This is a genomic window from Pseudomonas sp. Irchel s3h9, from assembly GCF_900187475.1.
Taxonomy (GTDB): Bacteria; Pseudomonadota; Gammaproteobacteria; order Pseudomonadales; family Pseudomonadaceae; genus Aquipseudomonas; species Aquipseudomonas neuropathica.
Genome location: NZ_FYDH01000001.1, coordinates 618211 through 669896, shown reverse-complemented (window position 1 = coordinate 669896; position 51686 = coordinate 618211). Strand labels below are relative to the sequence as shown.

At 60.5% G+C, this 51686-nt stretch carries 47 protein-coding genes and 1 pseudogene; 33 read left to right on the top strand and 15 right to left on the bottom strand.

Going from position 1 to position 51686, the window contains the following annotated elements:
* Positions 1 to 359 precede the first annotated feature (359 nt).
* Together CKW26_RS02840 and CKW26_RS02835 are read right to left on the bottom strand one after the other, a co-directional pair.
* Complete coding sequence (locus CKW26_RS02840; RefSeq protein WP_095047405.1) at positions 360 to 1853, bottom strand: CoA-acylating methylmalonate-semialdehyde dehydrogenase; 1494 nt, start codon at positions 1851 to 1853, stop codon at positions 360 to 362.
* A gap of 76 nt (positions 1854 to 1929) precedes the next feature.
* Positions 1930 to 3279 (bottom strand): aspartate aminotransferase family protein, encoded by a 1350-nt coding sequence (locus CKW26_RS02835; RefSeq protein ID WP_095047404.1) that lies wholly within the window; start codon positions 3277 to 3279, stop codon positions 1930 to 1932.
* 138 nt (positions 3280 to 3417) lie between these two features.
* On the opposite strand from CKW26_RS02835, the gene CKW26_RS02830 reads away from it, so the two are divergent.
* The 7 genes from CKW26_RS02830 (at position 3418) to CKW26_RS02800 (ending at position 11410) form a co-directional block, all read left to right on the top strand.
* Positions 3418 to 4338: a LysR family transcriptional regulator gene (locus tag CKW26_RS02830; protein ID WP_053116962.1), complete on the top strand. Its 921-nt coding sequence runs from the start codon at positions 3418 to 3420 to the stop codon at positions 4336 to 4338.
* A gap of 143 nt (positions 4339 to 4481) precedes the next feature.
* The gene (locus tag CKW26_RS02825; protein WP_095047403.1) at positions 4482 to 5870 is read left to right on the top strand and encodes a uracil-xanthine permease family protein; all 1389 of its coding nucleotides are present in this window, start codon (positions 4482 to 4484) and stop codon (positions 5868 to 5870) included.
* Between the two features lie 88 nt (positions 5871 to 5958).
* Positions 5959 to 6609 (top strand): TetR/AcrR family transcriptional regulator, encoded by a 651-nt coding sequence (locus tag CKW26_RS02820; RefSeq protein WP_038360732.1) that lies wholly within the window; start codon positions 5959 to 5961, stop codon positions 6607 to 6609.
* Positions 6610 to 6616: 7 nt separating this feature from the next.
* A complete protein-coding gene (locus tag CKW26_RS02815) occupies positions 6617 to 7198 on the top strand; it encodes a YigZ family protein (protein WP_095047402.1) in 582 nt (193 codons plus the stop codon).
* A 618-nt stretch (positions 7199 to 7816) separates the two neighbouring features.
* On the top strand, positions 7817 to 9364 hold the full coding sequence (locus tag CKW26_RS02810) for an ABC transporter ATP-binding protein (RefSeq protein ID WP_095047401.1): 1548 nt from the start codon (positions 7817 to 7819) through the stop codon (positions 9362 to 9364).
* Positions 9365 to 9377: 13 nt separating this feature from the next.
* Positions 9378 to 10484, top strand: a complete 1107-nt coding sequence (locus tag CKW26_RS02805; protein ID WP_095047400.1) for an ABC transporter permease — start codon at positions 9378 to 9380, stop codon at positions 10482 to 10484.
* Entirely contained in the window at positions 10484 to 11410 is a 927-nt protein-coding gene (locus tag CKW26_RS02800; protein ID WP_064118442.1) for an ABC transporter permease, read from the top strand. Before CKW26_RS02805 ends, CKW26_RS02800 begins: the two co-directional genes overlap by 1 nt.
* A 58-nt stretch (positions 11411 to 11468) precedes the next feature.
* On the opposite strand, the gene CKW26_RS02795 is transcribed toward CKW26_RS02800, so the two are convergent.
* Complete coding sequence (locus CKW26_RS02795) at positions 11469 to 11903, bottom strand: hypothetical protein (RefSeq protein WP_095047417.1); 435 nt, start codon at positions 11901 to 11903, stop codon at positions 11469 to 11471.
* Positions 11904 to 11987: 84 nt separating this feature from the next.
* Here CKW26_RS02795 and CKW26_RS02790 point away from each other — a divergent pair, with 84 nt between their 5' ends.
* From CKW26_RS02790 to CKW26_RS02780, 3 genes are all read left to right on the top strand, one after another.
* Entirely contained in the window at positions 11988 to 12338 is a 351-nt protein-coding gene (locus tag CKW26_RS02790) for a MerR family transcriptional regulator (RefSeq protein WP_093430322.1), read from the top strand.
* Positions 12339 to 12360: 22 nt separating this feature from the next.
* Positions 12361 to 13047: an SDR family oxidoreductase gene (locus tag CKW26_RS02785; RefSeq protein WP_086935984.1), complete on the top strand. Its 687-nt coding sequence runs from the start codon at positions 12361 to 12363 to the stop codon at positions 13045 to 13047.
* A gap of 250 nt (positions 13048 to 13297) precedes the next feature.
* Positions 13298 to 14656, top strand: coding sequence for an 8-oxoguanine deaminase (locus CKW26_RS02780; RefSeq protein ID WP_095047399.1), 1359 nt, complete (start codon positions 13298 to 13300; stop codon positions 14654 to 14656).
* 130 nt (positions 14657 to 14786) lie between these two features.
* Here the strand turns inward: CKW26_RS02780 and CKW26_RS02775 are convergent, their stop codons facing one another.
* The gene (locus tag CKW26_RS02775) at positions 14787 to 15878 is read right to left on the bottom strand and encodes a calcium:proton antiporter (protein WP_095047398.1); all 1092 of its coding nucleotides are present in this window, start codon (positions 15876 to 15878) and stop codon (positions 14787 to 14789) included.
* A 286-nt stretch (positions 15879 to 16164) separates the two neighbouring features.
* Here CKW26_RS02775 and CKW26_RS02770 point away from each other — a divergent pair, with 286 nt between their 5' ends.
* The 3 genes from CKW26_RS02770 (at position 16165) to CKW26_RS02760 (ending at position 19379) form a co-directional block, all read left to right on the top strand.
* Positions 16165 to 17238, top strand: coding sequence for a BMP family ABC transporter substrate-binding protein (locus CKW26_RS02770; RefSeq protein ID WP_095047416.1), 1074 nt, complete (start codon positions 16165 to 16167; stop codon positions 17236 to 17238).
* 141 nt (positions 17239 to 17379) lie between these two features.
* On the top strand, positions 17380 to 18345 hold the full coding sequence (locus tag CKW26_RS02765; RefSeq protein WP_095047397.1) for a 2-oxoglutarate and iron-dependent oxygenase domain-containing protein: 966 nt from the start codon (positions 17380 to 17382) through the stop codon (positions 18343 to 18345).
* Between the two features lie 80 nt (positions 18346 to 18425).
* A complete protein-coding gene (locus CKW26_RS02760) occupies positions 18426 to 19379 on the top strand; it encodes an adenosine deaminase (protein ID WP_095047396.1) in 954 nt (317 codons plus the stop codon).
* A gap of 121 nt (positions 19380 to 19500) precedes the next feature.
* Here the strand turns inward: CKW26_RS02760 and CKW26_RS02755 are convergent, their stop codons facing one another.
* The 3 genes from CKW26_RS02755 to CKW26_RS02745 form a co-directional block, all read right to left on the bottom strand.
* Positions 19501 to 20883, bottom strand: coding sequence for an MFS transporter (locus CKW26_RS02755; protein WP_095047395.1), 1383 nt, complete (start codon positions 20881 to 20883; stop codon positions 19501 to 19503).
* A gap of 140 nt (positions 20884 to 21023) precedes the next feature.
* Positions 21024 to 21758, bottom strand: coding sequence for a helix-turn-helix transcriptional regulator (locus tag CKW26_RS02750; protein ID WP_093430305.1), 735 nt, complete (start codon positions 21756 to 21758; stop codon positions 21024 to 21026).
* 317 nt (positions 21759 to 22075) lie between these two features.
* Positions 22076 to 23005 (bottom strand): LysR family transcriptional regulator, encoded by a 930-nt coding sequence (locus CKW26_RS02745; RefSeq protein WP_095047394.1) that lies wholly within the window; start codon positions 23003 to 23005, stop codon positions 22076 to 22078.
* Positions 23006 to 23124: 119 nt separating this feature from the next.
* On the opposite strand from CKW26_RS02745, the gene CKW26_RS02740 reads away from it, so the two are divergent.
* From CKW26_RS02740 to CKW26_RS30015, 3 genes are all read left to right on the top strand, one after another.
* On the top strand, positions 23125 to 23418 hold the full coding sequence (locus CKW26_RS02740) for a putative quinol monooxygenase (RefSeq protein WP_095047393.1): 294 nt from the start codon (positions 23125 to 23127) through the stop codon (positions 23416 to 23418).
* A gap of 32 nt (positions 23419 to 23450) precedes the next feature.
* A complete protein-coding gene (locus tag CKW26_RS02735) occupies positions 23451 to 24464 on the top strand; it encodes a zinc-binding alcohol dehydrogenase family protein (RefSeq protein ID WP_095047392.1) in 1014 nt (337 codons plus the stop codon).
* Between the two features lie 160 nt (positions 24465 to 24624).
* Positions 24625 to 24798 carry a hypothetical protein gene (locus tag CKW26_RS30015; RefSeq protein ID WP_007914687.1) on the top strand — a complete coding sequence of 58 codons (174 nt, stop codon included), beginning with the start codon at positions 24625 to 24627 and terminating at the stop codon, positions 24796 to 24798.
* A 6-nt stretch (positions 24799 to 24804) separates the two neighbouring features.
* On the opposite strand, the gene CKW26_RS02730 is transcribed toward CKW26_RS30015, so the two are convergent.
* Positions 24805 to 26007 carry a multidrug effflux MFS transporter gene (locus tag CKW26_RS02730; protein WP_007914685.1) on the bottom strand — a complete coding sequence of 401 codons (1203 nt, stop codon included), beginning with the start codon at positions 26005 to 26007 and terminating at the stop codon, positions 24805 to 24807.
* A gap of 88 nt (positions 26008 to 26095) precedes the next feature.
* Positions 26096 to 26293 (bottom strand): cation transporter, encoded by a 198-nt coding sequence (locus CKW26_RS02725; RefSeq protein ID WP_007914683.1) that lies wholly within the window; start codon positions 26291 to 26293, stop codon positions 26096 to 26098.
* Positions 26294 to 26441: 148 nt separating this feature from the next.
* Between CKW26_RS02725 and CKW26_RS02720 the strand changes: the two genes are divergently transcribed.
* The 3 genes from CKW26_RS02720 (at position 26442) to cueR (ending at position 29824) form a co-directional block, all read left to right on the top strand.
* A complete protein-coding gene (locus CKW26_RS02720) occupies positions 26442 to 26825 on the top strand; it encodes a hypothetical protein (protein WP_077570848.1) in 384 nt (127 codons plus the stop codon).
* 195 nt (positions 26826 to 27020) lie between these two features.
* Complete coding sequence (locus tag CKW26_RS02710; RefSeq protein WP_095047391.1) at positions 27021 to 29414, top strand: heavy metal translocating P-type ATPase; 2394 nt, start codon at positions 27021 to 27023, stop codon at positions 29412 to 29414.
* Positions 29411 to 29824: a Cu(I)-responsive transcriptional regulator gene (gene cueR / locus CKW26_RS02705; RefSeq protein ID WP_095047390.1), complete on the top strand. Its 414-nt coding sequence runs from the start codon at positions 29411 to 29413 to the stop codon at positions 29822 to 29824. The genes CKW26_RS02710 and cueR overlap by 4 nt, the downstream gene beginning before the upstream one ends.
* Here the strand turns inward: cueR and CKW26_RS02700 are convergent.
* Together CKW26_RS02700 and CKW26_RS02695 are read right to left on the bottom strand one after the other, a co-directional pair.
* Entirely contained in the window at positions 29778 to 30986 is a 1209-nt protein-coding gene (locus tag CKW26_RS02700) for an MFS transporter (RefSeq protein WP_095047389.1), read from the bottom strand. The two genes, cueR and CKW26_RS02700, sit on opposite strands and share 47 nt — an antisense overlap.
* 312 nt (positions 30987 to 31298) lie before the next feature.
* On the bottom strand, positions 31299 to 32195 hold the full coding sequence (locus tag CKW26_RS02695) for a PA4780 family RIO1-like protein kinase (protein WP_095047388.1): 897 nt from the start codon (positions 32193 to 32195) through the stop codon (positions 31299 to 31301).
* 447 nt (positions 32196 to 32642) lie between these two features.
* On the opposite strand from CKW26_RS02695, the pseudogene CKW26_RS30440 reads away from it, so the two are divergent.
* A pseudogene (locus CKW26_RS30440) lies at positions 32643 to 33731 on the top strand (cache domain-containing protein); the annotation flags it as partial.
* A gap of 90 nt (positions 33732 to 33821) precedes the next feature.
* Complete coding sequence (locus tag CKW26_RS30435) at positions 33822 to 34589, top strand: methyl-accepting chemotaxis protein (RefSeq protein ID WP_371917956.1); 768 nt, start codon at positions 33822 to 33824, stop codon at positions 34587 to 34589.
* Positions 34590 to 34853: 264 nt separating this feature from the next.
* On the opposite strand, the gene CKW26_RS02685 is transcribed toward CKW26_RS30435, so the two are convergent.
* The gene (locus CKW26_RS02685) at positions 34854 to 36131 is read right to left on the bottom strand and encodes an acetyl-CoA C-acetyltransferase (RefSeq protein ID WP_095047386.1); all 1278 of its coding nucleotides are present in this window, start codon (positions 36129 to 36131) and stop codon (positions 34854 to 34856) included.
* Positions 36132 to 36414: 283 nt separating this feature from the next.
* On the opposite strand from CKW26_RS02685, the gene CKW26_RS02680 reads away from it, so the two are divergent.
* From CKW26_RS02680 to CKW26_RS02665, 4 genes are all read left to right on the top strand, one after another.
* On the top strand, positions 36415 to 37767 hold the full coding sequence (locus tag CKW26_RS02680; RefSeq protein WP_095047385.1) for a 3-oxoacyl-ACP reductase: 1353 nt from the start codon (positions 36415 to 36417) through the stop codon (positions 37765 to 37767).
* A 2-nt stretch (positions 37768 to 37769) separates the two neighbouring features.
* Entirely contained in the window at positions 37770 to 38624 is an 855-nt protein-coding gene (locus CKW26_RS02675; protein ID WP_095047384.1) for a MaoC family dehydratase, read from the top strand.
* A 299-nt stretch (positions 38625 to 38923) separates the two neighbouring features.
* Positions 38924 to 40462 carry a collagen-like triple helix repeat-containing protein gene (locus tag CKW26_RS02670; RefSeq protein WP_095047383.1) on the top strand — a complete coding sequence of 513 codons (1539 nt, stop codon included), beginning with the start codon at positions 38924 to 38926 and terminating at the stop codon, positions 40460 to 40462.
* A gap of 134 nt (positions 40463 to 40596) precedes the next feature.
* A complete protein-coding gene (locus CKW26_RS02665; protein ID WP_095047382.1) occupies positions 40597 to 42267 on the top strand; it encodes a ShlB/FhaC/HecB family hemolysin secretion/activation protein in 1671 nt (556 codons plus the stop codon).
* A gap of 700 nt (positions 42268 to 42967) precedes the next feature.
* On the opposite strand, the gene CKW26_RS02660 is transcribed toward CKW26_RS02665, so the two are convergent.
* Together CKW26_RS02660 and CKW26_RS02655 are read right to left on the bottom strand one after the other, a co-directional pair.
* Positions 42968 to 43375, bottom strand: coding sequence for a response regulator (locus CKW26_RS02660; RefSeq protein ID WP_095047381.1), 408 nt, complete (start codon positions 43373 to 43375; stop codon positions 42968 to 42970).
* Positions 43376 to 43446: 71 nt separating this feature from the next.
* A complete protein-coding gene (locus CKW26_RS02655; protein ID WP_095047415.1) occupies positions 43447 to 43653 on the bottom strand; it encodes a Flp family type IVb pilin in 207 nt (68 codons plus the stop codon).
* A gap of 338 nt (positions 43654 to 43991) precedes the next feature.
* Between CKW26_RS02655 and cpaB the strand changes: the two genes are divergently transcribed.
* The 8 genes from cpaB to CKW26_RS02615 are packed head-to-tail and all read left to right on the top strand — an operon-like array spanning position 43992 to position 51440.
* Positions 43992 to 44933 carry a Flp pilus assembly protein CpaB gene (gene cpaB, locus CKW26_RS02650; RefSeq protein ID WP_095047380.1) on the top strand — a complete coding sequence of 314 codons (942 nt, stop codon included), beginning with the start codon at positions 43992 to 43994 and terminating at the stop codon, positions 44931 to 44933.
* A 20-nt stretch (positions 44934 to 44953) separates the two neighbouring features.
* Positions 44954 to 46171: a type II and III secretion system protein family protein gene (locus tag CKW26_RS02645; protein ID WP_095047379.1), complete on the top strand. Its 1218-nt coding sequence runs from the start codon at positions 44954 to 44956 to the stop codon at positions 46169 to 46171.
* Complete coding sequence (locus CKW26_RS02640; RefSeq protein ID WP_095047378.1) at positions 46168 to 47358, top strand: pilus assembly protein; 1191 nt, start codon at positions 46168 to 46170, stop codon at positions 47356 to 47358. The genes CKW26_RS02645 and CKW26_RS02640 overlap by 4 nt, the downstream gene beginning before the upstream one ends.
* On the top strand, positions 47355 to 48623 hold the full coding sequence (locus CKW26_RS02635) for a CpaF family protein (protein WP_093430272.1): 1269 nt from the start codon (positions 47355 to 47357) through the stop codon (positions 48621 to 48623). The genes CKW26_RS02640 and CKW26_RS02635 overlap by 4 nt, the downstream gene beginning before the upstream one ends.
* An 18-nt stretch (positions 48624 to 48641) precedes the next feature.
* Complete coding sequence (locus CKW26_RS02630) at positions 48642 to 49526, top strand: type II secretion system F family protein (RefSeq protein WP_095047377.1); 885 nt, start codon at positions 48642 to 48644, stop codon at positions 49524 to 49526.
* 1 nt (position 49527) lies between these two features.
* Complete coding sequence (locus CKW26_RS02625) at positions 49528 to 50412, top strand: type II secretion system F family protein (protein ID WP_095047376.1); 885 nt, start codon at positions 49528 to 49530, stop codon at positions 50410 to 50412.
* A gap of 22 nt (positions 50413 to 50434) precedes the next feature.
* Complete coding sequence (locus tag CKW26_RS02620; RefSeq protein ID WP_095047375.1) at positions 50435 to 51157, top strand: tetratricopeptide repeat protein; 723 nt, start codon at positions 50435 to 50437, stop codon at positions 51155 to 51157.
* Positions 51158 to 51167: 10 nt separating this feature from the next.
* Positions 51168 to 51440: a DUF3613 domain-containing protein gene (locus CKW26_RS02615; protein ID WP_095047374.1), complete on the top strand. Its 273-nt coding sequence runs from the start codon at positions 51168 to 51170 to the stop codon at positions 51438 to 51440.
* Between the two features lie 118 nt (positions 51441 to 51558).
* On the opposite strand, the gene CKW26_RS30430 is transcribed toward CKW26_RS02615, so the two are convergent.
* Positions 51559 to 51686: DUF6124 family protein (locus tag CKW26_RS30430; protein WP_371917955.1), on the bottom strand; the 128-nt coding region annotated here is incomplete at its 5' end.

Genomic DNA, 51686 nt, shown 5'->3' with positions numbered 1-51686 from the left:
TGTCAAGTGATTATTTTCAGAAGTTTTCGAAGAATTCTTCAACAACTTCAACCACTTGCGCTTCCGATCTCTCGTCAGCGGGAGGCGAATTCTACAGCGTTACACGCTGCTGTCAACACCTCTTTTTTCAACTTCCTTCTGGCTTCGATGAACTGAAGCAACCTGCCGCCGAAACCTACATAACCCATTGAATCTCAAGGAGTTTTCCGTTTCGACTGCGCCGGAAGTGGGGCGAATTATAGACATCCTGAATCTGCCGTCAACACTTATTTTCATAATTCTGTCACATCGGTCAAAAACCCCCGAAAACACGAAGGCCGCCCCCCAAGGGGTCGGCCTTCGTTGCATCGCCCCTCTACTTACAAGCTAGGGAACGCGAACTGCGAAGCCTCATGGCTGGCACGCTGCGGCCAGCGCTGGGTGATCGCCTTGCGACGGGTATAGAAGCGCACACCATCCGGACCATAAGCGTGCAGGTCACCGAACAGCGAACGCTTCCAGCCGCCGAAGCTGTGGTAAGCCACCGGCACCGGCAGCGGCACGTTGACGCCAACCATGCCGACTTCGATCTCGTCGCAGAACAGACGCGCCGCCTCACCGTCACGGGTGAAGATGCAGGTGCCATTGCCGTATTCGTGATCGTTGATCAGTTGCATGGCCTCTTCCAGGCTGTTCACGCGAACGATGCACAGCACCGGGCCGAAGATCTCTTCTTTATAGATGCGCATTTGCGGGGTGACGTTGTCGAACAGACAGCCACCGAGGAAGAAGCCTTCTTCATGACCGGCCACGCTGAAACCACGACCGTCGACCACCAGGGTCGCGCCCGCCGCCACGCCGTCGTCGACGTAACCGCTGACTTTGTCGCGCGCTTGCCCGGTCACCAGTGGGCCCATGTCCAGACCGCACGAAGTACCGGCACCGATTTTCAGTGCCTTGATCTGTGGAACCAGTTTGGCCACCAGTGCATCCGCTACCTGGTCACCCACACACACGGCCACCGAAATCGCCATGCAGCGCTCACCGCACGAACCATAAGCCGCGCCCATCAGTGCGCTGACCGCGTTGTCCAGATCGGCATCCGGCATCAGCACGGCATGGTTCTTCGCGCCGCCCAGTGCCTGGACGCGCTTGCCGCGCTTGGTACCTTCGGCATAGATGTACTCGGCAATCGGCGTCGAACCAACGAAGCTCAGCGCTTTGACTTCCGGCGCTTCGATCAACGCGTCCACCGCCGTCTTGTCACCGTGCACCACGCTCATCACGCCTTTCGGCAGACCGGCTTCCAGCAACAACTGAGCGATCAGCAGTGTCGAGCTTGGATCACGCTCGGACGGTTTGAGGATGAAGCAGTTGCCGCAGACGATCGCCAGTGGATACATCCACAGCGGCACCATGGCCGGGAAGTTAAACGGGGTGATACCGGCAACAATGCCCAGCGGCTGGAAGTCCGACCATGCGTCGATGTTCGGGCCGACGTTGCGGCTGTACTCGCCCTTGAGGATTTCCGGGGCAGCGCAAGCGAACTCGACGTTCTCGATACCACGCTTCAGTTCACCGGCGGCGTCTTCCAGGGTCTTGCCGTGTTCTTCGCTGATCAATTGCGAGATGCGTGCTTCGTTCTGCTCCAGCAGTTGCTTGAAGCGGAACATCACTTGGGCGCGTTTGGCCGGTGGCGTGTTGCGCCAGGCCGGGAACGCTGCCTTGGCGGCATCGATGGCTTTCTGGATGGTGGCCTGGCTGGCCAGTGGCAGCTTATGGATAGCCTGACCAGTGGACGGATTGAACACATCAACCGCGCGACCGTTCTCGGTCACCAGTTCGCCATTGATCAAATGCGGGATAACGCTCATCGAAAACTCCTGAATTCTTGTCCACGGGCACACGTTAAGGAGTGCCCGTTTTTGTAGGTATATATAGAAGGAAAAATCAGTCGAGCTTGTTCAGCACTTCGCCGACCGCGTCGAACAGACGATCGAGGTCTTGTGGCTTGCTGTTGAAAGTCGGGCCGAACTGCAAGGTGTCGCCGCCGAAGCGTACGTAGAACCCGGCTTTCCACAGGGCCATGCCGGCTTCGAACGGACGCACGATGGCGTCACCGTCACGCGGGGCAATCTGGATCGCACCGGCCAGACCGAAGTTACGGATGTCGATAACGTTCTTCGAACCTTTCAGCCCGTGCAGCGCGTTTTCAAAATGCGGTGCGACTTCTGCAACGCTCTGTACCAGGTTTTCCTTTTGCAGCAGGTCGAGAGCCGCCAGGCCAGCGGCACAAGCCACCGGGTGTGCCGAGTAGGTGTAGCCGTGTGGAAATTCCACGGCGTATTCCGGGGTCGGCTGGTTCATGAAGGTCTGGTAGATCTCGGAGCTGGCAATCACCGCGCCCATCGGGATCGCGCCGTTGGTGACTTGCTTGGCGATGCACATCAGATCCGGGGTCACGCCAAAGGTGTCGGCGCCGAACATATTGCCGGTGCGGCCGAAACCGGTGATCACTTCGTCGAACACCAACAGGATGCTGTGCTGATCGCAGATTTCGCGCAGACGTTTCAGGTAACCCTGTGGCGGAACCAGTACACCAGCGGAACCGGCCATAGGCTCTACGAATACCGCGGCGATATTCGAAGCATCGTGCAGCTCAATCAGTTTCAGCAGTTCATCGGCCAAGGCGATACCGCCCTGCTCCGGCATGCCACGGGAGAAGGCATTGCTCGCCAGCAGCGTGTGCGGCAGGTGATCGACATCCATCATCGCCTGACCGAACAGCTTACGGTTGCCGTTGACGCCGCCAAGGCTGGTGCCGGCGATGTTCACACCGTGGTAGCCGCGGGCACGGCCGATCATTTTGGTTTTTGTGGCCTGACCTTTCAGGCGCCAGTAGGCACGGACCATTTTCACCGCAGTGTCAGCGCACTCGGAACCGGAGTCGGTGAAGAACACGTGGTTGAGGTTGCCCGGGGTCAGCTCGGTGATCTTCTCGGCCAATTGGAACGACAGCGGGTGGCCGTACTGGAAGCCCGGCGAGTAATCGAGGGTGCCCAACTGTTTGGAAACCGCTTCCTGAATTTCCTTGCGGGTGTGGCCGGCGCCGCAAGTCCACAGCCCGGACAAAGAGTCGTATACCCGGCGGCCTTTGTCGTCGATCAGCCAACTGCCTTCAGCACCAACGATCAGTCGCGGGTCGCGCTGGAAGTTGCGGTTGGCGGTGTACGGCATCCAGTGCGCGTCCAGCTTCAGTTGGCTGGCCAGTGGCGACGGCGCGTTTTCAGGCATGTTCATCGGGCAAAACCTCGCAGGGCATAAGCGTCAGGGAGATAAAAAGCGTTGTTGCAGCTAAATTGCCACGGGGATAAAGTCGGTGAAATTCAACTCTTCTAACCTTCAGTTAGAACTTTGCTAAACAATGAGAACAATAAGATGAGCAGCCGTCGCCCCGATCCGCTGGCCCAGGTGAGTGACTTTGATATCCGCTTGCTGCGGATTTTTCGCAGTGTGGTGGAGTGCGGCGGCTTCTCGGCAGCGGAAACCGTGCTCGGCATCGGTCGCTCGGCGATCAGCCAACAGATGAGCGATCTGGAGCAGCGCCTCGGTTTGCGTCTGTGCCAGCGTGGTCGAGCCGGGTTTTCGCTGACCGAGGAAGGTCGCGAGGTGTATCAGTCGGCACTGCAACTGTTAAGTGCGCTGGAAAGCTTTCGCACCGAAGTCAACGGCCTGCACCAGCATCTGCGGGGTGAGTTGATCATTGGCCTGACCGACAACCTCGTCACCCTGCCCCACATGCGCATCACCCACGCCCTCGCTCAGTTAAAGGAACGCGGGCCGGATGTGCAGATCCAGATCCGCATGATTGCGCCCAATGAAGTCGAGCAAGGCGTGCTCGATGGGCGTCTGCATGTCGGCGTGGTACCGCAGGCCAGTGCGTTGTCGGGTCTGGAATATCAGCCGTTGTACAGCGAGCGTTCGCTGCTTTATTGCGCTGTTGGTCACCCGCTGTTTTATGTCGATGACAAGCAACTCGATGACGAGCGCCTGAATAGTCAGGACGCGATTGCGCCGACTTTTCGTTTGCCGGCGGATATTCAGGCGCATTACCAGGCGCTCAATTGCACGGCCAGTGCTTCTGACCGGGAAGGCATGGCGTTTTTGATTTTGACCGGGCGTTACATTGGGTATCTGCCGGATCATTACGCCAGTCTTTGGGTGCAGCAGGGGCGTTTGCGTGCTTTGAAAGCAGGAACGCGGTTTTACGATTTGAGTCTGGCATCGGTCACGCGCAAGGGGCGGCGCCCTCATTTGGTGCTGGAGAGCTTTTTGGAGAGTTTGGCGGCGACGCGTTGATCGGGATTGCGATGTTGGTGAAGTACAGCAAGATCAAGGGATCGCAGCCTTCGGCAGCTCCTACAGAGAGAATAAGCTGAGCAAGTGGACAGGTTTTTGCAGGGAGGGAATTACTTCGTTCCTCTGATAAGAAGCCTTAAGCCATGCAGCCAGATTCCGCACCGTCCAGCGACCTGATCTACGGCCTCAACGACCGCCCCAAACCCGCTGCTGCAATTCTTGCCGCGCTGCAGCACGTGCTCGCCAGTTTCGTTGGCATCATCACCCCACCATTAGTGATCGGCTCGGCCCTCGGGCTGACTGCGCATTTGCCTTATCTGATCAGCATGGCCTTGATGGTCTCGGGCGTCGGCACGTTTATTCAGGCGCGGCGACCATTCGGGATCGGCGCGGGAATGATCTGTCTGCAAGGCACCAGTTTCGCCTTTCTCGGTGCGGTGCTCTCCGCTGGTTTTCTGGTCAAGCAGCGCGGCGGCAGCCCGGAAGACATTCTGGCGATGATTTTCGGTGTGTGCTTTTTCGGCGCAATCGTGCAGATCGTTCTCAGCCGTTTCATCGGTCAACTGCGTCGCGTGGTTACGCCGCTGGTGACCGGGATCGTCATCACCCTCATTGGCATCAGCCTGATCAAGGTCGGCATCACCGATCTGGGCGGTGGCTTCAACGCGCCGGACTTCGGTGCGCCGGGCAATCTGGCGCTGGGCGTGTTTGTGTTGCTGACGATCATTCTGCTTAACCGCTCGAATACGCCATGGGTGCGGCTGTCGGCGATCATCATCGGACTGTTGCTCGGTAGCCTGGCCGCTTGGTTCAGTGGAAAACTGCTGCCGCAACCGTTGCCTGATTTGCCGCTGGTGAGTTTTCCTACGCCGTTCAGGTTTGGATTCAGCTTTGACTGGACAGCGTTCCTGCCGGTCGCGCTGATTTATCTGATCAGCACCATCGAAACCGTCGGCGACCTCACTGCCAACTGCATGCTCGCCCGTCAGCCGATCAGCGGCCCTTCTTATATAAGCCGCCTGCGCGGTGGCGTACTCGGCGATGGCGTCAGCTGCATGATCGCCGCGACCTTCAGCGCTTTTCCCAATACTACGTTCGCGCAGAACAACGGCGTGATTCAGTTGACCGGCGTCGCCAGCCGCTACGTCGGGCTGTACATCGGCGCGATTCTGTTTTGCCTCGGCTTGTTCCCGATGATCGGCGCGGTGCTGCAACAGATTCCGAAACCGGTGCTCGGCGGCGCGACCCTGGTGATGTTCGGCGCGGTGGCGGCTGCCGGTGTGCGCATCCTCGCGCAGTCGCCGCTGGATCGACGCAGCATGTTGATCATCGCCACATCGTTCGGCGTCGGCCTGGGCATCGCCGCACAACCGACCCTGCTACACCTGCTGCCGAAACTGGTGCAGAACCTGTTTGATTCGGCGATCACCAGCGGCGGCCTGACCGCAATCATCCTGTGCCTGCTGCTGCCGGAGTCGAAAACCGAGGCCGCTGAAGCGCACGCGCCGCTGAACAAGATCGAACAGGCGTAACGGTTTTATCGCGCAAAGACTTGTCGGATGCCTGTGGGTGCGCTATCAACGCAACTGGTTGCACCCACAGACAAACCCGGAAGTGCCTATGACCTTTGAAGTCCCAGCCCATGGCGGCAAACCCGCCAGCCGCATTCGTCAGAAAAACGAAGAGACCATTCTCAAAGCCGCCGAAGACGAGTTCGCCCGTCACGGGTACAAAGGCACCAGCATGAACACCATCGCGCAGAATGCCGGGTTGCCCAAGGCGAACCTGCATTACTACTTCACCAACAAGCTTGGCTTGTACGTGGCGGTGCTGAGCAACATCATCGAGTTGTGGGACAGCACCTTCAACACCCTCACCGCCGAAGACGATCCGGCCGAAGCGCTGACTCGCTACATCCGCGCCAAGATGGAATTCTCCCGCCGCCAGCCACAGGCCTCGCGGATCTTTGCGATGGAAGTGATCAGCGGCGGCGAATGCCTCAGCGAATATTTCAATCAGGATTATCGCGCCTGGTTCACTGGCCGCGCGGCGGTATTTCAAGCGTGGATTGATGCGGGCAAAATGGACCCGGTCGATCCGGTGCATTTGATCTTCCTGTTGTGGGGTAGCACCCAGCATTACGCTGACTTCGCCACGCAAATCTGCCGCGTCAGCGGTCGCAGCAAGCTGACCAAGCAGGACATGGAAGACGCCGGCAACAACCTGATCCGCATTATTCTCAAAGGCTGCGGCCTCACTCCTCCTCTATAAGACGTTTATGCCTTTCACCCTCAGCGGTTTTTGCGAGTACCGCGAAGAGATTCGCAAAAGCCGCTTTATCACCTTCGCCACGCCGATCGGCAGCCCTGCCGAGGCGCAGGCGTTCTTCGAGCAACACAGCGACTTGAATGCCTCGCACAATTGCTGGGCGTGGAAGCTCGGCGATCAATATCGCAGCAATGACGACGGCGAGCCTGGCGGCACGGCGGGTCGGCCGATTCTGGCGGCAATTGAGGCGCAGGATTGCGATCAGGTCGCGGTGCTGGTGATTCGTTGGTACGGCGGTATTCAATTGGGCACCGGCGGTTTGGCCCGGGCCTATGGCGGGGGCGCGAACAAGTGTTTGCAGACGGCGGCCAAGGTTGAATTGATCAGCCGGGTGCCGTTGAGTTGCGCTTGCGGGTTTGCCGAGTTGGCGTTGGTGAAGTTGCGGGTGGCCGATCTGGGTGGATTGGTTATGGAGGAAAACTTCACCGCTAACGGCGTCGAATTGCAGCTGGCGGTGGGCGAAGCGCAAATCGATATCTTGCAAACTCAACTAGCCGATTTGAGTCGTGGGCGGATTTTGCTTCAACGATAAAAGATCAAAAGATCGTCCGATCGCGGCCCGAGCGTTCCGCAGCTCCTACAGGGGAACGCATTTCAAATGTAGGAGCTGCCGAAAGCTGCGATCTTTTGGGGCGATCCCGAATTTCCTTATTCCACAGAGTTGCCCACATCGGCTGTGCACCCGACTGTGGATAACCTGAGTACATTCCGCTGTAACCCTTCTGTCACGTGGCTTTGCGCGGTTTGTTCACTTTTCGTTCAATTCTCCCAACGAAACGAAATTTTCAAACAGAAACAGTCAGTTAGCGCGGTTTATCACCATTAGAAGAAAGCACCGCAGTGCTTATGCCCGGGTTTGCAGCTTGCGCACAATAACTGTGGAACAAGCTGTGGATAACCCGTTCATGGCTGGCGCAGTCGCTGGATCCATCTAGCCCCCAAGGGATTGCTCGTTTTTTGATCATATCGCGACGGGCAAAACTGGCGCCCGAACAACGGCTTTGCTCTGAATTGGTGCCATCGTCGTACGTGATTCGGCCTTCAATGCTCTATACCAAGTGCTGCCACACGCGGCCCGCTCGCGTTCCTGACTCAATGGCCAGGAAATTGCTTTATCCACAGGCACAACTCCAAGCAAGTCGAGCCTGTCATGCCAATTGCTTCCAACACCCCGCGCCTGCAACTGCGCCACATCAGCAAACGCTACCCCGGTTGTCTGGCCAACGATGCCATCGACCTGAGCATCACGCCCGGTGAAATTCACGCCCTGCTCGGTGAAAACGGTGCGGGCAAAAGTACGTTGATGAAGATTATCTACGGCGTCACCCAAGCCGATGCCGGCGAGATGCTTTGGCAAGGTCAGCCGGTGAATATCCGCAACCCGGCCCAGGCGCGGCAGTTGGGTATCGGCATGGTGTTCCAGCATTTCTCACTATTCGAAACCCTCAGCGTGGCGCAAAACATTGCTTTGGCGATGGGCGCAGCAGCCAGCACGCCGAAACAACTGGAACCGAAGATTCGTGAAGTGTCGCGCCGTTATGGCATGGCGCTGGAGCCGGAGCGACTTGTCCACAGCCTGTCAATCGGCGAGCGGCAACGGGTGGAGATCATTCGTTGCCTGATGCAGGACATTCGCCTGCTGATTCTCGATGAGCCAACCTCAGTGCTGACGCCGCAAGAGGCCGGCGAATTGTTCATCACCCTGCGCCGCCTCGCCGCCGAAGGCTGTAGCATTCTGTTTATCAGCCACAAACTCGCTGAAGTGCGCGCGTTGTGCCACAGCGCGACTGTTCTGCGCGGTGGGCGCGTGGCCGGGCATTGTCTGCCAGCGGAGTGCTCGGATCAGCAATTGGCGCAGATGATGGTCGGCGAAGCGGCGGCGTTGATTGGCGACTATCCGAAGGTCAGCGGCGGCGCGACGTTTTTGCAGGTGAAGGGCTTGAGTTGGCACAACCCGGATCCGTTCGGCTGCTCGCTGACTGACATTGATGTGCAAGTGCGCAGCGGTGAAATCGTCGGCATCGCCGGGGTCGCGGGCAACGGTCAGGATGAATTGCTCGCCCTGCTCAGTGGCGAACACACCTTGCCTCGGGTAGAAGCGGCAACCATTCGATTCGCTGAGCAGAACGTCGCCGATTTGCGCCCGGATGCCCGTCGCAAACTAGGTCTGGCTTTCGTCCCCGCCGAACGCCTCGGGCACGGCGCGGTGCCGGAATTGAGTCTGGCGGACAACGCCCTGCTGACGGCTTTCCAGCAAGGCTTGGTCAGCAACGGGCTAATCCAGCGCGGTAAAGTCGAAGCCCTCGCCCAACAGATCATTCAACGCTTCGGCGTAAAAACTCCGGACACGCAAACCGCCGCGCGCAGCTTGTCCGGCGGCAACCTGCAGAAATTCATCCTCGGTCGGGAAATTCTTCAGCAACCGAAACTGCTGATCGCTGCGCACCCAACCTGGGGCGTCGACGTCGGCTCGGCCGCGACCATTCACCGTGCGCTGATCGCGCTGCGCGATGCCGGCGCGGCGATTCTGGTGATCTCCGAAGACCTCGACGAATTGTTCCAGATCAGCGACCGCCTCGGCGCGCTGTGCGGTGGACGTTTGTCGGCACTGCAAGACACCAGCAAGACACAACTCAGCGAAGTTGGCGGCTGGATGGCCGGCCAGTTCGACCACGCCCCTTCAGCCGCCACGGTTTAACGGAGTTTTCCACATGCTGCTTTCCCTCGAACCCCGTGGCCAGCAATCGCGCCTGATGCTGTGGTGCTCGCCGTTATTGGCGGCGGCGCTGACGCTCGGTTGCGGCTCGCTGCTGTTTATCGCCCTCGGCCACGACCCGCTGCAAACCTTGCACACGCTACTGATCGCGCCGGTCAGCGATTTGTATGGCGTCTCCGAATTATTGGTCAAGGCGCTGCCGATTCTGCTCTGCGCACTGGGCCTGGCGGTGGCGTATCAGGCGCGGATCTGGAACATCGGCGCCGAAGGTCAATTGCTCCTCGGCGCTCTCGCCGGCAGCGCTTTGGCGGTGAACATCATCGATATGCAAAGCAGTTGGGCGCTGGTGTTGATTCTGCTCACCGGCACCCTCGCCGGCGCGGCGTGGGCCGGGCTGACGGCGTGGTTGCGCACGCGCTTCAACGCCAACGAAATTCTCACCAGCATCATGCTCAATTACATCGCGCTGAATCTGCTGCTGTTCTGCGTGCACGGGCCGCTGAAGGATCCCGCCGGGTTCAACTTTCCCGAGTCGGCGATGTTCGGTGACGCCAGCCGTTTGCCGCTGTTGATGGAGGATGGCCGCGTGCACGCCGGGGTGTATTTCGCCCTGCTCGCACTGGTCGCGGTGTGGGTGTTGTTGCAGAAAAGTTTTGTCGGGTTCCAGATCAAAGTGCTTGGGCTGGACAAGCGCGCGGCGGGGTTCGTCGGCTTTCGCGAGAAGCGTTTGATCTGGCTGGCGCTTTTGATCAGCGGCGGCTTGGCCGGGCTCGCAGGTGTCTGCGAAGTCACCGGGCCGATTGGCCAATTGGTGCCGCAGGTGTCGCCAGGTTACGGCTATGCGGCAATCACCGTGGCGTTTCTCGGACGCCTCAATCCGATCGGAATTCTGTTTTCCAGCCTGTTGATGGCGCTGTTGTACATCGGTGGCGAGAGCGCGCAAATGAGCCTGAATATGCCGCAGGCGATCACCCAGTTGTTTCAGGGAATGATGCTGTTTTTCCTGCTCGCCTGTGACGTGTTGATTCTCTATCGGCCACGCCTGAACCTGCGCTGGGTGAAGCGCACGTCGACCACCGCCGTAACCGCCGGAGCGCTGTGATGGATATCGATCTGTTGAGCAATATTTTCTACGCCATGGTGCGTTGCGGCACGCCGTTGTTGCTGGTGGCGCTGGGGGAATTGATCTGCGAGAAGAGCGGCGTGCTCAACCTCGGGCAGGAAGGGATGATGCTGTTTGGCGCGGTGATCGGTTTTATCGTCGCACTCAACAGCGGCAACCTGTGGCTTGGCGTGTTGCTGGCGATGCTGGCCGGGATGTTGTTGTCGTCGCTGTTTGCGCTAGTGGCGTTGGTGTTCAACGCCAATCAGGTAGCAACCGGATTGGCGCTGACAATTTTTGGTGTCGGGCTGTCGACCTTTGTCGGCGCAGCTTGGGTCGGTAAACCACTGGCCGGTTTTGAGCCGTTGGCGATTCCTTATCTGAGTGAGATTCCGCTGATCGGGCGGATGCTGTTTGCTCAGGATTTGCTGGTGTATCTGTCGTTCGCGCTGTTTGCGCTGGTGGCGTGGGTGATCATCAAAAGTCGTGTCGGGTTGATCATTCAAGCGGTCGGCGAGAATCCGGATGCGGCCAGTGCGATGGGCTTGCCGGTGTTGACGGTACGTACGCTGGCGGTGCTGTTTGGCGGGGCGATGGCCGGGTTGGCCGGGGCTTATTTGTCGCTGGCGTATACGCCGATGTGGGCGGAAAACATGACCGCCGGGCGTGGCTGGATCGCCCTGGCGCTGGTGGTGTTTGCCAGTTGGCGGGTGTGGCGGTTGTTGCTCGGGGCTTATTTGTTCGGCCTCGCCAGCATCCTGCACTTGGTGGCGCAGGGGTTGGGGCTGGCGATTCCGTCGAGTCTGCTGGCGATGCTGCCGTATGTGGCGACGATTGTGGTGTTGGTGTTGTTGTCGCGCGATGCGCTGCGCACAAGATTGTATGCGCCGGTTTCGCTTGGGCAGCCTTGGCAGGCGGGGCATTAATGTAGTGATGTCAATGGCCCCATCGCTGGCAAGCCAGCTCCCACAGGTTTAGTGCTGATCACAAATTTTGCGCACTACTCGGACACTGTGGGAGCTGGCTTGCCAGCGATGAGGCCCTCACAGGCAACACTTGAGCAATGCCCCACGCCAGTTCGAAGACCAGGAAAATAATCAGGATCGAACTGGCGCCATGGGCCAAGGCATATGCTTGCCAAGCGGCAAACAAAAACCGTCCCACCGCGTCATACCGTCCATAAAGCGCCTGCGGATCACGAATCCGCAGCACCGCCCACACGCACACCACCGAGCCCAGCAGATTCGCCATCAACAGGTGCACAGGCGCAAACGCCGGCAGTTCACCGGGCAAATTCAGCGCGGTCAAAAACCCATGCAAAGCGGCAAAACTCCACGGCGTGGCAAATGCCACCGTGACGATCAGGTCATACCAGGCACTGCCAAGCACCACATTGCGATACTGCGTTGAAGTCCACATCATCCATGCTCCGCAAAATTCAGGGAGCAAGCACGGTAAAGCCTGGAGTATGCTCCAGGGTCAATAGCCTTTTTGAGAGCCCGCATGCGCATCGGTGAACTAGCCCAAGCCTGCGCCGTCAGCCGTGACACGCTGCGCTTCTACGAGCAGCGCGGGCTGATTGCCGCGCAACGCCGTGCCAACGGTTACCGCGACTATCCGCCAGACATGGTGCAACTGGTGCTCTATATCAAAACCGCGCAACGCCTGGGATTTACCCTCGGCGAGATCAGTGACAGCGTTGCCGCGCTGTGGAACGCCCCCAACCCGGACAACGCCGTGGCGCAGTTGCTGCGCGACAAACTGCAACTGATCGAAACCCGAATGCGCGAGCTCGACACGCTGCGGCAAGAGTTGCAACTTCGCCTCGGTCAGGCCTGTCCATTGAATCCATGATCCTCATTCATCAAGGAAGCCCATCATGTCTGCAAAAAACGCACTGATCATCGGCGCCTCCCGGGGCCTTGGCCTCGGTCTGGTGAAAACCCTGCTGGCCGACGGCTGGCAAGTCACCGCCACCGTGCGCAATCCGCAAAACGCCGAGGCGCTGCAAGCGCTGGGCAAGGTGCGGATCGAGAAGCTCGACATGGATGACCAGCAAGCGGTGATCGCCCTGAGTCAGCAGCTCAAGGGCGAAACATTTGACCTGCTGTTCGTCAACGCCGGGGTCAAAGGCCCGGCAGATCAGACCCCGGGCGGCGCGACACTGGCCGAAGTCGGTCAGCTATTTTTCACCAACGCGGTGGCACCGATCAATCTGGCACAGCGGTTTGTCGGGCAAATCCGCGATGGCAGCGGCGTGCTGGCGTTCATGAGTTCCGGACTGGGCAGCGTCACCGTACCCGACGCACCGGAGCTGGCGTTGTACAAGGCCAGCAAGGCTGCGCTGAACTCGATGACCAACAGTTTTGTCACGCAATTGGGCGAGCAGAAAATGACCGTGTTGTCGCTGCATCCGGGTTGGGTGAAGACCGATATGGGCGGCGAAGGGGCTGACCTTGATGTGGAAACCAGCACCCGTGGATTGATTGATCAGGTGAATGCGTACACCGGCAAGGGCGGACATCACTTCATCAATTACAAGGGCGAAACGATTCCCTGGTAATTGATGATCCCCTGTAGGAGCTGCCGAAGGCTGCGATCTTTTGATTTTTTTTAAGATCAAAAGATCGCAGCCTTCGGCAGCTCCTACAGGGGTTGTGTATTTTGGTGATGTTGTCCTGTCGGGTTGGGCTTGCCCGGCGTGGCAATTTGTTTGAAACTGCGCACCTCGTCCCTCGCGGCGACCCTGGATCAGCAGACAGGGCATCACTGAGCTGGCAACCCTGAACCCCATTTTCAGAGGAGCCGGCAGCATGCCCGCGACCCGTACCTGGTTAAAAAATCCCCTCGCCATTTTCACCTCCAACGAGCTTGATGCCCGTGGCGGTCTTGTCGTGCAAGACGGTGTCATTGTCGAAGTCCTCGCCGCTGGCCAACAGCCGTCGGCGCCGTGCAATGCAGTGTTCGATGCCCGTGAACATGTGATCCTGCCGGGCCTGATCAACACCCACCATCACTTCTATCAAACCCTGACTCGCGCATGGGCGCCGGTGGTCAATCAGCCGTTGTTCCCGTGGCTGAAAACCCTGTACCCGGTCTGGGCGCGCCTGACGCCAGAAAAACTCGCGCTCGCCACCAAAGTCGCTTTGGCCGAACTGCTGCTGTCGGGCTGCACCACTGCGGCCGACCACCACTACCTGTTCCCGGACGGTCTGGAAAACGCCATCGATGTGCAAGTCGAAAGCGTACGTGAACTGGGCATGCGCGCCATGCTCACTCGCGGTTCGATGAGCCTCGGCGAGAAGGACGGCGGTCTGCCGCCGCAGCAGACCGTGCAGGAGGGTCAGGTGATTCTCGACGACAGTCAGCGCCTGATTCACGAGTACCACGAACGTGGCGATGGCGCGCAAATCCAGATCGCGCTGGCGCCGTGCTCGCCGTTCTCGGTGACCCCGGAAATCATGTCGGCCAGCGCCGAACTGGCGAACAATCTGGACGTGCGTCTACACACGCACTTGGCCGAAACCCTCGATGAAGAAGATTTCTGCCTGCAGCGTTTCGGCCTGCGCACCGTCGACTATCTCGACAGCGTCGGCTGGCTCGGCTCGCGCACCTGGCTGGCCCACGGCATCCACTTCAACCCGGACGAAATCGCGCGTCTCGGCCAGGCCGGCACCGGTATTTGCCATTGCCCGAGTTCGAACATGCGTCTGGCCTCCGGCATTTGCCCAAGTATCGATCTGACTGACGCGGGTGCGCTGTTTGGTCTGGGCGTCGACGGTTCAGCGTCCAACGATGCGTCGAACATGATTCTCGAAGCGCGTCAGGCGTTGTACATCCAGCGTCTGCGTTACGGCGCCGAGAAGATCACCCCGGAACGCGTGCTGGGCTGGGCGACCAAAGGTTCGGCGAGTCTGTTGGGGCGCACCGACATTGGTGAGCTGGCGGTGGGCAAGCAGGCGGATCTGGCGTTGTTCAAGCTCGATGAGCTGCGCTTCTCCGGTAGCCATGACCCGATTTCGGCGTTGCTGTTGTGCGGTGCCGATCGTGCGGATCGGGTGATGATTGGTGGCAAGTGGCGTGTGGTCGATGGGCAGGTTGAAGGGCTTGATCTGAAAGGCCTGATTGCCGATCACAGCCAGGCGGCTCGGCAGCTGATCGCAGGTACCTGATCCCCCTCCCCATCTGATCGTTCCCACGCTCTGCGTGGGAATGCATCTCGGGACGCTCCGCGTCCCAGCGGCGGACGCAGAGCGTCCATGGCGGCATTCCCACGCGGAGCGTGGGAACGATCACCCGTCGCTAGAGGCCCAGCAGAGACAGCATGATGAAGGTCGCGAACAGCACGAAGTGGGTCATGCCTTCGATGGCATTGGTCTCACCGTCATTCAAGTTGATCGCGCTGACGATCAGCGTGATGAAGATCATCACCGTCTGTACCGGTGTCATCGCCATCTGAAACGGCTGGCCGGTATACAGGGCCATTGCTTCCATCACCGGCACCGTCAGAATCACCGTCGACAATGACGCGCCCATCGCAATGTTCACCACCGACTGCATACGGTTGGCCAGTGCCGCACGCAACGCGGTGAGAATCTCCGGCGCGGCGGAAATCGCCGCCACCAGAATCGCCGTGATCACCGGCGGCGCGCCCGTGCCTTCCAGGCCCAGATCGAGGGTCTTCGACATCACTTCGGCCAGTGCGCCGATCACCACAATGCCAAACACCAGAATGCCGATCGACAGGCCGATGCTCGGTGCATTCGCCTGCGCGTCCTGCGGTTCTTTCTTGCGGCGCTTGTCCGGATAGCTGTAGCTGAAAAAGTAACTGTGCGGGCCGACCTGCATGCGCAGAAACAGCGCGTAAAGCACCACCATCGCGCCGATGGTGAACGCCGAATAAATCTTCCAGTTGGCCTCGGGAATAAACTCCGGCACCACCATCGACACCGCCATGGCGGTGAGGATCATCACGCTGTAGCTGCGCGCGGAATCGTCGTTATAGGACTGCTCGCCATGTTTGATCCCGCCCATCAGTGCGGCGAGGCCGAGGATGCCGTTGATGTCGAGCATCACGGCAGAATAGATCGTGTCGCGCACCAACGTGGGCGACGCTTCGTTGCTCATCATGATCGCGAGAATCACCACTTCGACCAGCACGGCCGCAAGCGTGAGGATCATCGTGCCGTAAGGGTCGCCAACCTTTTCCGCGAGCAATTCGGCGTGATGGGCGACGCGCATCGAGGCGGCGACGATGAAAGCGATCAGCACCAGACCGCCGAGCAGCGCGACGATCTGGCCGCTGTGCAGCAGCCAGTGTTCCAGCGGATAGGCAACGCACGCGGCGATGACTGCCAGCAGCAGAAAGCTTTCTTGCTTGAGAATTGTGAGCATGGCGGGCCTTTTGCCGAAGAGTGCGAATGAGCTACTGACTGCAGGGCGGCGCTAACGTTTCGTTACACCTTAGCGCACCAGCGAATAGCAGCGAGTTTGGCAGGTGCCCTTTTATTGGCCTCACCGGCCTCTTCGCGAGCAGGCTCGCTCCCACAGGGGAATGCGCTCGAAGGTGGGAGCGAGCCTGCTCGCGAAGGCCGCACCGCGGTTTCGGAAGGTTTGTTGTCCTGTTGGTCAGCAATTTGCATTGGCCCTGACCACACACAACAAAATGGAGTTCGAATTCATGCAAATACGTCCGCTGCACAAACTGCTGTGCGCCGCCCTCGGTCTGGGGATCAGTCTGAGCGCCAGCGCTGCCGATCCGCTCAAGGTCGGCTTCGTCTACATCGGACCGATCGGTGACCACGGCTGGACGTATCAGCATGAGCAGGGGCGCAAGGCCCTCGCGGAAAAATTCGGCAACCAGATCACCACCAACTACGTCGAGAACGTCGCCGAAGGCGCCGACGCCGAGCGGGTGATCCGCAACATGGCCAAGGACAAATACGACCTGATCTTCACCACCTCCTTCGGCTACATGAACCCCACCGTCAAAGTCGCCAAGCAATTTCCCAAGGTGACCTTCGAACACGCCACCGGCTACAAACAGGACAAGAACCTTGGCACCTATCTGGCGCGCACTTACGAGGGTCGCTACGTCGGCGGTTTCCTCGCAGCGAAGATGACCAAGACCAAGAAAATCGGTTACGTCGCTTCGTTCCCGATCCCCGAGGTGATCCGCGATATCAACGCGATTCAACTGGCCTTGAACAAGTACAACCCCGGAACCGAGATCAAAGTGGTGTGGGTCAACTCCTGGTTCGACCCGGGCAAGGAAGCCGACGCGGCCAACGCGCTGATCGATCAGGGTGTCGACGTGGTGTTCCAGCACACCGACAGCCCGGCGCCGATTCAGGCCGCCGAACGTCGTGGCGTGTATGCGGTGGGGTATGCCTCGGACATGGCGCATTTCGGGCCGAAAGCCGTGCTGACGTCGATCGTCAACGACTGGGCGCCGCATTACATTCAGGCAACGCAGAGTGTGATCGATCACAGCTGGAAATCTCAGGATTACTGGGGCGGGTTGAAGGAAGGCACGGTTGAACTGCCGATCAGCGATCTGGTGCCAGCGCCGGTGAAAGCCGAGGCCGAGCAGATCATCGCCGACATCAAGAGCGGTGCATTGCAGCCGTTTACCGGGCCGATCAAGGATCAGGCCGGGGTCGAGAAAATCCCGGCGGGTGTGAGTGCGAACACTGCGGAACTGGCGTCGATGAACTATTACGTTGAAGGCATGAAGGCCGAGATGCCGAAGTAATCCCCCTGACCCCGATCGTTCCCACGCTCTGCGTGGGAATGCCGCCCGGGACGCTCCGCGTCCCTGCCAAAAGCGGACGCAGAGCGTCCATTGAGGCATTCCCACGCGGAGCGTGGGAACGATCACAATAGAGAATGCGAAATGGATCAGCTTCCGATCATCGATATCAGCCCGCTCTACTCCGCCGATGAAAACGCCTGGCCCGCCGTCGCCGCGCAAATCGACCTGGCCTGCCGCGAATGGGGCTTTTTCTACATCAAGGGTCATCCGATTTCAGCGCAGCGCATCGACGCCGTGCTCGATCAGACTCAGCGTTTTTTTGCCCTGCCCGCAGCGGAAAAACTCAAGATCGACATCACCCAGACCCGCCACCATCGTGGCTACGGCGCCATCGCCACCGAGCAACTCGACCCGAGCAAACCCAGCGACCTCAAAGAAACCTTCGACATGGGTCTGCACCTGCCGGCCAATCATCCCGACGTGCTCGCCGAAAAACCGTTACGCGGGCCGAACCGTCATCCCGCGCAGACCGGATGGCCTGAGTTGATGGAGCAGCATTACCTCGACATGCAGGCCCTCGCGCAAACCCTGCTGCGGGCGATGACCCTCGCGCTAGGCATCGAACGCGACTTCTTCGACAGCCGTTTCAATGATCCCGTCAGCGTCCTGCGCATGATCCATTACCCACCGCGTCACACTGCCAGCTCCGCCGAGCAGCAAGGCGCCGGCGCGCACACCGATTATGGCTGCATCACCCTGCTCTATCAGGACAGCGCCGGTGGCTTGCAGGTCAGGAACGTGCGAGGCGAATGGATCGACGCGCCGCCCATCGACGGCACCTTCGTGGTCAACCTCGGCGACATGATGGCGCGCTGGAGCAACGACCGTTATCGCTCGACCCCGCACCGGGTGATCAGCCCGCTCGGCGTGGATCGCTACTCGATGCCGTTCTTCGCCGAGCCGCATCCGGACACCCGCATCGAATGCCTGCCGGGTTGTCAGGACGCACAGCATCCGGCGAAATATCCGACCACCACCTGCGCCGAATTCCTGCTCTCGCGCTTCGCCGATACCTACGCCTATCGCCGCGAGCAAGAAGCCGTGTGATGGATCGCTTGGTCAGGTTTTGCCAATTGTTTCGGCGAGCATCTGTAGAATGCCGTCATTGCACCTGATGAGAAAAGAATATGTACGACTGGCTCAACGCCTTGCCCAAGGCTGAACTGCACCTGCATCTGGAAGGCTCGCTGGAGCCTGAGCTGCTGTTCGCCCTGGCCGAGCGCAACAAGATCGCCCTGCCGTGGAGCGACGTGGAGACCCTGCGCAAGGCATACGCCTTCAACAACCTGCAGGAATTCCTCGACCTGTATTACCAGGGCGCCGACGTATTGCGCACCTCGCAGGATTTCTACGACCTGACCTGGGCCTACCTGTTGCGTTGCAAAGCGCAGAACGTGATTCACACCGAACCGTTCTTCGACCCGCAGACCCACACCGATCGAGGCATCCCATTCGAAGTGGTGCTCAACGGCATCGCCGCAGCACTGAAGGATGGCGAGCAGCAACTGGGCATCACCAGCGGTTTGATCCTCAGCTTCCTGCGCCACCTCAGCGAAGAAGAAGCCGAGAAAACTCTGGACCAGGCACTGCCATTCCGTGACGCGTTTGTCGCAGTCGGCCTCGACAGCTCCGAGATGGGCCACCCGCCGAGCAAGTTTCAGCGCGTGTTTGATCGCGCCCGCCACGAAGGTTTCCTGACCGTTGCCCACGCTGGCGAAGAAGGCCCGCCGGAGTACATCTGGGAAGCTATCGATCTGCTGAAAATCCAGCGCATCGACCATGGCGTGCGCGCCATCGAAGACGAGCGTCTGATGCAGCGGATCATCGACGAGCAAATCCCGCTGACCGTGTGCCCGCTGTCGAACACCAAACTCTGCGTGTTCGATCACATGTCGCAGCACAACATCCTCGACATGCTCGAGCGTGGCGTGAAGGTCACGGTGAACTCCGATGACCCGGCGTACTTCGGTGGTTATGTGACCGAGAACTTCTACGCGCTGCATGAACATTTGGGCATGACCCAGGATCAGGCCAAGCGTTTGGCGCAGAACAGCCTGGATGCGCGACTGGTAAAACCCTAAGCAACACCGAAGTACCCATGTGGGAGCGAGCCTGCTCGCGAAGAGGGAGTGTCAGTTAACATTTTCGTTGAATGACACTCCGCTTTCGCGAGCAGGCTCGCTCCCACAGTGGGTTCTTTGTTCAGCCTGGGATTTGGGTTTCGGTCAGCTCTTCCAGGGTTTTCCCTCGCGTCTCCATCCCGAACAGCCACACCACGCCCGCCGCAATCGCAAAGCACGCCGCGCCCAGCGCAAACACCCCGCCCTGCCCGGTAATCGGGAACACCAGTCCGGTCACCAACGGCCCGAGCAGCGAACCCACGCGGCCAATCGCCGAGGCAAAGCCCGAGCCGGTCGCCCGCGCCGACGTCGGATAAAGCTCCGGCGTATAGGTATAGAGCACCGCCCACATGCCGAACAGGAAAAACTGCATCAGCAACCCGGTGCCGATCAGCAGCGCCACGTTGCCGCCAAACACCGCGCTCTGCCCATACAAAAACGCCATTACACCTCCGCCGAGCAACGTCACGATGCATACCGGTTTGCGCCCCCAGCGCTCAACCAGCCATGCGGCCATGAGAAACCCGGGAATCCCGCCCAGGGAAATCAGCACCGTGTAATACACCGACTGCGTCACCGCGAAACCCGACTGTTGCAACAGCGCACTGAGCCACGACGTCAGCCCGTAAAAGCCGAGCAGCGCAAAGAACCACAGACTCCAGAGCATCGTCGTGCGCTGGCGATACTGCGGCGACCAGATCTGTTTCAGCGCCGCAAAGAAGTTGCCCGGCGGCGTGACGGTGCGCGGCAAGCGCAGCGGCTCCGGCAACGCGGCACCACCGAGCGACGAACGCACCCGCGCCTCGATGCCGTTCAATACCTTGTCTGCCGCCTCATGTTTTCCGGCCTGTTCCAGCCAGCGCGGTGACTCGGGAATGAAAAACCTGATCGCCAGTACGAACACCGCCGGCACCGCCAACACCAGAAAGATGTCGCGCCAGCCAATCAGCGGCAGCAGAAAGTAGGACAGCACGCCGGCAGCAACGAAGCCGAGCGGCCAGAAGCCGTCCATCAACGCGATGTAACGTCCGCGGCGCTGCGCTGGAATCAGCTCGGACAACATCGACTGGGCGATCGGAAATTCCATGCCCATACCGATCCCCAACAGGATGCGAAACAGCGTCAGCGTCTCGACCGTTTGCGCTGTCGAGCACAGATAACTGGCCACCCCCCACAGCACGATGCTCCACTGAAACACCGGTTTACGCCCGAAGCGATCGGCGAGCATGCCGGACAGCGACGCCCCCAGCACCATGCCGAAAAAACTCGAACTGGCGAGCAATCCCGCTTGCGCACTGCTCAGGCCGAACTCGGCTTTGATCGAGCCGAGCAGGAAGGTCATCATCGCCAGATCCATGGAGTCGAAGAAAAACGCCAAGGCGATGATGATGAAAATGATCCGGTGATAACCGCTGATCGGCAGTCGTTCCAGACGTTCTGCCGCGCTGTAGCCGTGAGCCTCCATGCCACCTCCCCCATCCGAAAAATATCCCCGGATCGAGTGTGCTTGATAGCGAAACGGCGTTAGTGCTGGATACGACCTGTTCGCAGTCGCGGGCGACGCCAGAAGCGCTTACGCAGTTCCGGACGTCGATTGCGAGTGCTCTACAACGCCATTTCCAGCTCGGTTTCCTTGGCGAAACGGTGCAGCTCCCGTTGGCCGGTGGCGGTCAATTGCAAAGCTCTCGAGTCGTTGGGCAGGGTCAGCCAGCCGGACTGCATGAACAACTGCAATAACGCGGCGCCGAGTGATCCCCCCATGTGCGGACGACGTTCGCTCCAGTCTGGACAAGCACACGCCACTTGCACGTTGCGATGGGCCAGCGCCTGAATGAACACGCCACGTCCAGCCAACAGTTTCGAACCCTTGTGGGTCACCACGACGCGTTGTTCAAGCTGTTCGATCCAGCCAGCATCGAGCAAGCGCTGATACAGGTCCGCCGCTAGCGTACCGCCGAGGTGGTCATCGCAAAAACGCGCGCGCAACAATGAGGACGGCGCGGTTTGCGGTTTGGCCATGGGGGTGGTGCGTTTGAAGACCTCGGGAATTTCCCGTGGAGCACTGGCGATGGTGGCGCTGGCCAATGCTTCTATCGCAGCACCGACCTCCGGTGCCGAGAGACGGAAAAAGCGTTTGCGACCACGGACTTCGACCTTCAACAGACCACCCGTGGATAGCCGCGCCAGATGTGCGCTGGCCGACGATGGCGACAGCCCTGCCAGTAGCGCAAGCTCCTCGGTTTGCCGGGCCGAGCCATCCATCAACGCCCACATCATCGCGCTGCGCTTGGGGTCGGCCAGCAACGTGGCGATCTGGCTGATGCAAGGTGCATGTTCCATGTGTTCACTCCCTGTTGAATCGTATCGTCTACTGCTCGGAGACATCTTGGCCGGTAATCAGTCATCGGCCAAGACGCGAAAATCGCCATGAACCGGGGCGAGGCAAGCCACTGACGCAGCCTGCTCCGGCACAGAACCCGCAGCAGTTGCGCGACCGTCACTCGAAGACTGGCGACGCGGTGCGAGGATCTCCGGGCCGGGGTGTCGGTGCTGGCATGAGGCGGGCGCTAGTATAAGCGGGTTCGCCCGCGCGTCCTGCGCCGGGGCCTGCGCAGGTGGTGATTGTTCCTGACAGAAATTTCTCTATTTACCTGCGACTAATGATCAACTTTCGGAAAAGCGGGAAATTGACTACTCACTTCAGCGCATCGGCTGGCGAGCATTTCCCTCAGAAGGTTCACCGGCTTACTCAATTGGGCGCGATGGGCGCACAACAAATTCAGCGGTGCGCGCTCACAAAGCAGCTCTGGCAACAGCACTTTGAGCCGCCCGGCGAGCACATCGGCGCCCACGTCCAGCCACGACTTGTAGGCAATTCCGGCGCCGGCCACCGCCCACAGACGCACAACGTCGGCGTCATCGCTGAAACGGTCACCACTGACGGTCAGACCAACTTCACGTTTACCGTCATGAAAACTCCAATGGTCATGCACCCGGCTGCCGAGCATGTACAACAGGCAGTTGTGCTGGGCCAGTTGTTCGAGCTGGCGCGGTTCGCCGTGTCGGGCCAGATACGCCGGGGAGGCGCACAGCACACGGCGGTTGTGCGGGGCGATGGGCAAGGCGATCAGGCTCGAGTCTTCCGGCTCGCCGTAGCGCAAAGCGATGTCCACGGGTTGGCGGAACAAGTCCGCGATGCGATCGCCGAGCAGCAAGCGCACGGTCAGCTTCGGGTGCTCGCGCTGGAACTCGTCGAGCCACGGCAGTAACAGGTTGCGGCCGAAGTCCGAAGGCGCCGACAACTGCAAGACCCCACTGACCTGATCCTGTCCGCTGGCCAGTAAGCGCCGGCCTTCATCAAGGTTGCTCAGCGCCGCCCGCGCGTATTCGAGAAAGCCGTCGCCCTCGGCTGTCAGGCGCAGACTGCGGGTCGAGCGCGCGAGCAAGCGCGCACCGAGCTGCTGTTCAATCCGTTTCAACGCCGCACTCGCCACGGCAGCGGACATGTCCATCACCCGCGCGGCTGCCGACAGACTGCCCAGATCCGCCGCCCGGACAAACAACTGCAAGTCGTCAAAACGCAGCATGCTCAGCCTCAATTATCAAAAAAATATTGAAAGAGACTGCTCTTTTAGCCGGTTTTATCTCGCAGAGAAATAGCCAATCATCGCTCTATCGCATTCATCCCGCTTCTCTGGAGCCGAGCATGACCCAGCCATTCACCGCTATTGCCACCCTGATCGCCAAGCCGGGCCAACAGGATCTTCTCGAACAAGGCCTGCGCGCACTGGTTGAGCCGAGCCGCGCCGAAGCCGGTTGCAGCCAGTACGACCTGCACCGTGACCTCGCCGACCCGCAGGTGTTTTATGTGATTGAACACTGGGCCAGCGAAGCGATTCTTGAGGCGCACAACGCCAGCGCGCACTTCCAGCATTTCCAGGCAACGGCTGGCCACGCCATCGAACACTTCCAACTCAAGCGCCTCGGCGCGATTGTCTGATTCCTTCTTCTATTACCTGTACGGAGCCACTCATGAAAGCCATCGCCTATTACGCTTCCCTGCCGATCAGCGACGCCAAGTCCCTGCAAGACATCGAACTGCCAGAACCGGTCGCCGGCCCGCGCGACGTGCTGGTGGAAGTCAAAGCCATTTCGGTCAACCCGGTCGACACCAAAGTGCGGCAGAACGTGGCACCGGAAAACGGCGCGGCGAAAGTGCTGGGCTGGGACGTTGCCGGTGTGGTCAAGGCTGTTGGCAGCGAAGTGACGTTGTTCAAGGCCGGCGACAAAGTCTTTTACGCCGGCTCCATCGCCCGTGCCGGCGGCAACAGTGAGCTGCACGTGGTGGATGAGCGCATCGTCGGCCATATGCCGAAATCCCTCGGTTTTGCCGAAGCCGCCGCACTGCCGCTGACCGCGATCACCGCATGGGAGTTGTTGTTCGAGCGCCTGCAAATCCGCGAAGGCAATACCGATGAAGGCCAGAGCCTGCTGATCGTCGGTGCCGCCGGCGGGGTTGGCTCGATCCTGACGCAATTGGCCAGGCAACTGACCGGCCTGAAGGTGATCGGCACCGCATCCCGCGAGCAAACCCGCGATTGGGTCAAAGAACTGGGCGCCGACCTGGTCATCGATCACAGCCAGCCGCTGAGCGAAGAACTCAAGCGCGCCGGGGTCGACAGCGTGACCCACGTCGCCAGCCTGACCCAGACCGACCAGCACCTGGATCAACTGGTCGAAGCGCTGGCGCCGCAAGGCAAACTGGCGTTGATCGACGATCCGAAGTCACTGGACGTGAGCAAGCTCAAGCGCAAGAGCCTGTCGCTGCACTGGGAGTTCATGTACACCCGCTCGCTGTTCGAGACGCCAGACATGATCGAGCAGCACAAACTGCTTAACCGCGTGGCGGATCTGATTGATGCCGGGACGTTGAAGACCACGGTGGGCGAGCATTTCGGCACGATCAATGCGGCGAACCTGCGTCGCGCCCATGAGCTGCTTGAAAGTGGCAAAGCCAAGGGGAAAATTGTTTTAGAAGGTTTCTAAAAAACCGCACAGCGCAGCCTTCGCCGAACCTAGAGCGGTCGGCGGGGCTGCGCTGTTTTTTGCCGTCAGTCCGATGCTTGACCCTTGTCACAATTGCGATCGTATTCAGGTCTACAATCGAAGCCTCTGCGATACATCTTTTACGCAAGGGAGGTCAGCAATGAAGATCCTGATAAAAGAAGTGGCAAAGTCTCAATGGCAGGTTCGTCTGGACCAACACGCCGTGACATTCCGCAGTGAAGCCGAAGCACTGGCCTTCACCCGCACCCTCGAAGCGCGACTGTGCGCACCCCATCAGATTCCCGACCGCAGCCAGCAGCGCGCCGCCGGCTGAGGTTATTTATGCCTCGGCCTGAGCTTGCGCCAGTGCCCGGGCATTCTGCAGACGGCGGGTGAGCAGCGCCACGCACACCACCAGCAAACCGCACAGGCTGATGACTATTGCCATCGGCACGGCGGTGCCGTCGTGCAACACCCCTACCAGCGCCGAAGCGCCGGCGGCGACACTGAATTGCATGCAGCCGAGCAGTGCCGACGCACTGCCGGCGCGTGCGCCCTGCCCGTTCATCGCACAAGCGGCGGCGTTCGGGCTGATGCAACCCAGGCTCGACACGCAGATGAACAGTGGAATCAGCAGCGGCCACAAGGATTCGGTGTGCATTGCGCTGACCGCGAGCAACGCCAGCCCGGCGGCGAAGTAAACCCACACCGCCCGCGACAGCAGGAACGCCGGGCCGCGCTTGGCCAACATCCGCGCGTTGACCTGCGCCACCAGAATGAAACCCGCCGCGTTGGTGCCGAACAACCAGCCGAAATGCTCGGCCGGCACGCCATACAGTTTGATGAAGATGAACGGTGAACCCGCGATGTAAGCGAACATCCCGGCGATGGCGATGCCGCCGGTCAGGGCATGGCCGAGGTAAACCCGGTCCTTGAGCAAGCGCCCGTATTGACGCAGCGCGCCGGACAACGGCTGGCGCGGCATGTGCGCCGGCATACTTTCCGGCAGCCCCAGCGCCACCGCCAACCCGGCCAATGCGCTGAAGCCGGTCAACACCAGGAAAATCGACTGCCAACCCGTGGTGTTGACCAACAGACCGCCGAGCATTGGCGCCAGAATCGGCGCCAGGCCCATCACCAGCATCAATTGCGAGAAGACCTTCGCCGAGCCGACCGCGTCGCATTTGTCGCTGACCACCGCCCGGGAAATCACCATCCCCGCACAGCCGCCCAAGGCCTGGACAAAACGCGCACCGATCAGCCATTCCAGGTTTGGCGCATAAGCGCAGGCCAGGGATGCCAAGGTGAACAGCGTAAGGCCCACCAGCAACGGGATGCGTCGACCGAAGCGGTCCGCCACCGGGCCATAAGCCAGTTGGCCGATGGACAGACCGGCGAAATACGCCGCCAGCGTCATCTGCACGTGTTTCTCGTCGGTGCCGAACGCCAGCGCCATCGAGGGAAAGGCAGGTAAATAGAAGTCGATCGCCAAGGGCCCGAAGGCGGTCAAGGCACCGAGAATCAGAATGGTACGGAAGTTCATCAGGCATCCAGGTTGGCAAGTCGGCAGCCCGACAGTCTAGCCGCGCCCGAACGCCTTGAACATTCCGATAGCTCGCTAACGATCAATTTCAGACGAGCTTCACCTCATATCCTTCCTCGCGAATCGCTTCGATAACCTGATCAGCACTCATGGCGCTTTCGACGCCGACCTCTTTAGCCGCCAGATCAACCCGCACACTGGCCGCCGGGTCCTTGGCCTGCACAGCGTTGGTGATTGCTTTGACGCAGTGACCGCAGGACATGCCTTGAACGTTGAACACTTGCATGGAAATGACTCCTTTGAGTGAGGTTGCCGGCAGTTTCGAGCTTGCCACGATGGCAAGGTCAAGTTCTTCAATAAACTGCCGGGCTGGCAATCGGCGCCGCGCTCGGCCAAGCTGCGTACATCAATGACTCGATTCAGGAGATTCAGCCATGCGCTGGTCAGCTTTCAGCCTGTTTGGCTTTCTCAGTCTCTTTGCCGCAATTCCTACAGTGCAAGCCGCTGGTGAGGATTACGGCGTTCTGATCATCTCCCGCGAGCGCCTGGAAGTGGCAACCTCCTGCGAAATCGGTGTGTATATCCAGGATCAGCTGTCGGCGCGACTGTTTCAGGAACAGAGCACGTCTTTCAACCTGCCACCGGGCACTGTATCGCTGCGTCTGAAACTACTGCCGGGGCAGGTACCGGGTTGCAATCCGGGCTTGCTCGCACCGGGTTCGCAGGAAATAAAACTGCAGGCGGGCGATGTGCAGAAGTACCGGATCGCGATGACACAGGAAGGCATGTACCTGAAGCGCGCCGATCTCGGCTATTAAGCAACTACAAACCTGTGGGAGCGAGCCTGCTCGCGAATACGGTGTGTCATTCAGCGATGATGTTGACTGACCCACCGCTTTCGCGAGCAGGCTCGCTCCCACAGTTGGTTTTGCGGCGCGTCAAAGAATGGCGCTTGACCTTGCCCGCATGGCAAGGTTGATCCTTGTAGGCATCTACTACAGGGAGTACGACCAATGTCCGATTCCATCACTTTCGACCTGCCGATTGCCGGCATGACCTGCGCCAGTTGTGCCGGGCGTGTCGAGCGGGCCTTGAGCAAAGTCAGCGGCGCCAGTGCCGTCAGCGTCAACCTCGCCACCGAACAGGCCCGTGTGCAGGCGCCCGGCGACAGTCTGCCGGCCTTGATGGCAGCAGTTGAGCGCGCCGGTTACAGCGTGCCGCAGCAGACTATCGAATTGAATATCGAAGGCATGACCTGCGCCTCCTGCGTCGGTCGCGTCGAACGTGCGCTGAACAAAGTGCCGCGCGTGAAAAGCGTCAGCGTGAACCTGGCCAACGAACGTGCGCATCTGGATTTGCTCGGCCAGGTCGACCCGCAAACGCTGCTTGAGGCCGTGAGCAAGGCCGGTTATTCGGCCAGCGTCTGGCAAGCCGAACACCCGCAAACCGATAACCAGCAACAGCGCCTCAAGCATGAGCGCTGGGCGCTGATCTGCGCCATCGCCCTGGCCTTGCCGTTGGTGGCGCCGATGTTGCTGCAACCGTTCGGCATCCACTGGATGCTCCCGGCCTGGGCGCAATTCGCCCTCGCCACGCCCGTGCAGTTCATATTCGGTGCACGCTTTTATGTAGCGGCGTGGAAAGCCGTGCGTGCCGGAGCGGGCAACATGGACTTGCTGGTCGCCCTCGGCACCAGCGCCGGCTACGGTTTGAGTCTTTACGAGTGGGCCACCGCCGCCGGGCGCATGCCGCATCTGTATTTCGAAGCGTCAGCGGTGGTCATTGCCTTGGTGCTGCTCGGCAAATACCTGGAGAGCCGCGCCAAACGCCAGACTGCCAGTGCCATCCGCGCGCTGGAAGCGTTGCGTCCGGAACGGGCGATTCAAGTGATCGACGGCCGCGAGCAGGATGTCGCCATCAGCGCTTTGCGCCTGAACGATCTGGTGCTGGTCAAACCCGGCGAGCGTTTCCCGGTCGACGGCGAAGTCATCGAAGGCCAGAGCCACGCCGATGAAGCACTGATCAGCGGCGAAAGCCTGCCGGTACCGAAACAACCCGGAGACAAAGTCACCGGCGGCGCGATCAACGGTGAAGGCCGTTTGCTGGTGCGCACCCTGGCGCTCGGCGCAGAAACCGTGCTGGCGCGGATCATTCGTCTGGTTGAGGACGCTCAAGCCGCGAAAGCACCGATCCAGAAACTGGTGGATAAAGTCAGCCAGATCTTCGTGCCAACGGTGTTGCTGATCGCGTTGGTGACACTGATCGGCTGGTGGCTCTACGGCGCCCCCATGGAGACCGCGTTGATCAACGCCGTCGCGGTGCTGGTCATCGCCTGCCCGTGTGCGCTGGGGCTTGCCACGCCGACGGCGATCATGGCCGGCACCGGCGTAGCGGCGCGTCACGGCATTCTGATCAAGGACGCCGAAGCGCTGGAACGCGCCCATGAAGTCAGCAGTGTGGTATTCGACAAAACCGGCACGCTGACCTCCGGCACGCCGCGCATTGCCCATTTCAGTGCAGTGGATGGTGATGAAGACACGCTGCTGAAACTGGCCGGTGCGCTGCAACGCGGCAGTGAACATCCGTTGGCCAAAGCGGTACTCGATGCCGCAGCGGAACGAGGCCTGAACGTGCAGGATGTCAGCGACAGTCAATCGCTGACCGGTCGCGGCATTGCCGGCAATCTTGAAGGCCGGCGTCTGGCGCTGGGCAATCGGCGGATGCTCGAAGAAAGTGCTTTGAACGCGGGCAACCTGAGCGAATCTGCCCAGACTTGGGAAGCCGAGGGCCGCACCCTGTCGTGGTTAATCGAACAAAGCCCGGAACCGAAAGTGCTCGGTTTGTTCGCCTTTGGTGACACCCTGAAACCCGGTGCACTGGAAGCCGTGCAGCAACTCGCCGCCCAGGATATCCACAGCCATCTGCTGACCGGCGACAACCGTGGCAGTGCTCGCGTGGTCGCCGAGGCCCTCGGTATCAGCAATGTCCACGCCGAAGTGCTGCCGGCGGACAAAGCCGCGACCGTCACCGAGCTTAAAAAAAACGGCGTGGTCGCCATGGTCGGTGACGGCATCAACGACGCCCCGGCCCTCGCCGCTGCCGACATCGGTATCGCCATGGGCGGCGGCACAGATGTGGCCATGCACGCAGCGGGCATTACCCTGATGCGCGGCGATCCACGGTTGGTGCCGGCGGCGCTGGAGATCAGTCGCAAAACCTATGCAAAGATCCGCCAGAACCTGTTCTGGGCCTTTGTCTACAACCTGATCGGCATTCCGCTGGCGGCGTTCGGCTTCCTTAACCCGGTGCTGGCCGGCGCGGCGATGGCGCTGTCGAGCGTCAGCGTGGTGAGCAATGCGTTACTGTTGAAAACCTGGAAACCCAAGGACCTGGAGGAACACCGATGAACATCGGTCAAGCGGCCAGACACAGTGGCCTGAGCGCGAAAATGATCCGCTATTACGAGTCGATCGGCCTGCTCAAAGCGGCGCATCGCACCGACAGCGGTTACCGGGTCTATGGTGACGATGACCTGCATACGCTGGCGTTCATCAAGCGCTCGCGGGATCTGGGCTTTTCCCTGGAAGAGGTCGGCAAACTGCTGACCCTCTGGCAGGATCGCCAACGCGCCAGCGCCGATGTCAAAGCCTTGGCCCGCCAGCACATCGACGAGTTGAACCAGAAGATTCGCGAGCTCGGCGAATTACGCGACACCCTGCAAGACCTAGTCGAGCACTGCAACGGCGACCACCGCCCCGATTGCCCGATCCTCAAGGAACTGGCGTCGGGCTGCTGCGCACAACCCCCCAGCGCTTGAGCGCCAGAACTTTCACCAGCAGCAACGTACTGAGCGGAATGCCGTGGAACAGCATGACCACGGCACCCGGCGTCCACCACGCGTAGAACGGCGCGGCGATCAGCATGCCGATACCGAACCCGGTCATTTGCAGCAAAGTCAGCACGCTGAAAATCGGCAGGCGCAATTGCTCGGGTTCACGCTGCAGACGCGACATCAGCCCGACCTCGGAAAAGCCGTCACCCAGCCCTGCCGGCAAGGAAAACAGCAACAGCGCATAGAGGTTGTGTTGCTGGAACATCAGGATAAAGCCACAGGACATCAGCGCCACACCGAAGAAAAACCGTCGTTCGAGGTGGATGTTGTCCGAGCCTTTGAGACGGCTGGCGATGCGCGCACCCAGCAATTTGCCGCTGGCCCACACTGCGAGCATCAGGCCCAGCGTGGTACTCGCCGACTCCGGGGTGAGCAGTTTGGAGATGATCGGAAAGCCGACGTTGTGCGCGGCGCTGCCCAAGGTGTCGGCCATGGTGACCGCGAGCATCGCGGCAATCACCGGCGCAGAATGCAGGCCTTGCTTGAGCGCTGTCCATTCGCCGCGTTCCGGTGCGTCGTTGACGGTTGCGGGTGCGAACCGCAGCGGCACAATCAAGAACGCGGCCAGCAAATAGGTCAGCGCATTCAGGGCGAACACCGTTTCAAAACCAAACCCCGCTACCAGCAAACCTGAAACCAGGCTGCCACCAACCATCGCGGCGGATGAAGCCGAGGTGATCCAGGCATTGGCCTTGAGCAACTGATCGGCGTGGATCAAACGCGGCAACTGGCTGTTGAGGCCGATGGCGAACATCGAGTTTCCCAGGCCCAGACCGAAGGCGATCACCGGCAACAGCAAGGCCTGTTGGCTGACGGGCACGATCAACAACAGACCGAGCACGCTGGCGCGCAGCAGGTCGAAGGCGATCAGCGGTGCGCGTCCGCTGCAACGACGGTAAAACGCGGTGCCGATCAGACTGGCAAAAATCCCCCCGCCGACACGGCTGGCGAGGAAAACCCCGACGCTCATGGCGCTGTTGCTCAGCAGGTAGACGTAGGTGGCCAGCGCAACCATGTTGAGGAAGGCGCCGAAATCGGAGATCAGTCGAGCGGTGACGATCAGGTGGGTGTTGCGGGGGGTGGTCACATTCAGTCCTTGAGTGTGGTTGGGGCGGTGGACAGTAGACTTGAATTTGCGGGGATCCGAAAGAGGCCCCTCACCCTAACCCTCTCCCAGGGGGAGAGGGGACCGATTGGGGGATATTTGGGAGGTACACCGACCTGAACGTTTTTCGTTGAATCCATAATCGACTCGTTTTTTCAGGTCGATATATGACGCAAGACACCTCGGCCGGCTCCCTCTCCCTCTGGGAGAGGGCTGGGGTGAGGGGCTTCTGGGCTTGTAAGGCTTCTGAATCAAACAAAAAACCCGGCCGAAGCCGGGTTTCTCATCAAGCAATCACTGCATCCACGGTGGTGGCGGTGGCTCGTCAGACTTGCCTTTCGGCTCGTCGTCCGATGCACGGATGGCCTGCTTGCGTTCCTCGTCGAGGCGCGCCGCTTCGATCTCGCGCAGAACTCCGCCAACATCGGCCAGGTCTTCCGGATCATCGAACTCACCGGTCAGCACACTGTTCGGGTGCAAGGTGCCAGCTTCGTACAACGCCCACATTTCCTTGGCGTATTTGGTCAGCTTCAACTCCGGGGCAAAGCGTCCGAAGTAGGAAGCCATGTTGCCAACGTCGCGTTCCAGCATGCTGAACGCATGGTTGTTGCCGGCAGCGTCGACAGCTTGCGGCAGGTCGATGATGACCGGGCCGGTCGGCGTCAACAGCACGTTGAACTCCGACAGGTCACCGTGCACCAGACCGGTACACAACATCAGCACGATCTGCGAAATCAGGAACGCGTGATACTCGCGCGCCTGATCCGGCTCCAGCACCACGTCATTGAGACGCGGCGCTGCGTCGCCGAACTCGTCGGCCACCAGTTCCATCAACAGCACGCCGTCGAGGAAATCGTACGGTTTGGGCACCCGCACGCCGGCGCCGGCCAGACGGAACAGCGCCGCCACTTCGGCGTTCTGCCAGGCATCTTCGGTCTCTTTGCGACCGAACTTGGAGCCTTTCGCCATTGCGCGAGCCTGTCGGCTGTTGCGCACCTTGCGGCCTTCCTGATACTCGGCCGCCTGGCGGAAACTGCGTTTGTTCGCCTCCTTGTAGACCTTTGCGCAACGTAACTGATTGCCGCAGCGCACCACATAAACAGCTGCTTCTTTACCACTCATCAGTGGGCGCAGCACTTCGTCGACCAGACCGTCCTCGATCAGGGGTTCAATGCGTTTTGGAGTCTTCATCAGCTTTTATTGTGGGTCCTTTATTACCAAACACGCGAATGTCACTCGTTATACGGCAATCCTCGCATCACGGGGAGGGGTTGCCGACCTGTGAACGTTGAGAATGCACACACTGTGCCGGATTAAACAGGGCCAACTCTGCGCTCGCGCATCGACCGTGGGGAATCATAGCCGAGGCTGTTGTACTTGTTGGTACATGTCTTCAAGGGCATTTGCGACAGAATCTGACATCCGGCTGTTATCCCCTCGGCAGTTTTTTGCAAAGTCGCCTCAATTTCCCTGTTTTGCAGCCGAAGCCCTCAATGACAGAGGGATTTGTCCGACAATCGTTCCACAACAATCAACGATGCCGTGCTCGGGGATACGGGTGATCCACAACGTTTTCGGCTGCCAATAAACCACAAGTCATCTGCACTGCGTGGGCCTACAAGAAAATCTGGAGCGCGGATGAACATCAAACAGAAATTGACGTGGGCGTTTGCAATCATCGCCTGCTTGCCGGTGGTGCTAGTCGCAACGCTGGTGGTGATGAACCTGCGCAGCGATGCCCGGGACAGTTTTGTCGACAGCAGCGGTCGCGAAATTCGTCAGGTCAGCAATGCCATGCAGCTGTTTTTTGATGGCATCAGCCAGAACGTCGATTACCTGGCGTCGCAGCCGCTGATCAAAAACACCGACGACAGCCTCAAGACCTACATGAGCGCCAACGCCGAATCCATCCCGCAAGGCGAGATGGACAAAAAGGTCTTCGCGTTCCTCCAGGACCTGGGCAACGCCCACCCGGCTTACGCCTACGCCATCGTTGGCACCGCCGCCGGCGGTTATGTGTCGTGGCCGGACGATCCGAAGCTCAACAACTACGACCCGCGTCAGCGGCCGTGGTACAAGGCTGCCCAGGCTAAACCGGGCAAACCGTTGCGGACCGCCGCTTACTACTGGGCGCAGGACGATGCGACCTACGTCAGCACCGTGCGCACCATCGACAACAAACTCGGCAGCAACGGCGGCGTGGTCAGCATCGACGTGACGCTCAAGCAGCTCACCGAGATCGTCAAACAGATCAAGCTGGGCGAAACCGGCTACCTGATGCTTCTGGAAAACAGCGGCACGGTGCTGGTCGATCCGAAACAGCCGGAACACAATTTCAAGCCGCTGGACATCCTAGGCGAAGGCTATGCGCAACTGGCCAAGGCGGGCAAAGGCCTGGTCGAAGTCGAGCTTAACGGCGAGCGCTACATGGCCAACGTCTGGCCATCGGAGCAATTGGGCTGGACCTTCGTCGGCCTGATCAAGCAGAGCGATGTGATGAGCTCCGCCACGCAACTGACCTGGCTAATCGCGATCATCGCCGCCGTGCTGGCCGTGCTGTTCGCCGTGGTCGGCGCCAGTTTTGCCAGCCTGATCGTGCGGCCGATCCGCAGCGTCGCCAGTGGCCTGGAAGGCATCGCGCAGGGCGAAGGCGACCTGACCAAAAACCTCGATATCCGAGGCAACGACGAAACCGCGCAACTGGCCAACTGGTTCAATCAGTTCCTCACCGCGATCCGCAGCCTGATTCAGCATATCGGCGGCGCCGCCGGGAAAATCCTCGCGACCTCGCAGAGTTCGACCCGCGTCTCAAGCGACATGGCCGAAGCCGCCGGGCGTCAGCGTGAAGCCGTGGACATGGTCTCGACCGCGTTCCACGAAATGGTCGCCACCGCCAACGAAGTCGCTCGCTCGTGCAGTCAGGCAGCGGATTCGGCCGACAGCGGCCAGCGGCAGGCCCGCCAAGGTCAGCAGCAGATTGATGCGGCGGTAAACAGCGTCGACCAACTAAGCCAGGAGCTGGAGCAATCGGCGCAGTCTATGCAGCAACTGGAGCGTGACAGCAACGATATCCAGTCGATCCTCGGCACCATCCGCTCCATCGCCGAGCAGACCAACCTGCTGGCGCTCAACGCCGCCATCGAAGCAGCGCGAGCCGGTGAGCAGGGCCGTGGTTTTGCCGTGGTCGCCGATGAGGTGCGCGCACTGGCCAAACGCACGGCGGATTCGACGGCAGAAATCGACACTTTGCTCGGCAATCTGGCCAAGCGCACCAGCCAGGTCACGCAGCAGATGCACGCCAGCCTGCAGGTTTCGCAGCAATCGGTGACGCGTATCGGCGAGGCGCGCGAGAGTTTCGGGCAGATCCGCGAGTCGGTGGATGTGATCCGTGACATGAACACGCAGATCGCCACCGCCGCCGAAGAACAACATCAGGTAGCTGAGGACATCAACCGGCACATCAGCCAGATTCACGGGGATGCGCAGTTGGTGGCGGAACTGGCCAACTCGGCGCGCCTGGATTCGCAGAGTCTGGCGGGGTTGTCGAATGAGTTGGATGGGTTGGTCAGACGGTTTCGTACCTGAACCTCAAAAGCCACCCTCATCGGAACGCCGCCCGCCCAGCCCTCTCCCTGAGGGAGAGGGGGCTGACCGAGGTGTCTGGCGTTATGCATCGACCTGAAATACCGCGTCGAATATGGCTTGGCAGAATTCTCCAAATCAGTTCGATTCCGGATTCAGCACGACTCTCTCAGGTCGGTGTAACTCCGAAGCATCCCCCAATCAGTCCCCTCTCCCTTTGGGCGGTCCGACGTTTCGGGAGGGTTAGGGTGAGGGGCTCTTTCAGCGTCAGCGTTCGATGATGGCGGTGACGCCTTGCCCACCCGCCGCGCAAATCGATATCAACCCCCTGCCCTTCCCCGCTGCGTCCAGCAACTTCGCCAGGTTCGCCACGATGCGCCCTCCGGTCGCCGCAAACGGATGCCCGGCCGCCAGCGAACTGCCCTTCACGTTCAGCCGGCTACGATCAATCGAACCCAACGGCGCGTCGAGTCCCAGACGGGTTTTGCAGTATTCGGGATCCTCCCAGGCCTTCAGCGTGCACAGCACTTGCGCCGCGAACGCTTCATGAATTTCGTAGTAGTCAAAATCCTGCAAGGTCAGCCCGTTGCGTGCCAGCACCCGTGGCACGGCATACACCGGCGCCATCAGCAGCCCTTCGGCGCCGTTGACGAAATCCACTGCCGCCGCTTCGCCATCGCGCAGATACGCGAGAATTGGCAAACCCCGTTCCTTCGCCCATTCCTCACTGCCGAGCAATACCACCGACGCGCCATCGGTCAGCGGCGTGGAGTTGCCTGCCGTCAACGTGCCTTTGGCGCTTTTTTCAAAGGCCGGTTTCAGCGTCGCGAGTTTTTCCAGGGTCAGGTCCGGGCGCAGGTTGTTGTCGCGGGTTAGACCAAGGAACGGCGTCATCAGGTCGTTGTGCCAGCCTTCGCTGTAGGACGCGGCGAGTTTGTGATGACTTCCGAGGGTCAGTTGATCCTGCTCTTCACGCGGGATCTGCCAGGTCTGCGCCATCAATTCACAGTGCTCGCCCATCGACAGCCCAGTGCGTGGTTCGCCGATGCGTGGAAAGTCGGGAATCAGATGTTTGGGGCGCAGTTGCAGAAAGGTTTTCAGTTTGTCGCCGGTGGTCTTGGCGCGGTTGGCTTGCAGGAGGATTCTGCGCAGGCCTTCGCTGACACCGATCGGCGCGTCCGAGGTGGTGTCGACGCCGCCGGCGATGCCGCTCTCGATCTGGCCGAGGGCGATCTTGTTCGCCACCAGAATCGCCGCTTCCAGACCGGTGCCGCAGGCTTGCTGAATGTCATAGGCGGGCGTGGCGGGTGACAGACGTGAGCCGAGCACGCATTCACGGGTCAGACTCATATCTCGTGACAATTTCAGCACCGCGCCCGCCACCACTTCACCGATGCGCTGGCCATGCAGGTTGTAGCGTTCGATCAGGCCCTCAAGGGCGGCGGTGAGCATCGCCTGATTGCTGGCCGTAGCGTACGGCCCGTTGGAACGGGCGAAAGGGATACGGTTACCGCCAATGATCGCGACGCGGCGCAGCTGACTCATGAATAACTCCTTTTCCGAAGGTTTGAATTCACGCCAATCCCCTGTAGGAGTGAGCCTGCTCGCGATAGCGGTGGGTCAGATAAACATTTCTTGACTGATACACCGCTATCGCGAGCAGGCTCACTCCTACAGGGGTCAGCTGTGTTTCTGAATGTGGGTTCGGCAACACAAACGCCGGGGGCAAACTACTCTGCTGTTCTAGCGTAGGCCTTATTGCGTGGATCGAACGATTGATTGCCATCGGTAGTCCACACTTTGAACCCCAACTTCTGGAGAGCGTTCCATGTCTGACCGCTATATCGACTTCGCCAACTCGTCCATCGGCCATCGCCTGGTCGGGGCGCTGGGCCTGCCGTCGCCGGTGCGGCTGGAACGCTGGCAGGCCGGGCGCCTGCGGCCGGTGGAAGGGGCTCTGCTGATCGGCGGCGGGCCGCTGGCGGAGCGCGTCAGTGCCTTCGCCAACCGTTTGACCGACGGCATCTACCGTTACGGCGAACAACCGGCAACCGCCACCGAATGGATTCCCGGCCACGGCCCGAAACTCAAAGCCGTGGTGTTCGACGCCAGCGAACTGCTGCACACCGACCAGCTCAAGCAACTGCGCGAATTCTTCCAGCCGTTGATGAAGAATCTAGAGCATAGCGCCCATCTGGTGATTCTTGGTCGTGCGCCGGAAACCCTCAGTGATCCGTTTGCTGCCAGTGCGCAACGAGCGCTGGAAGGGTTTTCCCGTTCGCTGGCCAAGGAGCTGCGCAGCGGCGGCACGCTGCAACTGATCTACGTCGGTGAGGGCGCCGAAGATCAACTGGAAGGCCCGCTGCGGTTTTTCCTCTCGCCGAAAAGTGCGTTCGTGTCCGGCCAGGTGATCCGCCTGACGGCTTGTGCGACGCCAGTGACTGACTGGACACGGCCGCTGGCCGGACGCAAGGCGCTGGTCACTGGTGCGGCTCGCGGTATCGGCGCATCGATTGCCGAGACCCTGGCGCGCGACGGCGCCGAGGTGATCCTGCTCGACGTGCCGCCGGCGAAGACCGATCTGGAAGCCCTCGCCGCCCGCCTCGGCGGCCGCGCGATTACCCTGGATATCTGCGCCGCCGACGCCGCCACGCAACTGATCGGACAACTGCCTGACGGCCTCGATATTCTGGTGCACAACGCCGGCATCACCCGCGACAAAACCTTGGCCAATATGACCCCGGAATTTTGGGATGCAGTGCTGGCGGTCAACCTCAACGCGCCGCAAGTGCTGACCCAGGCACTGCTCGACAGCGGCACGCTGCACGACAACGCGCGGGTGATTCTGCTGGCCTCGATCAGCGGCATTGCCGGCAATCGCGGGCAAACCAACTACGCCGCGAGCAAGGCCGGGCTGATTGGTCTTGCGCAGGCCTGGGCACCGACACTGCTGGAACGCGGCATCAGCATCAACGCCGTTGCGCCCGGTTTTATCGAAACGCAAATGACTGCACACATTCCGTTTGGCCTGCGTGAGGCGGGCCGGCGCATGAGTTCGCTCGGTCAGGGCGGTTTACCGCAAGACGTCGCCGAAGCCGTCGCGTGGCTGGCGCAACCGGGCACCGGCGCATTCACCGGGCAGGCACTGCGCGTCTGTGGACAAAGCGTTCTGGGGGCTTAGGCATGAGCATGGAATGGCATACGCTGGATCGCGAACCGAGTCTGCCCGGGCTCTACGCACGGGCGGCGACGCGACGCAAAATCACCGGCACCCAATTACCCGACAGCGGCTTGCGCTGTTGGGTCGATGTCGATGGCCAACGCCTGGCGGGCTATCGCAAGGTCTGCGGATTCGTCGATGACGGTCTATTGCCGCCGACGTATCCGCACATCCTCGCCTTTGCATTGCAGATGCAATTGCTCACCGCCAAAGCATTTCCGTTCCCGCTGTTGGGGCTGATTCATCTGAGCAACCGCATTCGCGTGTTGCGCCCGATGGGCGGGATCGGTCGGGCGCAGGTCAGCGTGCGCGTGACGAATCTGCAAGCGCATCCCAAAGGTGCGACGTTCGATCTGCTGACCACCCTGGATGATCAGCTCGGGCCGTTGTGGGAAGCGGAAAGCCAGATGCTCTGTCGCGGTGTGAAACTTGAGGGCGAGCCGGCCGAGCAGACCTGGGAGCCGTCGCAATCGCTGGTGGAGGTGGCGCGCTGGAAAGCCCCGGTCGATATCGGTCGGCAATACGCCAAAGTGTCCGGCGACTACAACCCGATTCACCTGAGTGCGGCCAGTGCCAGGCTGTTTGGCTTTCCAACAGCGATCGCCCATGGTTTGTGGAACAAGGCGCGAACACTCGCGGCGCTGGGCGATCATTTGCCCAAGGCCAACCTTGAGATCGCCGTGCACTTTCGTAAACCGGTGCGCCTGCCCAGTGAGGTGACCTTGCTGGCGAGTGCGGCGGGGTCCAGTGGTGAGTTGCGGCTGATCGGTGCACAAGACCTCGAACACATGGTCGGGCAGTGGCAACCCATTGCCTGAGCTCGCGGCACACCATTAATTGTGTGTATATAACTTAAGTTTTCGCCGTCCTTCCCCCTTCCACTGAAAAAACCAGGGCCTTGATTATCAAGGCCTTTTTTTGTCCGGCTATATCCTGGGTATTAGTCCTTAGGCGCTGAACTTCACCTTATATATAAAGGCGTTAATACCAACTTGAGAATGGCCTGAAACCTGCCCCTGGACTGAGATTGAGCACAACGGGCGAAGGCATCACCGACAACAGATCGGCGAGCCATCGAAGACAACGAACGTTGTGACAGGTGCAAGGAATCTCGATCATGAAAACTCAAAACGTGTGGTGCAAATCGGCAATCGCTCTGGCATTGATTCTCTCCCTTGGCGTCACCGGGTGCAGCAGCGGTGGTGGCGGTCATAAAAGCAGTTCCGGCAGTTCTTCGGCGGATGGTACGGCGGGTACTGGTGGCACATCGGGTACTGGTGGCACGGGTGGCAGCGGTGATACCGCAGGCACTGGCGGAACCGGTGGCACGGGTGGTACAGGCGGCACTGGTGGCACCGATCCGACTAATCCAACCAACCCGACAGACCCCACTAACCCGACCAACCCAACCACCACACCGTTGGTGACCACCACGCTGGTGCAGGATGTCGGTAATACCGTCGCTGGCGTCGGCGATGGCGTTGGCCAGATCGGCGACTCGCTCAGCACCGTGCCTGTGGTCGGTGGCGTGGTGCAGAGTGCGGCCAACACCGCAGGCAATGTTGTCAGCACCTTGGGTGATGGCGTCGCCAATGGCGTAGGCAAACTGGCCACCGACCCTAATGGCCTGACCACCACCGTTGCTTCGGTTGGCGGTGTAGTGACGGATGTTGGCAACGGCGTCTCCGACCTCAGCGCCAAGCTGTCCACTGCCACCACCAGCGTGCCAGTGGTGGGCGGTGTAGTCACCAGAGTCGCGCCGTTGGTTGATGGGGTCGGCGAGAAAGTCACCATGCTCGGTAATACCCTCGACACCACGCTGACCAGCGGCCCGACCAGTCAACTGACAAACAAACTCGGCAGTAGCCTGGTGCCAGTGATCGCGATGGTTGAAAGCACCACTGACAAAGTCGGCGATGCGACCGGTCTGGGCGATCCGCTCAAAGGCGTGGTTGCGCAAGTCGGTGGCGCGGTGAACACACTGGGCGGCAATGTTACCGATGCGGGTAACGGCAACGCCTTGACCAACACACTCGGCGGCGCGTTGAGCGATACCGGCACCGCAGTCGCCAAGGCCGGTGGTCTGGTGTCCAACGGCACTGGTTCGGGTACTGGTGGAGTGGGCGGTGGCCTCGGTGGTACTGGCCTGCTGCAAACCGTTGGCGGCGCGGTGGTCAATGTCGGCTCAGGTCTGGCGGCAGGCAACGGCACTCTCGCAGCGCCTGGCAACGTCCTCGCAGCGGCCGGCAACACAGTGGCTTCGCTCAACACCGTACTCGGCGGTTCGGGCACCCCGATCACCGCAACCACCTCACCTCTGGCCACGGTTGGCGGAACCTTGGGGGCAGGCCTGAACCCGGTTACCAGTGCGGTTACCAACGTGACCCAACAAGTCGGCGCCGCTACCGGTATCGGCTCACCTGTTGCAGGTCTCACCGGCCAGGTGGGCGGCGCGGTCAGCAGTATCGGCGGCAGCATTGCCGCGACCAACAACCCGGTCACCACCGCAGTCGGTGGTCTGGTCAGCAACGTTGGCGGCACCGTCGCCGCCGTCGGTGGCCTGGTCAACGGCGGTACCAGCGGGGGTACCACCAGTGGCGGTCTGGGCGGTGTACTCGGTGGTCTGACTGGCACTCTGGGAGGCAACACACGCTAAATTGCACCTGGCCGATTCGACGGCCTCACCTACAGCGCCTACGCTTGGTTGAGGGCGGAAGATTCCCACGAGTCTTCCGCCTTTTTTCTTAGGAAAATTCAGCCCAGTGCCGTGATCTGACCATGGAGTGTCCTATGCGCGTAATGGCATCCCTGCTGTTCCTCAGTCTCAGTTCCGCCGCCCTCGCCGACACCCTGCCCAGCTTTCTCAACAGCAACGAAACCATCCGCAATCTGCCGGTGCCGAACCTGCCGGCCGATGCCTATCGCCCAAGCGCCACGCCCGTGCAGGTGCCGGACGCCGGTGCCGCCGCTGCGCAACCGCTGTTGATGGACACCAAGATCAAACTGCAAACCGTGCAGATCGAAGGCGGCACCCTCTACCCGCTCAACGAACTCGCCGAAATCTATAAGCCCCTGATCGGCCGGCAAGCCACGCTCGCCGAGCTGATCGAAGCCACGCGCAACATCACCCGACGCTATCAGCAGGACGGTTACCTGCTGTCCTACGCGTTCTTGCCGCAGCAAAATTTCAATGACGGCGTAGCGCGCGTGGTGCTGGTGGAAGGCTACGTCCGCGATATCCAGATCCAGGGCGATGTCGGCCGGGTCAAAGCCCTGCTCGACAAACTGGCGGCGAAGATTCAGACCGAGCGGCCGCTGACCCGCAAGACGTTCGAGCGCTACACCACGCTGATGACGCGCATTCCCGGGGTGACGATCCAGGCCCAGGTGCCACCGCCCGGCACCACCGACGGCGCCACAACACTGGTGGCCCAGGCCAGTCGCAAACCCTTCACCAGTACGCTGAGCACCACCGAAGACAACCGCAACGGCACCCAGGCCCTGCTCGGTGTCAGCAGCAATTCGCAGACCGCGATGGGCGAGCAACTGACCCTCAGCGGCCTGTTCCCACCGGGTGACGATCACGAACATTACTACCGGCTCGACTACAACCAGTTCATCAATGACGAGGGCGCACAACTGGCGCTGTCGGCTTCACGCTACCGTGCTGACCCCGGCACCAATGTCCTGCTCGACAATGGCCTGCAACTCAAACCGCACCGCGAAAACGACCGCTACTCGATCGGTTTCACCTTGCCACTGATTGCCGCCTCCAACGAACTGCTAACGGCCGGTTCAAGGCTTTACGCGGTCAACGACAAGACCCGCTACAAGGTGATCGGCTTCCCGCTGAGTGTCGAAGAACGCACCGACATCCGCGCCCTCGCCTTCGAGAGCGACTGGCGCAAGGCCGATGCCCGCCAACTGCGAATCCTCAGTGGCGGTGTGTACCAAGGCGTCGACAGCATGGGCGCGAAAACCAACAACAACGCCATCGACCTCGACTTCTTTCGCCTGCGCCTGTCTGGCGTGCAGAGCGACAAGTTCCTCGACAACTGGCAAGGCGTGCTGTCTGCCGCACTGTACTGGAGCGACGACACCCTGCCCGACAGCGAGCGCGCGGTGTTCGGCGGGCAGAACTTCGGTCGTGGTTATCCCGACGATCAAGCCTCCGGCGACAAGGGCTGGGGCGTGGCGTACGAGGTCAACTACAGCTTCAACCGCGACGGCAACTGGGTGCGCATCCTGCAACCGTACTTCGTCCTTGATCGCTCACGCAGCTGGTTCAACGAATTGCCGGTAAAGGCCAACAACCTGTCATCGGCGGCGATCGGGCTACGGTTTGGCGATGCCAAGTACTACAACATTGCGCTGGAAGCGGCGAAGGCGATGTCGGATGAAGCGCTGGACACGTTCAATCGCCGGACGCGGTACAGCATCAGTTTCAGTTATCAGTTGTAAGCCGAAACACCCAAGAGGCTTCTGCAGCGGCGGGTGGAGTGTACAAACGGCAGAACTGGGTCGGATTGCAGGCCGCCATCGCGAGCAGGCTCACTCCTACAGTTGAATTGGGTGCATACAGAGAGAGATTGATCGCTGTCAGGCCGCCATCGCGAGCAGGCTCATTCCTACAGTTGGATTGAGTGCATTCAGTTAGAAATTGGCCGGCTGTCAGGCCGCTTTCGCAGGAACGCCGTCCGCAGCAAACTCGCCCCCACAGAAAAGCCAAAGCAAAACAGCGCACACCGCGCACACCGCGCACCGCGCACCGCGCATCGCTACCGCTCCTCACCACTCAACAGGATGAGCGTTAGCTCGGCTGCAGCTCTTGATCTTGATTCACCGGCCGCGTCGGCAGGCTGAGTGGAGGGATTGATCCGGGGGTGGGAGCGCAGCGACCGTTTGGCGAAGCCAAACACAGCGAGAGGAGGTGCAGCGAAGCAAACCGTAGGCGCTGCCCCCGGATCGATCCCGGAGCGAAGGAACCCCGAGCCTCAGCGAGTGGGCCGAACGTTGCGGCAAGCCTTTTTGGGTACTTTTTCGGCGTCTGGAAAAAGTGCCTCGCCGTAAGGGCGAAACCGCCAGCTGCAACACCCAAAAAAACGGATATTCACCCAAAACACCCAAAGCACGGTCGGCCCAGAGGCCGCCGAGCTCAACCTCAGCCAACCTGAACCTTAGGCTTGGGAAACAAATTATCCAAAGTCTCCAACAACCTGACGTAATAAATCGGCTTGCGAAACAGATCCACCACCTGCAACCGCAACAAATCACTGACGTCTTCCATATCCGCATGCCCCGACATCACAATCACCGGCAAATGCTGCCGAGAAGTATGCTCACGCAACCGCTTGATCAAAGACATCCCGGACTCCTCCGGCATACGCAAATCAGTAATCACCAGCGCGATATCGGGATGGCGAGTCAGATGATGCAACGCCAGCTTCACCGACGTCGCCGCATGACAGACAAACCCCTCACCCTCCAGCAACTCCGCCAGTTCCAGCAACGCGTCCTCTTCATCGTCAACCAAAAGCAACTGTTGGCGGTGCGGCGAAGACGCGTTCATAGGCAATACCTGAAAGCTGAATGGAAAATCCATTGTAGTGCGATATCAGCCAGGTGCAGCGTTCCCATGACTCAAGGCGTCGGCCGTGTCACAGCCGTACCATCAAGAGACGTCAAAATATTATTGAAGATCGCCAGCACCCTATCGCCAAGAGGGGTTACGAATGCCACAACCACGACAGCGACCATCGCCACCACAATGGCGTACTCGATCGCCGAAGCCCCTTCTTCATTCTTGATGAACACCCGGGCTCTGGACATTAGATAGTCGAAAGTCATGCGAAACATAGGACTGCTCCTTTGCGCCTCTGGCGCTGATGTCACTACAACGGCAAAGACCCACCGTGCCATTTGAGCATTGTCAAGAAACCCCCACCCAACAACTGTAAGAACGGATTAACCGGAAAGTATTAATCCAATCGTGTTTTTGCCATCGGCTGCTGTTAATTGGCCAAGACTCATACTTTCGTGAGTTATTTTCCTGTCAGTAATGGCGTTTTGGCTTGGATCAGCTAGCGTGGAAATAGCGAAATAGTTGCATGTTCATAGCTGCCGGATTGGGAACTTCTCTCGTTAGCAATAGCAGTGGGTAGTGCAGCAGGAAAGGGAGAGCCGTCATGAACAGTCGCGTCACCATGGGCCTTGCAGCCATCCTGTTATTGGGAGCCATTTTTGTCGGTTACTGGGGACTGGTACTCAGTCGTCAACCAGCGCCCGTCGCCGTCGCCCCCGTCGCCCCAACTGTCACTGTTGAAAAAACTGTCGCGATCGCCGAAGACCAGACCCGCCAACCCGTGGTGGTGCTGCTGCACGACGTGCCACCCTTCACTGCGCTGACCGCCGCCGATGTAGCGGTGGAAAAACTGCGCAGTGCACCGGCAGGCAGCTTGAGCAGTATCGATCAGGCCGTCGGTCGCACACCCTGGCGGCACCTCAGCGCCGGCACCTGGCTGAACGATGAAAGCTTCACCGCCGGCGGTTCACTGGCACGCATGATTCACAGTGACGAACGCGCGCTCACCGTGGCTGTTGACGAAGTGATCGGTGCCGCCGGGCAACTGATTCCCGGCGATTACGTCGATGTCTTGCTCTACTTGCGCCAGGATTCCAGCAACCTCGAACAGTCGGCGCAGATCGTTTTGCCGGCCATGCGCGTGCTTGGCGTGGGTGACCAGTACGGCCTGACCAACGACGGTCAACCGGCCTCGCCGGCCCTGAGTGCAGACGAAAAACTCAAACAGGATCAACGCCGCGTTGCCGCGCGCACCGTGGTGCTGGCGGTGCCGGAACAACTGCTCAGTCGCCTGATGCTCGCCACCCAGGCCGGCACCTTGCGCCTGGCCGTACGCAGCAGTGAAGAACAACGCCTGGCCAAATACTGGGCCGGCGAAAAACAGTCCACGGCCCATCTCGACACCGCCAACCGACAACTCTTCCAGTTCACCCAACTGGCCATGGGCACCGCACCGAAAGCACCGTCCAGCGGTGGTGCCGGTGGTGCCGCACGGCCTGCCGTGGAAATTATTCGCGGCAACCAGATCACCCAACAAAACCCATGACTGCGCAAGGATCCAAGGGCATGCAGAGTCGTTTCAGGCCGACATTCAAACCTATGCTGCGCGCCTTGTTATTGATGGGACTGTCGATGGACGCTGCGTTCGCGGCAGTCGGCAATTGTTCGGCACTGGGGCGCATGCCGCCAGTGATCGAAATCGGCGAAGGGTTTCAGCAGGACGTGCAGTCCCCCGTGGCGATCACGCGTCTGGCCATCGGCGACCCGAAAATCGCCGACGTACATGCCAATGGCAGTTCGTCCTTTCTGCTCACCGGCGTTGCGCCCGGTGCCACCAGCCTGATGGTCTGGACGTCGTGTTCAAGCGAACCGCGCCAAAGCATGGTCTTTGTTCAGGGCGCCGCCACTGCCGCCATGACCGGCTCCCTACCCTCGGATGACCCGAGCCTGCCGTCGCAAGTGCAGACCGACATTCGTTTCGTCGAAGTCAGCCGCACCAAACTCAAGGAAGCAACCGCCTCGCTGATCGGCACGCGCGGCAACTTTCTGTTCGGTTCGCCCGGCACCTTGCCGCCGATTGACGGGGTGCCGCAGCCCCGCCTGCCAGTGGACAACTCACTGTTCAACTTCTCGTGGGTCGGCGGCAAGACCATGGCGATCATCAATGCGTTGGAAACCAGCGGCTTCGCCTATACCCTCGCGCGGCCAAGTCTGGTGGCGTTGAACGGGCAGAGCGCAAGCTTTCTGGCCGGCGGTGAAATTCCGATTCCGGTGCCCAGCTCCGGCAGCGACAGCGTGTCGATCGAGTACAAGGAATTCGGCATCCGCCTGACCCTCACGCCCACCATCATCGGTCGCGACCGCATCGCGTTGAAGGTCGCCCCGGAAGTCAGCGAACTGGACTTCAGTAACGCCGTACAGATCGCCGGCACCACTGTGCCGGCGCTGACTATCCGCCGCACCGACACCAGCGTGTCGCTTGGCGACGGCGAGAGTTTCGTCATCAGTGGCTTGATCAGCACCACCAACAGCTCGCAAGTGAACAAGTTTCCCGGCCTCGGTGACATCCCGGTGCTCGGCGCTTTTTTCAAAGGCTCGCAGATCAAGCGCGAAGAGCGCGAACTGTTGATGATCGTGACGCCGCATCTGGTGCAGCCATTGGCCGCCGATGCCCAGTTGCCGTCGTTACCCGGGGAAAAACTGCGCAATTACGACCCGAATTTCTACCGCATGTTTTTTCTTGAGAACGGCAATTTCGACAAGCGCAGCGGGTTATCGCAATGAGCCAGAACCTGAGCCAGACCTTTCTCGCCATCACCCGCAACAGCACCGATCTGGAGTGGCTGCAGAGCGCACTCGCGCCGCTCGGTCAGGTAGTCAGCGCCGGCGGCGGCAGCCTCGACGAACTGCTGGCGCTGGTGGATGTCACCTTTGCCAGCCTGGTGTTCGTCGGCCTGGATCGCGAGCACGTGGTCGCCCAGAGCGCGTTGATCGAAGGCGCGCTGGAGGCCAAACCGATGCTGGCGATCGTGGCCCTCGGCGACGGCATGGACAATCAGCTGGTGCTCAATGCCATGCGTGCCGGGGCCCGGGATTTTGTCGCCTACGGTTCGCGCTCCAGTGAAGTCGCCGGGCTGGTGCGGCGCTTGAGCAAACGCCTGCCGCCCGTAGCGCCGAATACGCAACTCGGCGGCCTTACGGTCATGTATGGCGTGCAGAGCAGTTCCGATGGAGCACTGTTGGCCAACCATATGGCCCTGGTGGTGCAAAAGAGCGGTCAGCAAACCTTGCTGCTCGATCTCGGTCTGCCGCGCGGTGACAGCCTCGCCCTGCTCGGGCTGGAAAGTTCGTTTCACTTTGGCGATGCCCTGCGTCACTTGCGCCGGCTCGACGCCACACTGATCGACAGCGCCTTCACCAGCGCCGAAGCCGGCCTGCGCATTCTCGCCTACGCCAGCAACGATGAGCCGTTGGAAAACACCAGCGCCGCCGAGCTGTACATGTTGCTCAGCGCCCTGCGCCAGCACTTCCAGCACATCGTCGTGAACCTCACCGGGCAGACCGACAGCGAGGCGTTGCGCACCTTTGTCAGCCATTGCGACAAGTTGCTATGGTACACCGACCAGAACGTGCTCAACTGCCGGCGCAACCTCGCCGTGCTCAATCTGTGGCGAGAAAAAGGCATGAAGCTCGACCACGGGCGGCTGCTGATCGACCGTTACTTGAGCAACGTTGCGCCCAATTCGGAAACCCTCGGCAAGACCTTCAATCTGGAAGTGATCGCCACGCTGGCCCTCACTCCAGAAGTGCGCCTGAACGCAAAAAACCAGGGCGTCAGCCTGTTCGAACTGGCCCCGCGCGAAAAACTCACCCAGAGCCTGCGTGCGCTCGGTGAACGTCTGGCCAAACGTTCCGAGGGTCTGGCCAAGCCCAAAGTCACCTGGTTCGACCGCTTGCGAGGCACCTCATGAGCGCAGAAAAACTCTTCGGCGCTGCGCCCCGCAGCAGCGGCGGCAACAGCGATCACGAAGGCCTGAAACTGGTCCTGCATCGCTACATCATCGACGCCCTCGAAGAGTCGGGCAAAAACTTGCTGGAAGGTTCACGCCAACAACTCGCACAGTTCGTCACCGACAAAGTCGCCGAGTACATCGCCCGTTTGCACCTGGCGATTTCCCGCTACGAGATGGAGCGGCTAGCCGAAGAGATCGTCGACGAACTCACCGGTTTCGGTCCGCTGGAGGTGTTGCTGCGCGATCACTCGGTGACGGAGATTCTGGTCAACGGCCCGCACCGGGTATTCATCGAACGCGACGGTGTGCTGCACCAGAGTGACCTGCGGTTTATCGATGCCCATCACGTCGAACGCGTGATGCAACGCATCCTTGCACCACTCGGACGACGCCTCGACGAGTCCTCACCGATGGTCGACGCACGCCTGCCCGATGGCAGTCGGGTCAATGCGATCATTCCGCCGATTGCCCTCGACGGCCCCTGCCTGTCGATTCGCAAATTCCGCAAGGACATGCTTAAAAGCAGCGACCTGATCGCCATGCAAACCGTCGACCTGTCGATCTTCGAGTTTTTCCAGGATGCCGTCGGCAAGCGCTGCAACATCCTGATCAGCGGCGGCACCGGCACCGGCAAGACCACGCTGCTGAACATTCTCAGCCAGTTGATCAACCCGCACGAACGTCTGGTGACCATCGAAGACGTCGCCGAATTGCAGCTCGGCCACCCCCACGTGGTGCGCCTGGAAACCCGTCCGCCGAATGCCGAAGGCCACGGTGAAGTGAAGGCCAGCGACCTGATCCGCAATGCCCTGCGGATGCGCCCCGACCGGATCATCCTCGGCGAGATTCGTGGCGTCGAAGTGGTCGATGTACTCACGGCGATGAACACCGGTCACGACGGCTCGATGAGCACCGTGCACGCCAACAACGCCCAGGATGCGCTGCTGCGCCTGGAAACGCTGGTCGGTCTGACGGGCCGTTCCATCGCCGAACGCACCCTGCGCCAGATGATCTGCGCGGCCCTCGACGTGATCATCCAGTTGACGCGCATGCCTGACGGGCGCCGTTGCGTCAGCGAGGTCGTGGAAGTGGTCGGCATTCGCGAAGACGTCTACGTCACCAACACGCTGTTCCGCCTCGACCGCCGCAGCGGTTTCGGTTTTTTGCGCGAAGCCGTCAATCCGGCCGGCGACAAGCTGCGCCACGAGACACATCTGGGCTGACGGCAAGGAGCATCGAGCATGCTGGGACCGATCATTCTCATCGTTATCTGCCTGACGCTGCTGGGGCTGTCGATCCGCCTGTTCCTGCAAGGTCTGCGCAAGACTGCAACGGAAAAAGTCCTCAATCGACTGGCCGCCGGGCAACCGCAACTGGCTGCCGAAAAACCTGTGTGGGTCGGACTGGAACGGATGTTTCTGCGTGCCGGACTGGGCCGCCCGACCGAGCGTTTCGGCCTGTGGCTGAGTCTGTGGGCGCTGGCGATGGCCCTGGGTTATTTTCTCGCCGACTGGGTCGGCCTGCTGCTAATGATCTTCGTACCGCCGCTCGCGCTGCGGCTGTACATCGCCGTGCTCTACCAGCGCCGGATCAAACGCATGATCGAGCAACTGCCGCAGTTGCTTGATCACACCGTGCGTAGCCTGAAGTCCGGGCGCACCCTGAGTGACGCGGTCATGGGCGGCATTGAGGCCAGCGAAGATCCGTTGAAAACAGCCATGGGTCGGGTCCAGCGCAACGTGCAATTGGGCGTGAATTTGCCGGATGCCGTCAGCGACTTTGCCGAACTGTATGAACAGGATGAACTGCGCATGTTCGCCCTCGGCCTGAAGGTCAATCATCGCTACGGCGGCAATGCCAGTGAACTGCTGGAGAACCTGATCAAACTGATCCGCGAACGCGACCAGGGTGCGCGGCAACTGCGCGCCCTCACCGGCGAAACGCGCATGACCGCGTGGGTGCTCGGCTCGTTGCCGTTGCTGCTGGTGAGTTACTTCATGCTGACCAATCCCGGCTACATGCTCGGGATGTGGAACGACGCGAGCGGGCAGCAAATGCTGATCAGCGCTGCCGTGTTGCAAGTGTTCGGCAGCCTGGCGCTGTGGCGCATGTTGAGGAGCGTCTGACATGGTCTGGCTCGCGGCACTGATGTTGCTGCTCGGCGCCTTGATGCTGGTGATCAATCACCTGCTGATGGAGCGGCGCCGGGTGCGTCAGATCAATCAGCGCCTGCAAGGACAACTGGTGCGCGAGAATCGCTTCGGCAACTGGTTGCGCGCACTGGGCAGCAGCAAATTCGGCCAGCGTTCGGTGAGCATCGACAGCGAAACCCAAACCCTGCTCAACCACATCGGCTGGCGCCGGGCCAATGAACGCGCGCTTTTTGCGGCCTGCCAGATCGGCACGCCGCTGCTAACGTTGGGTTTGGCAATTTTTCTGCAAGAGGTGTTTTTCCCCCAGGCTGACAACCGCTGGATCGTGCCGATGCTCGCTACCGGCGGCGGTTATCTGCTGCCTAAACGCTTGCTGGCCTACGCGGCGGCACGCCGGCAGCAAACCATCGCCGTGGAGGTGTCGACGTTCATTCCGCTGCTGCGCATCCTTTTCGAATCCGGCATGGCCGTCGAACAAGCCCTGCGGGTACTCAGCATTGAAGCGCAAAAACTGCTGCCGGAACTGACCAGCGAACTGCGCCTGATTCTGGCCCGTGTCGACAGCGGCCTGGAACTTGGCCAGGAGTTGAACAAAGCCGCGGTGATGCTCGCCGTGGACGAATTCAGCGACACCTGCGTGATCCTGCAGCAACTGATTCAACAGGGCGGCGGCGCGATGAAATCGCTGCTGGCGCTCAAGCAACTGCTCGATGACCGACGCCTGACCCGCCTGCAGGAATACATCTCGAAAATGTCGGCGAAGATGTCTGTAGTGATGATGCTGTTTCTGTTTCCGGCACTGCTGATCGTCCTCGCCGGCCCCGGCTTCACTGCGATTGCCCGGGCGTTCGCAAACTGACCTTGCTCATGGAGAGCGTTTGATGAAAGTACTGATAGTCATGGCAAGTCTGTTGCTGCTCGGCGGTTGCGCCACCGACGGCCAGGCACCCTGGACAGCACTGCTGTCACCGAGCAGTTGCAGCAAAATGACTCAGGAGCAGGAACTGGCCCTGAACCTCGCCGACAACCTGGCCAACGACGGCAAGTTGCACGCCAGCCTGGCCAACCTGCAAAGCCTGCCGGACAACATCAGCGAAGTGCGCCTGCGCAAAGCCAAGGTCTATCGTCTGCTCGGCCGTAGCGAAGCCGAGCCGCTGTACCGCGGCCTGCTCGGCGGCTGCCTGACCGCCGAAGCCGAACACGGCCTCGGTCAGCTCTACGCTGCTCGCGGCGACAACGGCCAGGCCCAGGCCCACCTGCAACGCGCCGCCCGCCTGGCCCCCACCGACGAAAAAATCCGCAACGACCTGGGCGTGGTCTATCTCAATCAACTGCGCCTCAACGATGCGCGCTTCGAGTTCCTCACCGCCATCGAACTCAAGCAGAACAATCAATTGGCGACACTGAACATGGTCACCCTGCTGCTGTACCAGAACGACTGGCCGCAAGCCGCCGAAATCGTCAGCCGCGCGAAACTGACCCCGCAACAATTCACCGAAGCCCAGCAACGCGCAGAAAAACTCAAAGCCCCGGTCAAGGCCAAACCCGCCACCAGCAATCAAGTGGCCGCCGTCGCTGACCCGTTGCCGCCATCGCTCAAATAAGGAGACAGCCATGCATCCCTTCAAAGGCCTGTGCTACCTGACCCTGCTCAGCCTGCCCCTCAGCGCCACCGCCATCGACGCCGGCCCCGCCTCGGCGCAACAACAGGAAACCGAAGGCTGGCTGGTCCTGCAAAGCCGTAACAAAGCCGCCTCGCCAAAACCCCAAACGGCGACCGCGACCGAACGTGATCTGGCGATGCAGCGCTGGTTGAAGAAGTACAAATACGAGATTCCGGATTTTTATGATCCGGATGCGGGTGGGAAGATCGAGAGCAAGAATTAGTGAGGCGGTGACCTTGCGAGCGCTTTCGCGAGCAGGCTCGCTTCCACAGGTGGATTGCATTTCCAAATGTGGGAGCCAGCCTGCTGGCGATGAACGATGACGCAGTGTGCCTGCCGGATCAGGTCTGCGGATCCACCCGATCCAGTGCCCGGTTTACCGCCAGCTCGGCCAGCATGATGATCTGCTGAATCGCCAGCGCGGTATTGCGTTCCGGGCGGCCCAACTGATCGGCAAAGTTACCGGCCA

Bases quoted from the DNA above. Each gene is read 5' to 3' on its own strand.
- CKW26_RS02810 (WP_095047401.1), top strand. From the start codon at position 7,817: ATGCCAATTGCTTCCAACACCCCGCGCCTGCAACTGCGCCACATCAGC.
- CKW26_RS02830 (WP_053116962.1), top strand. From the start codon at position 3,418: ATGAGCAGCCGTCGCCCCGATCCGCTGGCCCAGGTGAGTGACTTTGAT.
- CKW26_RS02770 (WP_095047416.1), top strand. From the start codon at position 16,165: ATGCAAATACGTCCGCTGCACAAACTGCTGTGCGCCGCCCTCGGTCTG.
- CKW26_RS02775 (WP_095047398.1), bottom strand. From the start codon at position 15,878: ATGCTCACAATTCTCAAGCAAGAAAGCTTTCTGCTGCTGGCAGTCATC.
- CKW26_RS02665 (WP_095047382.1), top strand. From the start codon at position 40,597: ATGCGCGTAATGGCATCCCTGCTGTTCCTCAGTCTCAGTTCCGCCGCC.
- CKW26_RS02680 (WP_095047385.1), top strand. From the start codon at position 36,415: ATGTCTGACCGCTATATCGACTTCGCCAACTCGTCCATCGGCCATCGC.
- CKW26_RS02655 (WP_095047415.1), bottom strand. From the start codon at position 43,653: ATGACTTTCGACTATCTAATGTCCAGAGCCCGGGTGTTCATCAAGAAT.
- CKW26_RS02820 (WP_038360732.1), top strand. From the start codon at position 5,959: ATGACCTTTGAAGTCCCAGCCCATGGCGGCAAACCCGCCAGCCGCATT.
- CKW26_RS02725 (WP_007914683.1), bottom strand. From the start codon at position 26,293: ATGCAAGTGTTCAACGTTCAAGGCATGTCCTGCGGTCACTGCGTCAAA.
- CKW26_RS02630 (WP_095047377.1), top strand. From the start codon at position 48,642: ATGCTGGGACCGATCATTCTCATCGTTATCTGCCTGACGCTGCTGGGG.
- CKW26_RS02645 (WP_095047379.1), top strand. From the start codon at position 44,954: ATGCAGAGTCGTTTCAGGCCGACATTCAAACCTATGCTGCGCGCCTTG.
- CKW26_RS02695 (WP_095047388.1), bottom strand. From the start codon at position 32,195: ATGAAGACTCCAAAACGCATTGAACCCCTGATCGAGGACGGTCTGGTC.
- CKW26_RS02625 (WP_095047376.1), top strand. From the start codon at position 49,528: ATGGTCTGGCTCGCGGCACTGATGTTGCTGCTCGGCGCCTTGATGCTG.
- CKW26_RS02615 (WP_095047374.1), top strand. From the start codon at position 51,168: ATGCATCCCTTCAAAGGCCTGTGCTACCTGACCCTGCTCAGCCTGCCC.
- CKW26_RS02780 (WP_095047399.1), top strand. From the start codon at position 13,298: ATGCCCGCGACCCGTACCTGGTTAAAAAATCCCCTCGCCATTTTCACC.
- CKW26_RS02660 (WP_095047381.1), bottom strand. From the start codon at position 43,375: ATGAACGCGTCTTCGCCGCACCGCCAACAGTTGCTTTTGGTTGACGAT.
- CKW26_RS02795 (WP_095047417.1), bottom strand. From the start codon at position 11,903: ATGTGGACTTCAACGCAGTATCGCAATGTGGTGCTTGGCAGTGCCTGG.
- CKW26_RS02635 (WP_093430272.1), top strand. From the start codon at position 47,355: ATGAGCGCAGAAAAACTCTTCGGCGCTGCGCCCCGCAGCAGCGGCGGC.
- CKW26_RS30015 (WP_007914687.1), top strand. From the start codon at position 24,625: ATGAAGATCCTGATAAAAGAAGTGGCAAAGTCTCAATGGCAGGTTCGT.
- CKW26_RS30435 (WP_371917956.1), top strand. From the start codon at position 33,822: ATGGCCGAAGCCGCCGGGCGTCAGCGTGAAGCCGTGGACATGGTCTCG.
- CKW26_RS02740 (WP_095047393.1), top strand. From the start codon at position 23,125: ATGACCCAGCCATTCACCGCTATTGCCACCCTGATCGCCAAGCCGGGC.
- CKW26_RS02640 (WP_095047378.1), top strand. From the start codon at position 46,168: ATGAGCCAGAACCTGAGCCAGACCTTTCTCGCCATCACCCGCAACAGC.
- CKW26_RS02825 (WP_095047403.1), top strand. From the start codon at position 4,482: ATGCAGCCAGATTCCGCACCGTCCAGCGACCTGATCTACGGCCTCAAC.
- CKW26_RS02670 (WP_095047383.1), top strand. From the start codon at position 38,924: ATGAAAACTCAAAACGTGTGGTGCAAATCGGCAATCGCTCTGGCATTG.
- cpaB (WP_095047380.1), top strand. From the start codon at position 43,992: ATGAACAGTCGCGTCACCATGGGCCTTGCAGCCATCCTGTTATTGGGA.
- CKW26_RS02815 (WP_095047402.1), top strand. From the start codon at position 6,617: ATGCCTTTCACCCTCAGCGGTTTTTGCGAGTACCGCGAAGAGATTCGC.
- CKW26_RS02765 (WP_095047397.1), top strand. From the start codon at position 17,380: ATGGATCAGCTTCCGATCATCGATATCAGCCCGCTCTACTCCGCCGAT.
- CKW26_RS02730 (WP_007914685.1), bottom strand. From the start codon at position 26,007: ATGAACTTCCGTACCATTCTGATTCTCGGTGCCTTGACCGCCTTCGGG.
- CKW26_RS02745 (WP_095047394.1), bottom strand. From the start codon at position 23,005: ATGCTGCGTTTTGACGACTTGCAGTTGTTTGTCCGGGCGGCGGATCTG.
- CKW26_RS02710 (WP_095047391.1), top strand. From the start codon at position 27,021: ATGTCCGATTCCATCACTTTCGACCTGCCGATTGCCGGCATGACCTGC.
- CKW26_RS02620 (WP_095047375.1), top strand. From the start codon at position 50,435: ATGAAAGTACTGATAGTCATGGCAAGTCTGTTGCTGCTCGGCGGTTGC.
- CKW26_RS02835 (WP_095047404.1), bottom strand. From the start codon at position 3,279: ATGAACATGCCTGAAAACGCGCCGTCGCCACTGGCCAGCCAACTGAAG.
- CKW26_RS02735 (WP_095047392.1), top strand. From the start codon at position 23,451: ATGAAAGCCATCGCCTATTACGCTTCCCTGCCGATCAGCGACGCCAAG.
- CKW26_RS02720 (WP_077570848.1), top strand. From the start codon at position 26,442: ATGCGCTGGTCAGCTTTCAGCCTGTTTGGCTTTCTCAGTCTCTTTGCC.
- CKW26_RS02805 (WP_095047400.1), top strand. From the start codon at position 9,378: ATGCTGCTTTCCCTCGAACCCCGTGGCCAGCAATCGCGCCTGATGCTG.
- CKW26_RS02750 (WP_093430305.1), bottom strand. From the start codon at position 21,758: ATGGAACATGCACCTTGCATCAGCCAGATCGCCACGTTGCTGGCCGAC.
- cueR (WP_095047390.1), top strand. From the start codon at position 29,411: ATGAACATCGGTCAAGCGGCCAGACACAGTGGCCTGAGCGCGAAAATG.
- CKW26_RS02675 (WP_095047384.1), top strand. From the start codon at position 37,770: ATGAGCATGGAATGGCATACGCTGGATCGCGAACCGAGTCTGCCCGGG.
- CKW26_RS02755 (WP_095047395.1), bottom strand. From the start codon at position 20,883: ATGGAGGCTCACGGCTACAGCGCGGCAGAACGTCTGGAACGACTGCCG.
- CKW26_RS02760 (WP_095047396.1), top strand. From the start codon at position 18,426: ATGTACGACTGGCTCAACGCCTTGCCCAAGGCTGAACTGCACCTGCAT.
- CKW26_RS02840 (WP_095047405.1), bottom strand. From the start codon at position 1,853: ATGAGCGTTATCCCGCATTTGATCAATGGCGAACTGGTGACCGAGAAC.
- CKW26_RS02685 (WP_095047386.1), bottom strand. From the start codon at position 36,131: ATGAGTCAGCTGCGCCGCGTCGCGATCATTGGCGGTAACCGTATCCCT.
- CKW26_RS02790 (WP_093430322.1), top strand. From the start codon at position 11,988: ATGCGCATCGGTGAACTAGCCCAAGCCTGCGCCGTCAGCCGTGACACG.
- CKW26_RS02800 (WP_064118442.1), top strand. From the start codon at position 10,484: ATGGATATCGATCTGTTGAGCAATATTTTCTACGCCATGGTGCGTTGC.